Source organism: Amycolatopsis mediterranei, from assembly GCF_026017845.1.
GTDB classification, from domain to species: Bacteria; Actinomycetota; Actinomycetes; order Mycobacteriales; family Pseudonocardiaceae; genus Amycolatopsis; species Amycolatopsis mediterranei.
Genome location: NZ_CP100416.1, coordinates 8,935,601 through 8,976,513, shown reverse-complemented (window position 1 = coordinate 8,976,513; position 40,913 = coordinate 8,935,601). Strand labels below are relative to the sequence as shown.

The window sequence follows — 40,913 nt, the reverse complement described above, 5'->3', positions numbered from 1 at the left end:
CGCCCGCAACACCACCCGAGCCCTCACCCTGCTCGGAATACCCACCTGACCAGCACAAAGACTTTGCCGGAGCCGTGGCCCTCCCAGGGGGGCGTGCCCAAGTCCAGTCTATCGGCGCCCACCGACGGAATCGCCGGAACAGCCATGAGGCGCCCAACTTGTCCACAGCGAGCCCCGCTTGTGGAAACCGGTTTCGCCGACCTCCGATCGGCGAAACCGAAACCCTAACCGTGGCAGCCTTCTTCGTTCACCGGCCCGAAGGACGGCAGCACCAGCCCGCACAGGTAGCCGTCGATCCACCGGCCGCTCCCGGCGAGGTTGGTCCCCAGCCGGACGAACGGCGCGAAGGCGCGGATCCCGGCAGCCAGTGCGTCCTGGTTGCGCTGCAGCATCGACGTCAGCTGGTCGAGCTGGGTGAGCAGCGGGCCGACGCGGGATTCGTTGATCAGCCCGGACAACTCCGTCGCGAGCTGCCGCGAGCCGTCGAGCAGGGTGCTGATCGCCGCCTCGCGGTTGGACACCTCCGCGAGCAGCTGGTTTCCGTCATCCAGGAGGCGGCGCACCGCCGCGTCGCGGTCGACGAGCGTCTGCGACACCACCCGCGTGTTACCCAGCAGCCTGGCGAGCTGGCTGTCGCGTGAAGCGAGCGTGTCCGACAGCCGCGAGAGCCCGGTGAGCGCGGCGCGGACGCTCTGCGGCGTGTTCGCCAGCGTCGCCGACAGCGTGTCGAAGCTCTTCGCCAGCCGCGCGGTATCAATATGGTCCACTGTGGACGACAGGGTGCCGAACGCCGCGAGGATGTCGTAGGGCACCGTGGTGCGGGACCGCGGGATGGGCTGCCCCGGGTCGAGCGTGCCCTCGCCCTGCGGGTCGAGGGCGAGGTACTTCTGGCCCAGCACGGTCTTCAGCCGGATCGCCGCGCTCGTCGCGTCGCCCAGCCAGGCACCCTTGGCCCGGAACGAAACCAGCACGTGGTCGCCGCGCAGCCGCACGTCCGACACCCGCCCGACCTCGACGCCGGCGACGCGGACGTCGTTGCCCTCGCTCAGCCCGGCCGCTTCGGTGAACTCGGCCGAGTAGGTCGTCCCGTCGCCGAGCACCGGCAGGGACCGCGCGTTCAACGCCGTGAGCACGCCGAGGGCGAGCACCGCAAGTCCGGCGAGCGCTGTCCGGACCGGAGCATCGGCGGCCCGAGGTGGGGACATGGCGTCGAGAGTGACCTACCTCACGCCCGGCCGCCAGCCGGATCCCCCGATGAGCGGAACCACGCGGCGGTGAGCGCCGGGTATTCCCGGTATTCGAGCGCGTTGGCCGCCCGATCGGTCATCTTGAGGAAGATGCCGCCGAGCAGCCGCGTGCTCAGCATCCGGTAGGCGCGGTTGCGGCTGCGGATCTTCGCCGCCGTGCGCGGCGCGAGGAAGTTGCCGGCGCCCTTGCCGTTCTTCTGCCCCACCGTGGCCGGCTTGCGCAGCCGCTGCTCGTACTTCGCGAACGCCGTCACGTGGTCGCCGCCGGCCGCCGCGAGCTCGCCGGCCAGCACCTGGGCGCCCATCATCGCGAGCCCGGTGCCGGACCCGCCCGGCCCGGCGCACCAGGCGGCGTCGCCCAGGAGCACGACCCGCCCCTTCGACCAGCGGTCGAGGTGGATCTGGCTGATCGAATCGACGTACAGGTCGTCGGCCGCGGGCAGCGCCTCGAGCAGCTTCGGTGTCTCCCAGCCGGTGTCCGCGAACAACTGCGTGATCAGCCTGCTCTGTTCGACGGCGGTGCGGCGGTGGAACTCGACGCCGTCGGCGGCGAAGACCAGGCCGACGTGCAGCCGGTCCGGCAGGCGGTGGCTGCCCACCATGAGGCCGCGGCCGGGCTCGTTGTACATGATGCTGGTGTGGTCGAGCCCGAGGTGGTTGGGCACGGTGTAGCCGGCGATGCCGAAGCCGAGGTCCGTCCGGAAGTCCGGCTCCGGCCCGAAGGCGGCGGCCCGCACGCCGGAGTGCACACCGTCGGCCCCGACGACCAGGTCGAACGTGCGCGGTGCGCCGTGGCGGAAGGTGACTTCGACGCCGTCCGCGGTCTCGGTGAGGCTCGTGACGCGGTCACCGAAGACGTATTCGGTGTGGTCCGCGGTGTTTTCGTAGAGGATCCGCGCGAGATCGCCCCGCAGGATCTCGACCTCGCCGCTCCAGGCGGCGCCGGGCACGGTCAGCACCGGACGGCCGTCGAGACCGAGCACGGTCTGGTCGCCCATCGCCGTCTCGTACCGGCGGATCTCGTCGAGAACGCCCATCGCGGCCAGCAGTTTCACCTGCTCGCCGCGGAAGTCGACGGCCTGGCCGCCGGGGCGCAGACCGGGCGCGGACTCGACGACGGTCACCTGGTAGCCGCCGCGGTGCAGCCAGTGGGCGGCGGACGGGCCGGCGATGCCTGCCCCGGAAACGAGCACGGTCTTGGCGGTCATCGGAGGGTTCCTCTCGGGTCGGTGAGTGCCGACGCCGAGATTGCGGGCGGCCGCTGACGGTCCTCGCACCGTCCGCTGACGGCTCGGCCAGTGCGCCGCGGTTGCAGTCGCTAACATGACCCGGGTGGACCGCGCCGCCGAAGGCCGGATCCAGGAGGACGGCGAGGGCGCCGTCGAGGCACGCATCCTGGATGCCGCTGCTCACCTGATCGCCGAAGAGGGCTTCGGCAGGTTGAAGATCGGCGGCGTCTGCGCCCGCTCCGGCTACGCGCGGTCGGTCGTCTTCCAGCACTTCGGCGACAAGGACGGGCTCGGGCAGCGGCTCGTCGAGTACGCCGTCGAGGAGTTCACCGACGCCTACAGCGAGGCGGTCGCGGCCCGCACCGGGTCGGCGAACGCAACGCCGATGGACATGCTGCGCGCGCTGCTGGACATCATCTTCGAGCTGATCCGCACGATGCCGACGCTCAACCACGCGTTCCTGGCCCTGTGGGGCGACGCGGCGGCGGAGTACTCGGCCCTGCGCGGCGCGCTGACGGAGGCCGACCGCCGGTTCCGGTTCGCCATCGCCCAGACCGTGGCCAGCGGGGTCGCGGACGGGTCCATCACCGGTGTCCGCGACCCCGATTCCTACGCTTCGGCGATGCTGGCCCAGCTGCGCGGGATCTCGATGCAGGCCCTGATCGACCCCGACGGCGTCGACCTGCGGGGGCTGCGCGCCGAACTCGAGCGCAGCGTCGACCGGCTGTCCGCCAGTTTCCGCGGCACGCGTTAGAGGACGTACACGATGCTCCGCAGCACGATCACGCCGACGAACACCAGCGTGAAGGCCAGATCGAGCGAGAGCCCGCCGATCCGCACCGGCCGCACGACCCGCCGCACCGGCCCGATCACCGGCTCGGTCGCGGCGTAGGCCAGGCCCCGGGCGCGCCGCGCCCACGGCGGGGTGCTCGCCACCACCGCGACCCAGTCCAGCACCATCCGCGCGATCAGCACGAGCAGGTACAGGCTGAGCGCGAACCCGAGCAGTGTCCCTAGTGCACCCATGATCCCTCCGTTTCTGCTACCCGGAGAACGCACGGGTGCCGCGGGGAGTGCCAGGTCTGTCCGGTTCACAGCATTTCAACAGGTTCGCCACGCCGTGCGTGAGCCGGTTCACCCGGCCGGCCCACGCACGGCGGTTGCTCAGCCGAAGGTGACCACGAGCCGGCCGTCGGAGGCGAAGGACCACTTCATCGTGCCGGCGTAGGACGAGCACCGGGAGCCGTTCTTGCCGGTCCAGAACTGGTCGGAACTGTCGACGCTGCCGACGGTCTTGTCGTTCGAGCCGCCGCTGAGGAAGCGGCACGAAGTGTCGTTGCGGAACACCGAAGTGCCGGTGTCGAAGGAGAAGTTGCGTTCGGCGTTGTCGATGCCGACGTTGTCCGAAACGGACATCGAGCCGGGGTTGCTGTTGTAGGTGAACCCGTGGTGGCCGTTGCGGTAGGCGATGTCGCGCCGGACGATGTGGTTGACCGCGATCTTGTCGCCGCCGAGCTTGAAGCCGTTGCGGTCGCCGTTCTTGTTGACCGTGCCGTTGCTGAGGGTGCCGTTGGCGTAGGACAGGGAGTCCTCGATGGTCACCGGGCCGATCGGGCCGGTGTCGGTCTTGGTGTAGAGGTCCCAGCCGTCGTCGATGTTGTTGTGGGAGACGTCGTAGCGGAAGACGTTGCCGGGGCCGGCGGTGAGTTTCGCGGCGAACCCGTCGGCGTCCTCGCCGTCGGAATCGGCGTTGTCGTGCGATTCCGAGCTGACGACGAGGTTGTTCGACGGCCACTGGTCCTTCGGCGTGCTCGACGCCATCCGGGAGATCTGCAGCCCGGAATCGTGGTTGAAGCGGGTGACGACGCGTTCGAGGACGTTGTTGCTCCCGCCGACGAAGATCCCGTTGTCCCCGGCCCGTTCGACGACGATGCCGGCGACGCGCCAGTAGGAGCCGTTGACGGCGAGCCCGCGGTTGGCCGGATCTTCTTTCATGGCCGAGAAGTTCAGCACGGGCGTCTCGCCCGGATACGCCGAGAGCGTCTTGCGCGCGCTGGAGGTGCCGCTGTTGCCCGGCGCGATGGTGACGGTCTGGGCGTAGGAGTAGGTGCCGCCACGCAGCGAAATGGTGCCACCGGAACCGATCCGCGTGAGCGCCGCGGGCAGGGTGGTCGGATCCGCCTGCGTACCGGCGGCGGAGTCCTTGCCGTTGGGCGCCACGTAGAGGGTGGTGGCCGCGGCGGCGGCGGATGGCGGTGCCAACGCGGCGATCGTGACGAGCGCGGCGCTCACTGCAAGCGCTTTCTTGCGGGGAATGCTTCCGTGCGAACCCATTTGCACGCCTCCTTGCGGGCAAGAATGTGCCGGACACCGGATCCGAGAGCGCTCCCACCGGGAGCGGGATCTCCGGTGAGGCGACGGTAGCACCGGCCGGCGGCACCCCGAGTGGGCCAAGCGGGTCGTCTGTACTGAAAACGCTTTCAGCGATCACCCGGCCGCCCCGGCACCGACCCGAACCCGCCCCGGAACGCAGAACCCGCGAGAAGGTCCGGGCGCATCTCGGTCCTCTTCTTCGCCGTGAAGCTGCACGGGTTGCCGTCCGGTCGATCGGGCGTCTCCAGGAGTGCCGGGGCGGCTTCGCCGGCCTCGGGTCTGGACCGGCGAAGCCTGGTCCTGGGCTCCTGCGCGCCGAAACCCCAGACCTGGGCAGCTGACTACCCAGCCGTCCGGGAAATCACACCGATTGGGGGTCTGCGCTACGCCACCCGGGGGAATCTGGTGATGGCGGCCTCGAACGGCGAGGTGGTGACGGTCTGCCCGCCGAGCGAGGGTTGGCCCGGCCACGGCCGGGGTACCGCCAGAGAGCGGACGTCTTCAGCAGCGAGGGCGGAGAGCCTGGAAGGGTTGATTCGTCATGCCCGAGCCGAGCAACGAGCCGGCCCCGGCCCCGCCGTCGTGGTCGATGGACCTGCGCGGGACCACCGCCCCGGCGCTGGTCGAGATCCGTCGCTGGGCGTCCCGGGCACTGGCCCGGGTGGCTGACGCCCACCTGGGCGATGTGCTGCTGGTGGCCACGGAGCTGGTGACCAACGCCTACGACCACGGCGAGGGCCCGCTGCAGGTCCGGATGAGCCACACGCCGAGCCCGTGCCGGGTCCGGATCGAAGTCGACGACAACTGCCCGGACCACCCCCAGCTCACCGTGCCGTCGCTCGAGCGCCCTGGTGGCCGCGGCATGCACATCGTGGACAAGCTCGCCTGCTCCTGGGGCGTGGCCGAGCACCCGGCCGGCAGCAAGACGGTCTGGGCGGAAGTGTCTTGCGGCGGGAGCGACGCAGTGCCGTGCGCCGCGGTGGCCTGTTCCTGAGGCGCCTCTTCATCCGCGATCACCCGCATGACTCGGCCCGGCCGCCGAGGGGTTCCGTGCACCGCCGGAGTGAGCGTCCCGCCGGGCGCGGGATCGGAGTCACGCGCCGAGGCGGCTGTAGAGCCGGCTCGCCAGCGACCCGGCCAGCTGGTTCAGCGCGGCGTGCGGGTCGAGCTGCGCGAACTGCCCGAGCAGCTCCGCCGCCGCGTAGGCCTCGGCCTCCGACAACACCGCCACGCACCGCTCCCGCCGTCCCCGCTCCAGCAACCGCGTCAGCGCCACGGCGTACTCCCCGAGGTCGGCGACCTCGGTCAGGCCGTAACGCTCCTCGAGCGGCTCCCGGACGGCCTCGTCACTCACGGTCGCACCCCTCTTCCTCACCGTCAGACCGACACGCCACAGAAAATCTATGCCGACTGGAGTAGACATTGGATGGCGGGTGTGTGTAGTGTTCTTCTCGTAGCGAGAGAGACAACGTCAAGCAGGCGCGGGAGAGGACGTAACTACCCGCGAGGTGAGACAAGACGGTCAGGCAGCGCGGAGCCGATCACGGAACAAGGTTTCGGCTGGTGACCGGAGTAGTACCCGTAGTTGTTTTCCGTGCAAGTGCAGTGCAAGTTGCAAGTGTTGAGTGTTGTAAGTGTTGAGTGCAGTGGCAGGACCGGTCAGGTGGCCGGAGCCGATCAGTGAACGGGGCTCCGGGCAGTGACCAGCGGCGTCAGCGTGCTGGGACCGATCAGTGGAAGGGTTCCGGCAGTGACGTCCGCAGCAGCAAGTGCAGTGGCAGTACCTGAAGTAGCAGTACCCGAAGTAACAGCAGTACCCGGTAAGTGGAAAACACAGGAGAGAAGGGATCGGGAGCATCATTGGATCGCCCGCAGCGGCCGGGAAGTAGCGCCGCGCGGGTGCCGTAGTCCCATCGAGTTCGGAGGTGGTGCTCGGTCACGAATGAGCGATCCCCGCGAGTTCCGGTTTTCGACCGGTCGCGGGTGCAGGAAGCCGGCGGTCGCGCCGGTTGACAATGGTGAAACCCAACCCTTTGAGGACCCCGGATGCCGTGCGCGGCATCCGGGGTCCTTTGTGATGCGGAGGTGGAATGATTCCTGACCAAGCAGGACCGGCCGCGCCGGATGCGGCCGACAAGTTCGACGATGAGCACTACCCCGCCTACACCATGGGCCGGGCCGCGGACATGCTCGGCACCACGCAGGGTTTCCTGCGCAGCCTCGACGAAGCCGGGCTGATCACGCCGCAGCGCTCCGCCGGCGGGCACCGCCGCTACTCCCGCTACCAGCTGCGGCTGGCCGCCCGCGTGCGGGAACTGGTCGATCACGGCACCGCGATCGACGCCGCCTGCCGCATCGTCAGCCTCGAAGACCAGCTCCACGAAGCCCAGCGCCTCAATTCCGAACTCCGCACCCAAGACTGAGCTCCAGCCCGCCGCGAAGCGGGAGTGACGGTTCGCAACCCGGCCTCCCGCTCCAGCAGCGCCACCGCTGGCCCGGGGTCGGCATCCGCCGGGGCAGCGGCATCGGTCCCGTTCGCCGCCGCAGAACGGCAGGCGCGGTTTCAGAACCGGCGCGGAAGCAGCTTTCTCAGGCAGGCGTGCAGGTCAGCTTCGGTGGTGGTGCCGTCCCGGTCGCCTGGAACCCGAAGGTCGTGCTGCCGCCCGCGCCGATCGGGCCGTTCCACCCCGCATCGGAGGCGACCACGCTCGCGGCGTTCTGCTTCAGCGTGGTGTTCCACGAGTTGGTGATCCGCTGGTCGCCGGGCCAGGTCCAGCTGACCCGCCATCCGGTGATCGCCGTGCGGCGGTCGTTGGTGACGGTCACCGTCGCGACGTGTCCGGTGCCCCAGTCGCCGTTGACGGACAGGCTTGCCGAGCACCCGGCCGCCGGCAGGACCAGCAGCGTGATGGAGTTCGCCGGGTAGGTCGCGTCGACGTGGCCGTTGCTCGCCGGGAGGTCGTCACCGCGCACGATGGCGCCCAGGTTGGCCGGGCTGTAGGTGAACCGCTGTGCCGCAGCGGCGTTGTCGAACCCGGCCACCGACAGCGGCGAGGTCAGGTCGCCGCCGGTCTTGTTGACGACCATGACGGTCAGCGCCTGGTCGGAGGACCGCTGCGCCGCATACACCGCCAGCTGACCCTGATCGGCGGCGGTCGCCGACACGCTGACGTCACCGAACCGGCTGCCCGCGCCGTCGTAGTTGCGGTACATCCGGAACGCGTACGCGCCCGGGTCGGTCGGCTTCGGTTCGCCCCACATCGTGGCGAGGTCGAGGCCCTCACGGCCGAAGACACCCAGGATGTCGGCCTCCGCCAGCGCGCCGTTGATGTCGTCCAGCGCGCCCCAGTTGTACTCGGTGATGGCGGTCTTGGTCCCGGGGTAGTACCGGTCGACCCACGACTTCATCGTGCGGATGAACTGCAGCGGCGGCGCGTTGACCCCGCTCGGGCCGATCCAGGACTCCTCGACGTAGGTCGGATCCCACAGCGACCGGATGGACCGCAGCCGCAGCGCATTGGCTTCCGGCGTCTTGTCGCCGCTGATCTGGGGGTAGAAGTGCTGGTCGAAGTAGTCGAGGAAGCGCTTGCCGCCGTGGGCGTCGCTGTAGTCCTTCATGTTCTTGAGGTACCACTGGGAGAGGTTGAGCCCGCCGTGCGCGGCCGAGTCGGCACCCGGCCCGCAACCGTCCACTCCGGACGCAACCCACTCGCAGTATCCCCACCCGGACGGGCCGAGGACAGCCGCGCTGGGGTCGGCGGCCTTGATCGCCGCGGCGGCCGCGGTGCCCTTGCCGCCCAGTTCGTCGTCCGAGACCGGATCGGGGTGCACGTCCCGGTGCGTGCTGGACCAGAGCACCGGCTCGTTGTCGAGTTCGTAGATCGGCACGCCACCTTGGGCCGCGGTGCCGAACTGGTCCACCAGGTGCGAAACCATTTCGCCGTCGAACGCCGCGTCCGCCGGGACCGAGGTGTCGGTGGGGACGCCGGTGAGGTTCTCCTGGTTGAGCTTTCCGTTGCCGCAGTGGGGATCCCACTGGTCGAAGCTGTCCTGCTGCGGGAACCGGGTCGCCGGGAACCCGCAGGCGAACGGGTGGGACGACGGCGAGTCCTTGGCCACCCAGCCGCTCAGGGGCACGGTGACGACCGGCTTGATGCCGCGGCCGAGGTTGGACCCGACCATGCCCTCGACGGAGTGTTCCTGGTCGGCGACGATGTTTTCGAAGTACCAGTCGCTGCCGGTGTTGTAGGTGTGGTTCTTGAAGTTGTAGCGGCTGCTGGCGTTGCCGCCCCAGCGCGCCACCGTCTGGCCGATTTCGGCGTTGAACGCCGGATCGCCGCCGTTGAGGCCGTAGATGCCGGGGCTGATCGGGTGCCGGGCGGCGGACACGCCCACCGACAGGCTGAGCCCGGCGGCGGAAGCCGGGGGCGCGGCGATGACTTGTGCGGTCAGCAACGCGGCCAGCACACAGCCGCTCGCCGTTCCGGGCCTGAGGTGGTGTCGTCGTTGAGCACCCATGAGGAAACTCCTGCCGCCGGCGTGTGGGAGCGCTCCCACACGTTACCGGCCGCGGCACGGACGTCAATCGGCCGATGGGCGGTCGTTTACCGAGCCCGGCGCGCTGACCTGGTGCAGCGAGCGGATGCCGGCGGCGAAAATTTCCGGTCGCCGGAGTGTGTTCAGACGGCGGAGACCGGCCTGGCGGGCGCGGCGATGAGCTCGAGGGCCGTCGCGCGACCGTCGGCGAGGGCTTGGATGCCCTCGACGGCCGTGGCCCGGACCTGAGCGGGAGTGGCGTGTTCCGGCCCCAGCAACGCGGTCACCGACTTCGCGAGGACCTCCTCCGGGACCACCGGCCCCGGCCGGAACCGGCTCGCGTGATCAAAGAGGGTGCCCTCGGCAGGACTACCATAGGATGGGAACGGGTCTGACCAGGGGTTTTCGTCGGCACGTTGATGGTCGAGGCAAGCTTGGCGGACGGTTTACTGCGCTTCGATCTTGTCGAACACCATGTGGTTGATCTCCACGTGGGCCGCACGGATGTTCGCGGCTATCAGGGATTCGAACTGGTCGTCCTTCCAACGTTGCACCACCTGGGGCTCGACCGCGACGAACGGCAAATACTGCTGACCATCGGCGCAGTACTGCGATTTCGCCGAGGACTCGCCGTGCTGTTGCCGGCCGGGTGGCGGGCAGGAGAAGTTCTGCTCGCGCAACTGTTCGTAGAGCTGGTGCAGCACCGCGGTCGGGGGTGGCTTCATGCCTTGTTCCGTACTCTGCTTGAGTTCCACCGCCAGGTTGGTGGTGACGTGGTTGAAGTACGTTTCCTCGGTGAAGGACGTCAGACCGTACACCGGTCTGTGCTGCGCTACGGCGGCCGTCCGGCGCTGGTTCTCCTCTGGCATACCGGCCACCAGTGCCCCGTAGGTGATGTCCTCCACCAGGTTGCGGGCGCGGGCCAGCTGAAGCTGCACGGTGAGGCGGACCAGCTGCTGCGTGGTGCGTTGCTTGAGCATGGCCAGGGGTGTGGTCTCGCCGTGCGGCGTGGTCCAGAAGCCGGCGGTGTCCCGCACTCCGTAGTGATCATAGAAGTACTGGAAGACCTCAGCGCGGTTCGTGCCCATCTGCAGCAGGAACTCGCGTGAGTCGACCGGGTCGGTGCCGACGGTGAGCACCGGGCCGTCCGGCAGCGGCGCCGCGGGGTCCTGGCCGGCCGGGGGTGCCGACGTCTGGTGGACGACGATCACCGCGACCGCGGCGGCGAGCACCAGAGCCGCCCACGTAGTGCACCGGCGCCCGCGGGCCGAGTTGCGGGGAACCGATCGTCTTCCGGCTTCTGGCCGACGCATCCGATGACGCCTCCTCGCTCGTCGTGCGTCAACTGACGGAGAAGTCGTCGCAGTAGCTTGCGGCGCTGCCCCCGTTCTTCCAGCAGTAGATGGTTGCGCTGGTGCTGCCCGAGCCCGTGGTGAACGTGACGCTGATCCGCGTGTAGGTGCTCGAGGTGGCGGGGATGCTGGTCTCCGTGCCGCCGTAGTTCTTGACGCCGACGTAGACGGCGTCGCTGCCGTTGCTCGACTTCACCCAGCCGGTGAGGGTGTAGGTGCGGTTGGACGCGAGCCCGTAAACCGTCTGCGACACACCGGAGTTGACGTTTCCGGTCCGCACGGCGTAGCTGCCGGTGTGCGCGTTGTCGCCGACCACGCCGGCGCCGGCCAGGTTGGTCCAGGGACTCAGGCTGCCCGTCTCGAATCCCGGGTTGTTCACCTGGCCCGCCGGACCGCACAGGTTCTGCATGGCTCCGATGTCAGGACTGGCGCAGACGCTGTTGCCGGAGAAATCCCGCCCGGGAGCACCGGCGATGGCCACCGCGGTGCCGATCGCCGCCGAGCCGCTGGACAGGGCGTAGGCGGCGGCCGCCGTGCCGCGGCCGTTGCCGGCGCCGTTCGGGTGCGCGAACCTCGGGTCACCCACGACCGCGTTCGTGTTGTCGGCGGGCCGGTTGCCCGAGCCGTGGAAGAGGGTGTGATCCCAGCGGGCACTGGTGCCGAAGCCGCCGTTGCCCTGGTTGTCGATGATGTTGTCGGTGAAGGCCGTCCCGCTGCCCCAGTTCGCCCGGTTCGCGCTGTCGATCTTGGGGCTGCCGGAGCCGATGTACACCGTGTTGTTGTAGACGGCGGGAGTCGGAGACCCGCCGCAGCCGTTGTTGAAGATGCCGTTGCGGGCGGTGGCGTCGTTCTGCGAGATGTTGTAGCGGAACACTTCGCCTCGGCCCCCGGCACCACTGCAGTCCATCCAGAGGCCGTCGACGTTGTCGTGGCTGTAGTTGTCCTGCATGAGGCAGTTGGTGGTGTGCAGGTCGCAGTCCAGGGCGTCGCCGTCACCCGCGCCCTGCGACACGAAACCGAACACCTCGTTGCCCTGGACGACCGGGTTGTCGCTGTTGACCGGCCAGATACCGTCCGGATAGGGGTTGTAGTAGCTCGGGCTGCCCGAGTTCGCGCCCCCGGACCAGCTGCCGGCGTCGTAGACGACGTTGTTGAGTATCTGCGCGCCGCTGGTGTAGCGCGTCACGATGCCGTCCGCACCCAGGTCGGTCATCTGGTTGCCCGAGATGGTGACGCCGGTGCTGCGCGCGGAGATGGCGCCGTTCTCCGCCAGGCTGCCCACCCAGACGCCGGCCCGGTTGACGTTCCACACGGCGTTGTCCGAGATGGTCACGCCACTGTAGACGCCGGGGTTCGCGAGCCCGCCGTCGATGTCCACGGCGATCCCGGCGTTGACGCCGTAGTAGCCCCACCGGTAGCCGTTCACGTTGTCGACGGTGTTGGCGGTGATGGTGATGCCGTGCAAGGTGCTGCCGGTGTCGTTGTAGGCGAGGATGCCGGCCCGGTCTCCCGCGCTCGCGCCGCTGTTGGTGACTTCGAGATCCTCGACGGTCACGTACTCGTTGTCGTGCAGGTACACGGTGGCCGGCGTGACCCCGCCGCCGGCGAGGATCGGCTTGCCCGACCCGTGGCCGCTTCGCCACTGCCCGATGACGATGGGGTTGCCACTGGCGCCCGACCCGCGCAGGGCCAGCTGTCCGCGGCAGCTGGTGCCGGTGGCGAAGACGAGTCCGTCACCGGCTTTGAAGGTGTGGGCGTTGACCGAGCTCAGGGTGTTCCAGGGACTGGACTGTGCCGTGCCGTTGCCGTTGCCGGCGGACGCGCAGTCCACCCACCACCAGGTCGTCACGCCGGCTGCCGCGGTCGTCACCGGAGGCACGGCAAGACCCAGGACGAGGCCAACCGCCACGCCGAAGGCGCGGGTGATGCCGCGTCTCACCGGGACCACCGCTGGTTGCTGCCGCCGTTGCAGGTCCACAACTGGATCGGGGTGCCGTTGGCGGTCCCGTTCGCGGCGGCGTCCAGGCACAACCCGGACTGGACGCCGGTCACGGTGCCGTCCGCGTTGAGGTTCCACTGCTGGTTCGCGGCGCCGGTGCAGTCCCAGATCTGCGCCTTGGTGCCGGCGGTCGTGCCCTGGGCCGCGGCGTCCAGGCACTTCGTTCCGTAGACGGTCAGCTGCCGGCCGGACGTGTACGTCCACTGCTGGTTGGTACCGCCGTGGCAGTCCCACAACGCCACCTGGGTGCCGTTGGTGCTGACCGCCCCCGGCACGTCGACGCAGCGGCCGGATCCGGCTCCCTTGAGCACGCCGGCGGCCGGGTTGCTCCCGCCGCCGCCGGCGGTGTGCAGGACCGTGACGGAGTAGGGCGCGACGGTGATCGAGTTCGCCGATGCCTGCGTCGTGGTGCTGATCGAGGTGTCCCCCTTCTTCCACTGGTCGACCGTGGTGGTGCCGTTCGGCGTGTAGCCGTTGTAGGACAGCGACACGGTGGCCGAGTTGCCGAGGTCCTGGTTGATCAGGACGACGTTGACCCCGGTGCTCGTCTTGACGGCGTGGCTGACCAGGAGGGAGTTGCTGGAAGACGTCGCGAGCAGGGTGTCGCCCGGTGCCCCGGCGCGGCCGGTCATGGCGAGCCCGTAGTAGGGCGGCAGCGGGGTGTTGAGCGGTGGTTCCGTGGTGCTGGCGCTGGAGAGGATGCCTTCGTCGTGGTAGTCGGTGGTGCCGTCATCGGCGGGACTGGCGGGGGTGTTCGAGCCGTTGTGCATGTCCCACCAGTCCAGGTTGAACGCGCCGTTTTCCCACCAGGTGAGGTAGGAGTCCGTGGCGAACAGGGCCGAGGTGGCGCTGGTGAGCTGGAAACCGGGGTTGGTCTCGGTGACGGCGATGCCGACCCGGCCGGCGTTGGCCCCGGCGTACTTGCCGATCACCGTGCGGACCGCGGCGACGGTCGAGGCGATCTGCCGCGGCTTGCTCAGCGCGTCGCGGGCGGACCCGGCGCCCGGGTACCAGTGCACGATGGCGAAGTCCGCTTGGTCCCGGACGATGGACATGACGGTGTTGTTCCAGTCCATGGCGTCCCCGGAGTGGACGATGCCGTCGGGCCAGCCGCCCGGCGTGGTGAGCACCACGCCGATCTTGATGGTGCTGTCGACGGCCTTCATCGCGGAGATGAACTGCAGGACGTTGTTCGCGTACGCCCTCGGGCTCTTGTCCGCGTGCGTGTCGTGCTCCCAGTTGGCGCCGTAGTAGCCGTTGCCGTAGACCTCGTTGCCGATTTCCCAGGTCTTGACGCCGTACCCGTGGGTGATGTTGGCGTAGCGGACCCAGGCCGCCGCTTCGGCGGGGGTGCCACTGCCGTAGTTGGCGGTGACGACGGCTTGGGCGCCCGCGGTCCGCACGGTGGACATGAAGGTGTCGAAGCCGGTGTTGGGGGCGACGTACCCGCCGTCCTCCATCGTGTGGGTCTGCCAGTGGTATCCGTCCGCGTAGGAGCCGCCGGGGTACCGCAGGGCGCTGAACCGGGCCCCGCTCACCAGACCGGGGATGGCGGCGTCGTTCATGTGGCCGTCGTAGATCGCGAAGTTGAGACCGTGCCCGGCCGCCGGGATCGTGCCCAGGGTGGCGGCGGTGTTGACGGTGACGGACGCGGACGTCGCGGCGCCGGCCGGTGCGGCGGGCAGCAGGGCCGCGGCGGTCATCAGGATGCTCGCTGTGCCGCCGGCCAGCAGACGCCGGAGGTGCCGGCCGCGCGGTGAGTGGTGTGGTCGCATGGGGACTCCCCAACTGATCGGTGCTGGTGCGCGAGGACCGGGATACGGCGGCGGACGTCTTGACGAAGCCGCCCGCCGCCGGGATGCCGGGAGGGCTATTGACGGGTCCACTTCTGGTTGGTGCCGCCGTTGCAGGTGGCGATGGCGACGGGGGTGGCGTTGGCGGTGGCGGCACCGGTGACGTCGAGGCACAGCCCGGATTCGACTCCGATGACGGTGCCGTCGGAGCCGAGCCGCCATTGCTGGTTGGCGCCGCCGTTGCAGGTGTAGATCTGGACCCGGGTGCCCGAGGCGGTGGCGTGTCCGGGCACGTCGAGGCACTTGCTGCCGTAGACCTGCAAGGCGCCGTTGGACAAGGCCGCCCACTGCTGATTGGTGCCCCCGTTGCAGTCCCAGATCTGCAGCCGGGTGCCATCGGCCTGGCTGACGCCCGGCACGTCCAGGCACCGGTTGGATCCGGCGCCCCGCAGCACCCCGCCGCTGCCGCCACTACCGCCACCGGGGTTGTCGTTCAGTCCCCAGCCGTAGCGGAACCGGTCGAGGCCGGACTGGTTGGTCACCGTCAGCGAGAGATTGGTTCCGCTGCCGGCGAGGGACGTGATCGCGCAGGACGCGTTGAAGCAGGGGCCGGGGCCCACCGTCTGGTCGGCCTGCTTCACCCCGGTCCACAGCAGCGAACCCATGCCGAGACTGCGGACGGTGTCGGTGAGACCGTAGAGGTAGGACACGTTGTTGGTACCGTCGCGCGGCCCGTTGTAGTTGATGCCGGTGTTCATCGGGACGCCGAACTCGCTCAGCACGGCCCGGTCGGCGTAGCCGCACAACCGGCTTCTGAAGGTGGCGGCCCACTCCGCGGCGGTCGGGTGCGTCTCCCCGCCGAGGGTGTACAGGTGGATCGACAGCAGGGTGCCGTTGAGGCGCGAGTCGGCACCGACCGTGCAGATGTCCTGGTCGGCCCACAGCCCCGGGATCACCATGCGCCCGCGCGGGATGGCGGGGTAGTGCGCCAGCCAGTCGGCGGCCAGGTTGGTCAGCTCGGTCGCGCCGTACCCCCACGGCTCGTTGATCATGTCGAAGTAAAAGTTGCTCTTGCCGCCGTACTTGGCGATGACGGTGTCCCACATCCGGTAGAAGGCGGCCGACTCGCCGTTGATCCGGCCGCTGCCGTCCGGTGGTGTCCAGGGCGCGATCATCACGTTCATGCCCAGGGCACTCGCCGCGTCGTAGGCGGCGGTGAGGCTTCCCCACCAGGACGACGCGGTGGTCTGGGGGTTGATGCCGAACCGGACGGTGTTGGTGCCCAGGCCCTGGAATCCCTTCAGGACCGCCGTGGCCTTGGTGTAGGTGGTCGCGTAATTGTCCGATTTGGACAGTCCGATGGGGACGTTCTCGTCCCACAGGAAGTTGTCCCGCTGATCCGCCCAGTTCACGCCGTGGAACTGGCCGGTGGAGGCCCGGGCGGCGGGAGCCGCGGCGAGCTGGACTCCCGCGGACCCCAGCAGGGCCAGCACGAGACCGGCGACCAGGGCGAGCAGGCGTCGTTGTCCACTCATGTTCTTCTCCATAGGGTTCGTCCGGAAAACCTCGGGTTCAGGAGCGGAGGACGGTGAGCCCGCCGGTCGTGGTGAAGGCGGTCGACGTGACGGTGGCGGTCGCGGCGGTCAGCCCGGACGCCGTAGCGCGCAGGGTGAGCGTGCCGGCGCCGCGGGTGGCGCGGACGAAGACCCGGTTGACGCCGGCCTCGGTCTCGACGGCGGACTTGTGCACACTGCCCGGGATGTGGGAGTTGAAGCCGCCGAGGAACGTGCCGGGGCCGGTCAGGGTGAAGTCCACCCGGGCCTGGTGGGTCGGCATCCGGCGGCCGGCGCTGTCGACGGCTTCCACGTCGAAGAACGCGACGTCACTCCCGTCGGCTCGCAGTCCGCCCGGCGCCGTGTACGGGGTGAGCTTGAGGGCGACCGCCGCGCCGGTGGTGGTCTTGGACGCGCGGACGACCTCGGTGCCGCCGGTGGTGTAGCCGACCGCGGTGATGGTGCCGGACTGCCAGGCGACGTCCGGGAAGGAGTACAGGAAGTCGTAGGCCGGTGAGCTGTTGCTGCCGACCTGGGTGCCGTTGACCAGCAACCGCACCTCGTGGACGGCGGCGGAAGCCAGCACGTGGATGGTCTTCCTGGTGCCGGACGGGTACGTCCAGTGGCCGATGACGTGGATGTCGGCCGCCGGGTTCTGCATGACCCGGTAGCTGTGCAGGGACTCCTTGGGAATGCGCACCGCGTCGACCCGACCGGACAGCCGGGCGCACTCCCAGTTGTACTGGCGGCCGTGCTGGTTGGAGTCGGCCCAGATCAACGCGGCGGCGCCGGCGTAGCGGCGGTCGCCGGGCCCCTGGATGCGCTGCGACCAGAACTCGTACCGGCTGCTCGCGGCGACGGTGGCGGCGAAGTCCTCGGACGTCCAGTGGTAGGTGACGTCCGGTCCGGTGCGGTAGCCGAAGTCGGGTGGGGAGTAGTTGTCCCACACCCGGCGGGGCGCCTCGTCACGGGTGTACTCGCACTCGATGACGGGTTTGCGGTCGCGCGCGTAGACCGAGTAGTGCCGGTTGAGCATGGTGCCCACGTACTCGGCCGCGTCCACGGCCGCGGTTCCCCCGTACGCGGAGCTGTCCGAGATGGCCCGGCAGCCGATCGCCCGTCCGCCGGCGGGGTCCCAGGTCCTGCGCAGGTCGAGCATCTGGCTCATGTGCGCGGCCGTGATCCAGTTGTTGCCGGCCTCCCAGAACAGGATGCTGGGGCTGTTGCGGAAGTAGACCATCGAGGCCCGCATCTGCTCGACCCGCTGGTCCCACTGCCGGCCGGTGACGTCGGACTCCTTGTCGCCGGCCGGCTGGACGGACACGATGCCGTACTTGTCGGTCATCCGGATCTGGTTGGGCGGGGCGGAGACGTGCATCCACCGGATCAGGTTGGCGTGGCTGTCCCGGATCAGCTGCCCGTCCAGCCCGGTCAGCCACTCCGGCACCGCGCCGCCGATGACGGCCCATTCGTTGGTGGTCCGCACGGCATACCCGGTCAGGTAGACGTACTGGTCGTTGAGGTACACGCCACCGGCGGTGGTGCCGCCCTGGAACGCGGTCTTGCGGAAGCCGGTCACCACCGGGTAGGCGTCGACCACCGCACCGTCGATGCTCAGCACCATCTCGACCGTGTACAGGGAGGGCGAGGCCGGGCTCCAGAAGCGGAGGCCGGGAATCCGTTGGGAGAGCGTCACCACCCGGGTCTCGCCCGGGGCCACGCTGACCGCCGAACCGGCGATGGTCGCGTGCAGGGCGCCGCCGGCGTCGATCAGGTTCGCCGACACGGTGACGGTCCGCGCGGCGGAGTCTTCGTTGCGTACCTGCGCCTGCGCGGTGATCGCCGCGGTCGCGCCGGGGATGTTGAACGCGCTCGGGAAGACGTAGGTGCCCGTGGTGCCCAGGTTCATGGACAGCGGCAGCGTGAAGTACGTCCTGGGCAGCACGTGCATCCGGACGTTGTGGGTCAACCCGCCGTACTCGGGGTAGAAGTCACGGGTGTCCCATTGGAACCCGACCCCGCCGGCCTGCTCAGGCCGCCACTTCGTGTTGTCGGCCTTCACCGCGATCACGTTGTCCGCGCCGAACCTGATCCGGTCGGTGATGTCGAAGCCGAACGGGGAGACCCCGAATTCGCACAATCCCACCTGGACGCCGTTGACGTACACCGTGGCCGCCTGCCGCACCCGTTCGAACTCCAGGAACACCTTCATCCCGGCCAGACCGGCCGGCATGGTGAAGTGCTTGCGGTACCAGGTGATCTGCATGGCGACCGCGCTCTCGCCGGAGCTGGTGATCCAGTTGTCGAACGAGTCGACGTCGTTGTAGGTGTGCGGCACGCTCACCGTCGTCCACGAGGAGTCGTCGAACGTGGTCGCGTTCGCCCCGGGGACGTCGGCCTGGACGAATCGCCAGTCCGGGTTGAGGTCGTACACCACGCGACGGCTCGCCGTCGCCGCCTCCGCGGTGGGCTCGAGGCGGGGCAGAGCCGCGCTCGCGGCCAGCGCACCGGCGCCGGCCAGGACGGAACGCCTCCGCAGGACCGTGCGCTTCGCCTCCGGGGAAGCCTTTTCGTCCCCCAGGAGAGGGCTGGGTTGGGCGAGCGGACGTCGTTGTCGCTGGGCCACAGGTCCTCCATCGCCACGCTGGTCTGGCAGGCCGTCGTCCGTCCCCCTGGTCTGGGAACGCTCCCAGACGAGGGCCGGGCCATCCGGTGAAACTCTTCGCGGAGTCATCACTGGAAGGCCACGTCGAACGGACGCCAACGGTGGCGGCGTTCGGGGCGAACAGGGGTAACTTTCTGCGGGAAACAAACCCAATTCACGATAGGGCGGCTCCCGCGCCCGGTCAAGGGCCACCTCGCGAGGCCTGTGCCCCGGATCGGGAGCGTGCGCCGGTTCCCCGTGCGGGCGCGAACTCGTGTCTCTTGTGGACGCCTCGACCGGTTCCGGCAGCGGCGATCTCCGGCTCGGGGGACCGCACGGACGTCTTGCGAGGTCAAGGGATCCGGTCCGGTGCCGTCCTGGACCGCCACCCCGTCCGGTCAGGGATGTGCGGCGCCGGCCGCTTCGCGGATGACCAGGCAGGCCGCGCCCCTGGCCCAGAGGTCGTCGCCGCCCGGCTCCAGGGTGAGTTCGCAATCCGTTGCCGCGGTGGAGAAGGCGTGGCGGTGGAACGCGGTCAGGCACGCGCTTTCGAACACGTCGAAGGCTTTCATACCGTGGCCGGTGAGGATGATCTTGCCGAGGTTGAGCAGGTTGCACAGGGCGGCCAGGCCCCGGCCCAGTGCTTCGCCCATGGCCGTGTAGGCGGCCAGGGCCGCCGCGTTGCCCGACCGGGCCAGTGCGGCCACTTCTTCGGTGCTGTCGCAGCGCGGACCGCCCTGGGCGGCGGTGGCCGCGATGACCGCGGGATCGGCGGCGACGGCTTCCAGGCAGCCGGTGTTGCCGCAGCTGCAGGGCGGCCCGCCGGGATTGAGGGGCAGGTGGCCGAATTCGCCCGCCAGTCCGGTGGCACCGGTGTGGAGTTCGCCGTTGAGCAGCAGGCCGCAGCCGATGCCGGCGCTGACGGCGACGACCGCGAAGGAGCGGACGCCGCGGCCCGCGCCGAACCACTGTTCGGCGATGACCACGGCGTTGACGTCGTTGTTGACGACGATGGGCAGGCCCGTGGCGGTGGTGAGCAGGGCGGCGACGTTGATGTCGTCCCAGCCGAGGATGCCGGAGTGCACGCAGCGGCCGGTGGCCGGGTCGACGTGGCCGCCCAGCGAGACGCCCACGCCGAGCAGGCCGCGAGGCGCGGCGGAACGCAGCCTGCCGATGAGGCCGGCGGCGGCGGCCAGGACGGTGTGCGGTTCGTGGCCTTCGGGCAGCGGGTGGTACAGGCGGGTCAGGGTGTTGGCCCGCAGGTCGGTGAGGACGCCGGTGACGCCCGCGGGCCCGAGCTGGACGCCGATGGCGTGGTACCGGCCGGCCGCGACCCGGATGAGGCGCTGCGGGCGGCCGGGGCCGTCGACCCTGCTGCCGGCCTCGACGAGGTAGCCGGAGTCGATCAAGGGGGTGACCGCCTTGGTGACGGTGGACTGCGACAGGCCCAGCCTGCGGGCGACCTCGATGCGGGAGATCGGGCCGAAGGTCAGGACCTCGGCGAAGATCTGGGCGCGGGTGCCGTCCGCCGTGCCCGTCCAGGTGGTGGCGGCCAACCTCGGGACCGGCCCGATGCTGGGCGGGGAACCCGGGTCGTCGGCCGTCACCGCACCATGCTATCCCGGTGATCAGGATGGACCGCCGCGGCGGACGGCGTGCGGCCGCGGCCGCACCCTCCGGCGAGGGCGCGACCGCGGCCGGTGGGTCAGGTCAGGGAGCAGGTCGGCGTGGGAGTCCAGCCGGCCGGGTCACCGTTGAGGATCATCCCGGCGGTGGCGAAGGCACCGGGGGCGAGCGCGCCGTTCCACGAGGCGTTGCGCACGGTGGCGGTGGTCCCCGTGGTGGTGGTGACCCCGTTCCACGTCTGGGCCACGGACATGCCACCGGCCAGGCCCAAGCTCGCCGTCCAGCCCGTGCCGGACGTGGTGCCGCGGTTCCGGACGGTCAGGTCGAGCTGGAACTGCCCTGGCCACTTGCCGGTCACCGTCACCGCCGCGGTGCACCCGGTGCCGGACTGGTCCGGCTTGGTGCGCACGGTCAGCGCCGGTGACGGCGGCGAGGAGGTGCCGGCGGCGTTGTTGGCGCGGACGGTGAAGGTGTAGGCGGTGTCGGGTTTCAGGCCGGTGACCGCGAGGGTCGTGGTGGCGGTGCGGCCGGCCGGGCTGCCGTCCCGTTCGACGGTGTAGTCCGCCGCGCCGGTGACCGCGGGCCAGGACAGCGTGACGCCGGTCGCGGTGAGGTCCGACGCCGTGGGCGCGCCCGGCGCCGGGAGCGTGGGCGTGTCGTCCTTCGGGATGACGTACAGGGTGATGGAGCCGGCGGGCAGGGTGGCGGTGAACCCGGTCGCCGACACCGCCTGGTCGGCTTCGTGGACGATGCCCGTCGGGTCGGCGCCGCTGTAGCGGTAGACCTGCGCCGTGCCGGCACCCCGGCCGGACATCGCCACCGGGCTGGTCAGGTCGCCACCGGTCTTGTTGACGACCATCAGGGTGGTGGCACCGTCGGTGGCGCGCTCGGCGCCGTAGATCGACACCTTGTCCTGGTCGGTGCTCGTGGCGCGGATCCGGGTGTCCCCGAACCGGCCGCCCCGGCCGTCGTAGTCGCGGTACATCCGGAAGGCGTCGGCGACCGGCTGGCCGGCGCTCGGAGCGGTCCACAGCGTGGCCAGGTCCAGGCCTTCGCGACCGAAGATGCCCAGCACGTCGGCCTGGGCCAGCGCGCCGTTCACGGAGTCGAAGGCGCCCCAGCTGTACTCGGTGATGGCGGTCTTCGTGCCGGGGTAGTTCCGCGCGACCATGTCCTTCATCCGGGGGATGAACCTGATCTTGTCGTTGATCCACGACTCGTCGACGTAGGTCGGGTCCCAGAGCTGGCGGGTCGAACGCAGCCGCAGCGCCTGGGTGCCGGCGTCGCCGGCATCGCTCGAGGAGACCCCGGACTGCTGCGGGTAGATGTGGTTGTCGTAGTAGTCCAGGATGCGCACGCCGTGCTGCTGCTCGTAGGCGCGCATCTGGGCCAGGTACCACTCGCCGAAGTCCACGCCGCCGTGGTTCGGGCGGTCCGCGTCGCCGAGGCCGGAGTGCAGCAGCGACATGTAACCCCAGCCCACCGGCCCCATCGTCTTGGCCGAGGGGTCGGCGGCCTTCACCGCGGCTCCGATGTCGTAGGTGCGGTCGCGCAGCTCCACCGCGCCCGCGCCCTGCGGGTGCACGTCGCGGTGGGTGTGCTGCCACAGGTCGGGTTCGTTGTCCAGGTCGTAGTAGCGGACGCCCCCGCCGGCCGCGGTGCCGTACTTGCCCGTGAGGTGGTGGATCCAGTCCTCGACGTACTGCGCGCCCGCCTCGACGCTGGTGTCGTGCGGGTCGTTCCCGGTGACGTTCGTGCCGTCGGGCCGGACGCCGTTGCCGCAGTCCGGGGCCCACGAATCGGTGCTCTGCTGGGGGCCGTACTTCGCCACCGAGAACCCGCACGCCTTGCCCCGGGCCTTCGGCACCCAGCCGATCAGCGGGACGGTGAACAGGCTCTTGCTGCCGGTGCGCACGTTCCGCTCGTGGGTCAGGTCGGTGACCGACCCGTCCGGCAGCGCCGCCGGGTCCGGGGTCGCCTCGTCGATGTTCTCGAAGTACCAGTCGGAGGCGCGGTTGGTGTTGTCGAACCGGAAGTTGTAGCGGGTGGTGGAGTTGCCGCCCCACCGCTGTACGGGCAACCGGAGCTCCGCGGCCAGTTCCTCGCTCGCGAAGTTCATTCCGTAGATGTCCTCGCTGATCGGCTGCCGATCGGCGAGGACGTCCACGGCCAGGTCGGGGCCCGGCGCGGCGGTGGCGGCGTCGGCGGGAGCGACCGTGACCACGGTCGAGACGGCGAGGACCGCCATGGTGGCCAGGGGCCAGGGGCGTCGGGCACGCACTGCTCTGGGCATGTCTGGGACTCCTATGGGCGTGTACGAGATTCCTCTGGGAGCGCTCCCATGGGACGGTGGCCGGTGCCGTGCCCCGGCTCATGCGGCCGGGGCACGGCAGCGCGGTCAGCAGGGGTTGGTCTGGGTGAGCAGGCCGAGCTGGTACGGCAGCTGCGAGTACGGCACGTTCGTGGAGTTCGGGTTCACTCCCTGGTAGAGAAGCTGCAGGTGGCAGGGATCGATCTCCATGGTCTGGTCGTACCCGGTGCGGATCAGTTCCCCGTGGCTGACGTCGTTGGTCCACTGTCCACTGGGGAACGTCACGTTGGCCAGACCGGCGAACGGGTTCGCGATCTGGGTCCAGGACCCGCTCAGGCTGGGCGCGGTCCAGGCGCGGTAGACGCGGTGGCCGACCGAATCCCAGCCCTCCACGAGCATCAGGTAGGTGCTGGAGCCCTTGACCTTGTACACGGCGGTGGCTTCGAACAGGTTGCCCCGGTTGTCGTCGTGCAGCACCACCGCCGTGTTGCCGAAGCCGTTGGGGAAGTTCGCCACCGTGGTCTGCGACCGGAAGATGTCACCGGCGTCGTTGGCGTAGAACAGGTAGCAGTTGGCGGTGTCACAGGTGACGAAGAAGTCCAGCCAGCCGCCCCCGTGCTGGTCGACCACGGGCGGCGTACTGGCGAAGAAGTTCGTCGGCGTGCTCCAGTTCTGCGGCTGGGTCGGGTCGGTGTTGGTCGAGAAGGCGGGCGGTCCCTGCTGGAACACCAGGTACCACTTGTTCTGCGGGGCGAAGTAGAACACCTGCGGCGCGGCCATGTACCGGTGGCCGAGGTTCGGGTTGTCGCTCAGGTGGTATTGCGACGCCGACGCGGCCTGCGAGAAATCGGTGAAGTGCGTGTACTCGACACTCCAGGCGCCGGACGTGTCCGCGGTGGTGGCGTACACCAGCCATTGCCCGTTGTACCGGACGATGCTCGGGTCCTTCACCGACACGATGTTGTGCCCGGACACGGGCTTCGCGCTGATCAGGGGACCTTGGTCCGTCCACCGGAAACTCGACGGCAGGTTCCCGCCGCCCGGCCCGGTGGGCGTCAGGCCGGTCCATTGCTGGTTGCTCTGGCCGTTGCAGGTCCAGAGCACCACCGGGGTGCTGTTCGCGGAGGCGCCGCCTCCGCTCACGTCCAGGCACAGCCCGGATTCGACGCCGGTCACCGTGCCGTCGGCGTTGACGCGCCACTGCTGGTTCGTCCCGCCGTTGCAGCTCCAGATCTGCACCCGGGTGCCGGCCGCGGTCGCGTGACCGGGCACGTCCAGGCACTTGGTGCCGTACACGGTCAACTGGTTGAGCGCGGTGAGTGTCCACTGCTGATTGGTGCCGCCGTTGCAGTCCCAGACCTGCATGAGGGCTCCGTCGGCCTGGCTGCGCCCGGTCACGTCCAGGCAGCGGCCGGAGGCGACGCCACGGAGCGCGCCGGTGCTGTCGGCGTGCGCGACGCCGGCGCCGATCACCGAGACCGCCGCGAGCAGTGCGGACACCGCGGCCCATGACCGGAACAGCTTTCTGTGTTTTGGCATTCCTGTTGACTCCTTGACTTGGGTGACCGGACGCGCAATGGCACGGGGGAGCGAGCCGGCAGGCAAACCGTTGTCGTTCACACGCGGCGTGTTCCCGCAGGGCGCCTTCGGCGTTCTGCGGAGCGCTCCGCCGCGGACGCGGTCGGGCGCGCGGCGACCGGAATGGCCGGCTGGAGTGGCCCGGGTGGTGCCACCGGGAAGTGCGTGCTGTCGGCGGCCGAGGCTTCCTACGCGTCGGAGGCGAGGTGACTCTGCCGGTTGACGAGGGTCACGACACTTGCCTCCGGTGGACGACCCGGCGCTGCGGCCGAGCCCGTCGCCGGCCGACCGGACGGATCACCGTCCGTGGCTCATCGGGGCACTGCGGAACCGTCGCGGACCTGGCCGCGCACAAGAGCTTCCGGAGCATGGGAACTCCCATCGTCGTTGACGTGAGTACCTGTCTGTCCACCACGTTCGGCCGGTATGGCGTGCCGGTTTCCGACGTCGATCCGCCATTGGCCGTGCTCCAACGAAAGCCCGCCGGTGTGAACGCTAACACGGCGGCGGGACCAAGCAAAGGCCCGTGCGGACGTCCGCCGCGGCGAACGCTGCGCACGCCACGCAGCTGGACGCGGGCGTTGTCCTTGTCGCACATCGTGGTGCCGCACACGTGCAGCCGGCCGCGCCGGGGGTATTACTTCGATATGGAAAGTATCAGCGCCTGTTTGGAGTATTCGATCTTGTCCGGCACGCGTGCGGGTCGCGCAGTGGTGGTCGAATCGAACAAAAGCCATCAAGCTGCGCAGTCTCGCCCGGCCGGGGTTTCCGGGCGCCCCGACGGTGCCGGATCATGAAATTTACTCCTGCGCCGGGATTTCCGCAGGTCAATCCGGCTCTGCTTGGTGACCGGGGCGTCGGAGGAGGCGGACGACGCCGTGGTCTGGCCAGATGAGGTGCTTGACAGGACCAGGAGACTTTGACATTTTCAGGTGGCTTCCAACGAATACTTTCGCCAAGCAACGAACTGCTGGTCGGGGCCGGTTCCGCGGCACGCTCCGCGTTACCGGCCCGGCGCCCGCCCGCTCACCGGCACCGTCGTCTTGGCAGACCACCACGACCACCCACCCCCACGACACCCCTCCGAGTGCCCCCTCTGGGAGCGCTCCCGGACGGCACCGGGCATTCCCGGTGCCGTCCGGTCTCCGCGTCCCACCGGACCGCACACGACGCTCAGACTCACCGAGGAGGATCTGTGCGCAAGTTCTGGCGATCAGCGTTTTCGGCCGTGCTGGCCGCGGCCGCGGTGCCGATCGCGCTGCTCTCCGTCCAGCAGCCGGCCCAGGCATTGGAGAACAACCTGGCCCGCACGCCGCAGCTGGGCTGGAACGACTGGAACAGCTTCGGCTGCAACGTGAACGAGACCCTGGTCCGGCAGACCGCCGACGTGATGGTGTCCAGCGGCATGGCCGCGGCCGGCTACCAGTACGTCAACATCGACGACTGCTGGTCGGAGTGGAACCGGGACAGCAGCGGAAACCTGGTGCCGGACCACACCAAGTTCCCCAGTGGCATGAAGGCGCTGGCCGACTACGTGCACGGCAAGGGGCTGAAGCTGGGCATCTACTCCTCGGCCGGTACGACGACGTGCCAGGGTTACCCGGCGAGCCTGGGCAACGAGCAGCGGGACGCGAACCTGTGGGCATCGTGGGGGATTGACTACCTGAAGTACGACAACTGCGGTGATCACCAGGGTCGTAGCGGTCAGGACCGCTACGTCGCGATGCGGGACGCCCTGGCGAAGTCCGGGCGGCCGATCCTGTTCGCGATCTGCAACTGGGGTGGCGACAGCGTCAACCAGTGGGGGCCGGCGACGGGCAACTCGTGGCGCACCACCTGGGACATCCAGGGGAACTGGGGTTCGGTGCTGGGCATCCTCGACGCCCAGCCCGGCTGGGCCGGGCTCGCCAAACCGGGCGCGTGGAACGACCCGGACATGCTCGAGGTCGGCAACGGCCTGTCCGACACCGAGGCCCGGGCGCACTTCAGCCTGTGGGCGCTGCTCAACGCCCCGCTGCTGGCCGGCAACGACCTGCGCACCATGAGCGCCGCCACGCGGTCGATCCTGACCAACACCGAAGTCATCGGGGTCAACCAGGACTGGGGCGGGCGGCAGGGCAACCGGATCGCCGACTACGGCGACACGGAGGTCTGGACCAAGCCGATGGCCAACGGTTCCATGGCGGTCGTGCTGCTCAACCGCGGCAGCGGCACGAGCACGATCAGCACCTCCGCCTCACAGATCGGTCTCGGGTCGGCCTCGAGCTACTCGGTGCGTGACCTCTGGGCGCACTCCACGGGCACCACCAGCGGCGCGATCAGCGCGTCGGTGCCGGGCCACGGCGCCGCGATGTACGTCGTCACCGGCGGCGGGGTGGCCAACCCCGGCACGTTCGCGTTGCGGGGTCAGGGATCGGGGCGGTGCCTGGACATCACCGGCGCGTCGCAGGCCAACGGCACGCCGGCCGAGATCTGGGACTGCCACGGCGGGGCGAACCAGGCGTTCACCTCGACCGCGGCCGGAGAGCTGCGGGTCTACGGCAACACCAAGTGCCTGGACGTGTCCGGCAACGCCACGGCCAACGGCACGGCGGTGGCGATCTGGGACTGCACCGGCGGCGGCAACCAGCAGTTCCGGCTCAACGGCGACGGCAGCATCACCGCCGTGGGCGCGAACAAGTGCCTCGACGTCAACGGCGCCGCCACCGCCAACGGCAGCAAGGTCCAGATCTGGGACTGCTCCGGCGGCAGCAACCAGAAGTGGGCCAAGGCCTGACGCCGCGCCCGTCCTGATCGTCGGAGAGGGCCGGCCCCCCCGGGCGGAGGTCCGGCCTTCTCCGGCTCCACAACGGCGGGCTTCCGGCTGGGGAGACATCCCGGGCGGACCGCCATCCGTGTTCCCGGACGCGGTGCCGGCCGGTGCCGCGCCGAGCCGGCCGTGCGGGCCGGTCGATCGTTGATCTCGACGTGGAGGTCTGATGAAAGCGTTCACCTCGAACAGGCGACGGTGGTCGCCGGTGCGGCTCACCGCGGCGGTGGTGGCCGCCGTCGCGGGTGTGGGGGCCGTCGCGGTGCCGGCGGCGGCGGTGACCGGTTCGACCATCGTCGGGGTCGCCTCCGGGCGGTGCCTGGACGTGGTCGGCCAGTCGCAGGCGGACAAGGCCGGCGTGGACATCTACGACTGCAACGGGCAGGCCAACCAGGCGTGGACGTTCACCGCGGCCGGCGAGCTGCGGGTGTACGACAGCCCGAAGTGCCTGGACGTCGCCGGTCAGGCCACCACCGCACCGGCGGTCGTGCAGATCTACACCTGCAACGGCGGGGCCAATCAGAAGTGGCGGATCGACTCCACCGGGACGATCGTCGGCGTGCAGTCGGGCCTGTGCCTGGACGTGACCGGCGCCGGGACCGCCAACAGCACCGCGGTCGGGCTGTGGACGTGCAACGGCCAAGCCAACCAGCAGTGGCGCACGGCGTCAGGCGGCGACACGCAGCCACCCACCGTGCCGGGCAACCCACGGGTGAGCAACCTGGCCTGCGACACGGTGACCTTCGCGTGGAACGCGTCGACCGACAACGTCGGGGTGGCGTTCTACGACGTCTACCACGACGGCCAGCTGATCAAGTCGGTGAGCGGTGCCACGCTCTCCACCGACCTCACCGTCGTGCCCGGCACCACCTGGGGCCTCTACGTCAACGCCCGGGACGCCGCGGGCAACGTCTCGCAGGCCAGCACGACGGTGCCGATCACCCCGCCGCAGTGCCAGGCCGACACCCAGCCCCCGACCGCGCCGGCCGCCCTGTCCGGCACCGCGGCCGGCACGACCGTCACGCTGCGCTGGACCGCCGCGAGCGACAACATCGGGGTCCGCGCCTACGACATCTACCGCGACAACGCCAAGATCGGCACGGTCACCGGCACCGCGAGCACCCCGCCGGCCACGACCTTCACCGACAGTGCCCTGGCCGCGAACACCACCTACCAGTACTACGTGGTCGCCCGGGACGCGCAGGCCAACGTCTCCGCGCACAGCAACACCGCCACCGTGACCACGGGCGGCGCCTGCGGCGCTTCGGTGTGCGCGGTCACGCAGATCGCCACCGACACCGACATCCCGTGGGGCCTGGCCACCCTGCCCGACGGCACCATCCTCTACACCCGCCGCGACGCCCAGGACATCGTCCACCTCAACCCGGCCACCGGCGCCAAGACCACCGTCGGCACCGTGCCCAACGTGCAGAGCACCGACGGCGAGGGCGGCCTGACCGGCCTGGCCGTCTCGTCCACCTACGGCAGCGACCACTGGCTCTACATCATGCACACCTCGCCCTCCGACAACCGGATCGTGCGGATCAAGCTGGAGAACGACAAGCTCACCACGAGCAGCGAGCAGATCCTGCTCAGCGGGATCCTGCGCAACAAGTTCCACGACGGTGGCCGGCTGCGCTTCGGCCCCGACGGCAAGCTCTACGCCGGCACCGGCGACGCCCAGAACGGCGACAACGCCCAGAACACCACCAGCCTCAACGGCAAGGTCCTCCGGCTCAACCCCGACGGCACCGTGCCCTCGGACAACCCGTTCGGCAACTACGTGTGGAGCTACGGGCACCGCAACCCGCAGGGTCTGGCGTTCGACTCCCAAGGCCGGCTGTGGGAGCAGGAGTTCGGCAACTCCGTCATGGACGAGACGAACCTGATCACCAAGGGCGGCAACTACGGCTGGCCCGCGTGCGAGGGCACCTCGGGCAGCTGCGGCACCGCCGGGTTCATCACGCCGAAGCACACCTACCCGGTCGCCGAAGGCTCCTGCAGCGGCATCGCCGTCGTGCGTGACGTGCTCTACGTCGCCTGCGAACGCGGGACCCGGATGTACCGCGAGGTGATCAGCGGCAGCGAACTGACCAACGTGCAGACGTACTTCAACGGCACCTACGGCCGGCTGCGCACCGTCGAGCCCGCCCCCGACGGCGGCCTGTGGCTGACGACGACCAACAACGGCGACAAGGACAGTATTCCCAACAACAGCAACGAAAAGATCTTCCACGTCACCCTCGGCACCTGACGTGGCGGGCGCCGCGGCCGGCGGTCTCCCACAACGACGTGAGGATCACCGGCCGCGGCGCGAAGACACTTTCCGATCAGCCGGTTCCGGCCGGGCCTTCCGTTGATGAGGTGGATGGACATGCTCCTGAGTCGTCGTCGCGTCGTCACCGTGGGAGCCGCCGGTCTGGCGGCCCCGCTGGCCGGGACCGCAACCGCGGTCGCCGACCCCGTGGGGACCACCGGCACCGTGTTCGACGTCCGCAAGTTCGGCGCTGCCGGTGACGGCACGACCATCGACAGCGACGCCGTCAACCGGGCCATCGACGCGGCGGCGAGCACCGGTGGCACGGTGTACTTCCCGCCCGGGAAGTACGCGAGCTACTCGATCCGGCTGAGGAGCCGGGTCGCGCTGTACTTCGACCAGAACGCCACCCTGCTCGCCGCCAAGCCGGCGGGCGGGCGCGGCTACGACCCCGCCGAGCCGGGGGCGGGCAACCCGTACCAGGACTTCGGGCACAGCCACTGGCACAACAGCCTGATCTGGGGCGAGGGCGTCGAGGACGTCACCCTCCACGGCCCGGGCCGGATCGACGGCTCCGGCCTCGTCGCCTCGGGGGACCAGGAATCCGCGCCACTGCAGGGGAACAAGGCGATCGCGCTCAAGCTGTGCCGCAACATCGCGATTCGCGACCTGACCATCGTCAACGGCGGGCACTTCGCCGTCCTGCCCACCGGCGTGGACAACTTCCGCATCGACGGCCTGGTCATCGACACCAACCGGGACGGCATCAACCTCGACTGCTGCCGCAACGTGCGCATCGCCAACACGACGGTCAACTCGCCCTACGACGACGGCATCGTGCTGAAGAGTTCCTACGCCCTCAACCAGCTGCGAGCGACCGAGAACGTCACCATCGACAACTGCCTGGTGAGCGGCTACGACCTCGGGACGCTGGTCGACGGGACGTTCCGGACCGGCCCCTACTCCCGCGTCGGCCGGATCAAGTTCGGCACCGAGTCCAACGGCGGGTTCAAGAACATCGCCATCTCGAACATCGTCTTCGAGTACTGCCGCGGGCTGGCGCTGGAGACCGTGGACGGTGGGGTGCTGGAGGACGTGACGATCAGCAACCTCACCATGCGGCACGTGCAGACGCCGATCTTCCTCCGGCTGGGCGCCCGGATGCGCGGTCCCGCCGGGATTCCGGTCGGCACGCTGCGCCGCGTCAGCATCAGCGACGTCGTCGCCGCCAACACCGACCCCCAGTACCCGTCGACCATCGCCGGCATTCCCGGGCACAACGTGGAGGACATCCGGATCAGCAACGTCCGGCAGCACACGGCCGGCGGCCTGACCCCCGCCGACGCGGTGGCGAACCCGCCGGAACTGGAGACCGGCTACCCCGAGCCGGCCATGTTCGGCACGCTGCCGGCCTACGGCTGGTTCATCAGGCACGCCAGGGGGCTCACGTTCGACAACGTCGAAGTCCGCTACGAGCGGACCGACACCCGGCCGGCCCACATGCTCAGGGACGTCACCGACGCCGACTTCCACCACGTCCGCGCGGACAAGGCCACGGGCGTCCCGACCTTCACACTCGACGCCGTGCAGGACTTCCGGGTGACCACCAGCCGTCCGGTACCCGACACCGTCCTCGACCGCGTCGACCACCGGGACCTGTGAGCACGCGGCGGTCGCCGGGGGAACGCCGGCGTCGACACCGGTAGGACGCCCGGTACGGGGAATTACCGCCGGACGGCCGCTTGCACGCGTCACCGGTGCGCTCGGCGTCCGGCGGCTCTCCGCAGCACTACGCCAAGCCCACGATCGCCTGCTCAACGCCAACGAGCGGGAAGACTTCCGCCGCGCGGGCCGGGAAGGTTCGCAAATAGGTAGCCCAGTCCGCTCGGCAGCTGTCGCAGAGTTCGACGCCGCCGAACCGGCCGAGTGGTTCGGCGCCGTAAGAGAGGCGGTGGCGGCAGTGGTCGCAGTGCGCGTCGGCGGCGCTCTCCAGCATGTCGGCCAAACCGGGAAACATCAGTTCTTCGCTGCGGGCGACCACGTTCGCGTAGCGGACGCTGTGGGTGCTCTTCTCGGTCACGTCGACACGATGCCAGAGTTTGATGTTCTGGCGGGTCTGAGCCACCACGTGCTCGGTCTCGGGCCTCCCGATCGTCAGGTCCTCCTCGGTGAACCGGTATCTCCGCATCATCATGTGGATCGGCCCGCCGAAATATCGCAGGAAATTGATGGTGGCCCGGTGCGCGGGCGCGCGTGCCCATGCCACGTCCAACGCCCAGAGGGCTTCCCGGCAGCGGCGATAGGACTCGGCGCGCAGTTCGTGACCGACGTAGGCGAACGTGCTGTTGGTCTCCCCCTCGGCGCGGTGTTTGTAGTACGCGACCGCGTCGTAGAGGGTGTCGCCGAGCTCAGTGAGGATCTGGAACTCCTCCTCACTGAACCATGTGTCGGTGATGTCGTTGCACGCCATGGCGGCGGCTATCGTGAACCGTGCGAGAGCGTCGCTGTCACGGAGGCGGAACCAGTCCTTGGGGGACCGGGTAAGCGCGTTCACATACCGGCGGAACAGTTCCGAGTTGCATCGCTCACTCGATTTGTCCGCGGTGATGAGGAGGAAGGTGCGGTATTCGCGGGCCATCTCCTCGTGTCCGGGAGTGCCCGCGAACACGGTGTCGAGCAGTTCGTCCAGGTCGTAGCCCAACAGGTTGTCGCCTGCGGCCACGTCCACCAGACCGCCGCGGAACTCTGCGATGATCCCGATCACGATGATCCGGGTGAAGGCGATGTACCGATCCCAGTCGATGAACTGGGGTATCACGCATCGGGTGTACTCCCACGCGCAGGCCAAGGTCTCGGCGACGATCTCCTCGGGAAGGTCGGTGCCCTTCAGATCGTCCTCGATGTCACGCGGATAGAACCAGTTGTCCCGAGGCTCGGCGCGAGTCATGAGCATGCTCCCGGGGTCGCCGCTTGCGGACGCATGCGCAGGGTCCGGGGACCGAGCACCAGACTTTGCGCGGGACGTACCCGCGAACCCGGCAGCGACCGCATCGACCACCGATGTGTGATGGTCGACAGCATCACCATGGCTTCGGCAAGCCCGAAGGTGTCGCCGACGCACCGGCGCGCGCCACCACCGAAAGCGAACAGCGCCCCGCGCGGCGGTCGCAGCGGCTCCCCATCGCCGTCCCACCGGTCGGGCCGGAAGTCTTCGGGGTCCGCGAAGTGCGCACCCTGGTGTTGAACCACGTAGGGGCTGTAGACCACGGTGGTACCGTCCGGAAGGAAATGCCCGCCGAGCCGCGTGTCCTTCGTGGTGATCCGGGTGAGCAGGGGAACCGGGGGGAACAACCGCACCGTCTCGAGGATGACGTTGCGCGCCAGAGTGAGCCGCGACAGATCGTCCAGTGTGGTGCCTGCGACACCGGCCGCTTCGGCGCGCAGCCGTCGTTCGATGTCAGGATTCCGTGCCACCAGGTGCAAGGCCCAGCTCACCACGTTCGCCGTGGTTTCCGTGCCGGCCAAGAGGAAGGTGAGTACCTGGTCGTGGATTTCGGCGTCGGACAGGCCTGGCGCGCCGTCGTGCGGGTCGCAGAAGGCGAGCAGGCCGGACAACAGGTCGGCGTGGTCGGTGTCGCTCGAACGGTAGTCGGCGATGACTTCGGTGACGATACGCCTGAGCCGTTCCTGTGCGCGGTGATACCTCCGGTTGGCCGGTAGGGGGACCTTGTCCAGCCTCCGGGGAAGGATCGAACGCCACACCACACCCGCCAGCACGACGTTCATGTCCTCGATCATCTGCGCCATGACCGAGGAGGGCAGGCCGCTGGGTAGCATCGTGCGCGCGGTGACGGTCTGCATGTCGGCATGGACGTCCACGGCCCGGCCGTCCCGCCAGTGCCCCAGCACCTCGTCGATCTGCTTGCTCATCACCTGCAGGTACCCGGGCAGCCGGTCGCGGTGAAAGGACGGCTGCACCAGGCGACGCTGCCTTCGGTGGTCACGATGGGCGCAGCTGACGAGTCCGTTGCCCCCGGTCTCCCGGATGCGGTCGTACAGGTAGCCGCCCTTGTCGAACGTGCGGTCGTCCTGCAGCACCTGGTGGGTCAATTCGGCACTGGTGACGACCAGTGCCTGCCAGGGACCGACGCGGACCCGGACGAGATCCCCGTACGCTGGCAGCTCTCTCAGGAACTCCAACCTGTTGTGCACCAACGGAACCAGATGACCGATCAGCGGCAGGGCGCCGGGCGCGACGACGGCTGTCATTCCCGCTCGTCCTGACCCTCGGGTGCGCGGCCATGCTTCCACCGGCCGGTGGCGACCAGTTTCCCGGCAGGGACGGTGCCTTCCACCACGGTCACTTGCTCTCCCGGTCTTGTTCGCACTGATCGCGTGTATTCGCCGGGTCCCGTGCGAGGACGCTCGTTCATGCGTTCGGACAGCATTGCTGCACCTTCGGTCAACCGCGCGGCCGTATTCCGCACAACTGGAGCCTTGCGGAAAGCAGGCTAGTGCTGCCCAACGCCCCTTTGACCGTCCGGGAAGGCGACCTGGGACTTTCGGATCGGTAAGAGTTCCCTGAGATTTACGCTGAACGGCGGGCAGGCGCTCACGCGATTCACGCAGCCGCTGGCGGCGACTTTTCGTAGTCGCCAGAACTCGGGATCTCGATTGCGAAGTGCCGCTGTCGACTGTCCCAGAAATGGATCGACGTGTCAATCGCGGGCAACGAGTCCGTCTATGTGCCGGTTGTACCCTTCGCGTTTGGACGTCGACCAGAACGACTCCGCTGCGCTGTTTGTCCCAGCGATCCCGGTCTCGCCTATCGACCGGCGCAGCCCGCGCGGTCGTTCCAAGATCGTTGATCAGGTTGTGAGTCCGAGGATGGTGAAGGGCCGGTGCATGTGGCGGGGTCCCCGACGTCGAGCCGATCACGAGGGTGTCAGGTCGCGGAAATGGTCGTCCAGTTGCTGTTGCACCCGTGCAGCGTCCTCCCCGCGGCCCAGTTGCCGGTACCACTCCAACGCCTCCCGCAACACCGCGCGGGCCTGATCAGGTTGGCCGAGGGCCGTGTACGGCCGGCCCATCGCGTCGAGATTCTTTGCGACTTCGTAGGTGTGGCCGATGGCGCGGCGCAGGGTGAGGGCCTGCTGGTAGTGGCAGATGGCCTGACGGTGGCGGCCGGTGTGGTGATCGATGTAGCCCAAGCTGTCCAGGGTGATCGCTTCACCGTCGGGGTCCTGGTGGTGGCGCTGCAGGGTCAGCGCGGCCTGGCAGTGCCGGCGGGCCTGCTCGTACTCGCCGAGCTGGGCGGAGAGCCAGCCCACCATGTTGAGCGTGGCGGCGTGCCATACCGGATCGTCGAGGGAGCGAAACAGGTTCAGGGCGTGGGTGGCCTGCTCCAGGGCCAGTCGGTTGTCGCCCTGCTGCTCCCAGACCCGCGCGAGTGCGTGATGGGCGTGGGCCTGGTTGGTGTGGTCGTGGTATTGACAGGCGATTGCGAGAGACCGGCGCAGGTGGTCGATCGCCTCCTCGAGTCGCCACAGATCTGCGTAGGCACGTCCGAGACGCTGGTGAGCACGGACGTGGATGTCGGGGTCGGGGAGGTGTTCCGCGGCCACCGCACCTGTCCGGCACACGGCGAGGAGGTCGTGGCGGTGTCCCCGGCGGTGGTGGAAGGTGAACAGGGTGCAGGTCAACTGCCACACGGTCTGGTGCCACCCGTTCGAGATCGCGGCACGATGGGCGGCCAGCAGGCACGCGTGCTCGGTGTCGAACCAGGCCAGGGCCGCCGAGGCATCGGACAACGGGTAGGGAAGGCAACCGGGTGGGGGCGGATCGAGCCGGATGGGCTGGCGGTGGGGGTCCAGGAGCTGGTCGGCGGCGTCGGCGGTGTGCAGGTAGAAGGCCACAACCCGGCGCAGCGCTGCCTCCCGGTCGGCATGGGGCTGATCCTGGCGGGCCTGGTCGGCGGCGTAGAGCCGGACCAGGTCATGCATCCGCCATCGGCCAGGAACATGCTGGTGCACCAGGGAAACCTGGTCCAAGGCGCGCAACACGCGCCGGGCCGCGTCGATGGGCAAGCCGGTGAGGCAGGCCGTGGCCGGCAAATCGATGTCCGGTCCCGGCGCGAGACCGATCAGCCCGAACGTCCGCGCCCCTTCGGGGGTGAGGGCGCGGTAGGACCACGACAGCACCGCCGGTACGCCGACGGCCTGATCGGTGTCGTCCAGAGCGCCCAACCGCGTCGAGGCGTCGCGCAGTTCGGCGGCCAGTGCCGCCAACGGGAATTGCGGGTGGGCTCGGGCCTGACTGGCGACAATGCTCAACGCCAGCGGGAATCCTCCGCAGCAGGCGATCAACTCGGCCATCGCACCAGGTTCGGCGGCCGGCCGCTGGGCCCCCAGCCGAGCCTGCAGCAGTTGACGAGCTGCGGATTCGGAGAGCACGTCCATCGTCAGCGGGTGGGCGTCGTGTGCGGTCACCAGCCCGGACAGCCGGCTGCGGCTCGTGACGAGCACCGCGCAGCTGGGGCTGCCCGGAAGCAGCGGTGCGAGCTGGGCCGTGTCGCGGGCGTTGTCCAGTACGACCAGCATTCGTTTGCCGGCGAGCAGACTGCGGTACAACCCCACCTGCGCGTCCAGTTCGGCCGGGATGGCCGAGGGCTCGACGCTCAGAGCCGCCAGGAATCCGCGCACCGCCGTCTGTGTGGTCAGCGGGTCGCCGGTAGGGTCGAAGCCGCGAAGATTTACGAACAGTTGCCCGTCGGGGAAACGGTCGATGTGCTGGTGAGCCCAGTGGAGGGCGAGCCAGGTCTTGCCGATGCCGCCGGTGCCGCCGATGGCGGAGATCACCACCGTGCCGCCTGGTTCGGCTTGGGCCCGCATTGCCGCGGTGAGTTCGGCGAGTTCGGCGACCCGGCCGGTGAACGGCCGCGGTGGGGCGGGCAGTTGGCGGGGCACGGGTGCACGTTCGGTGCCTACCGGGGTGGCTACTGCCGGCTCGGCGGTGAGGACGTGGTGGTGCGCCTGCCACAGCGGTGGGCCGGGGTCGATACCCAGGTGTTGCTTGAGCTGTTCGTAGCGAGCCAAGGCGTTTGTCCGGCGCCCGCTTCGGTGGCGGGCGGGCACCACCTGGCCGGCCAAGCGCTCGTCCTGTTGCCGTGCCCGGTCGACCACCTCTGACACCTTCGCCGGCAGCTCGGCCGGTAGGTGTCGCTTCGACGCGAACGGCGCTGTCGAGGCTGTTTCCCGGACGAGCATCGCGTGTGCCTCGGCCAGATCGGGTCCGGGGGCGACGCCCAGTTCTGCGGCGAGCAGTTTGCGGGTCAGGTCGTATACGGCAAATCCCTTGTCCCGCTGTCCGGACGCTGTGTACATCCGGACGAGCATGGCCGCGAGGGCCTCGTCGAGCGGGTGCGTCGCCGTCTCCTCGATGACGACCGGCAACGCTTCGGAGGCACGTCCGGTTGTGAGCAGCGCCTCGGCGTAGGCCAGCACCGCGTCGCGCCGTGCCTCGAACAGCGTGAGAACCGTCGGGTGGCCTACGAGAGCGGGCAGGTCGGCGAGTGGCTGCCCATGCCACAACCCGAGCGCCTCGCCCAGCATCGCCGCCGTCTGATCCGACCGGCCCGCCTGGCGTTCCTGCTCGGCGGCCTGTACCTGGCGGTAGAACCGGTCCACGTCACTCTGATCCGGTGAGATCCGCAACGCATATCCGTCGCCGACCGTAGGAATCCGCTGGCTGCGCGCGTACGCGTGCCGCTCCGGGTCGAGCACTCGCCGCAGGTGTTTGACATGCGTCTGGATGATGTTCGTCGCGCTCGGTGGCGGCGTGTCACCCCATAACGCGTCAACCAGCGCTGTCCGCCGAAGAGCCCGGCCCCTGGCCAGCGCGAGAACCCCGAGCAGGGCCCGACGGCCCGGTGGACCTAGATCGAGTTCCTCTCCGTCCTGCCACACCCGCACGGGCCCCAGCACCTGTACATGCACAGCCACCTCCAGTTGCGCAGCCACAGATCGCCCACTCTTCGCAGCGATTCACGTACTGTCAATAGGGGAGGGCCGGAAGCAACAACGTCCGGTGCTCTGACGGTTCTGGGTGATTCGGGCCGGACAACGCCGGCCCTTCGCAACACGGAACGCCTGTCGCCGGAACGGTTTCGCACATGGTGCGGACCGGTCCTCTCCGCCGCGCGGCGAAGAGGACCGGTCCAGTCGGTTGTCGCGTTCTCAGTTCAGGCGAGCTGGTTGGCGCCGAAGTTGACCAAACTCGCGGGCGGGCCGCAGATGGACCGCGCGTTGTAGGTGCCGACTGCGCGCATGATGCCGCTGAGCAGGTGGCGTCCGTCCGTGCAGTTCACCCAGAGCTGGATGGCGCCCTGCGTCACGTTGCAGGTGAAGTCGATGACGTAGTACGGGGAGACGCTGTAGTAGTTGCAGGTGAAGACCGCATTGACGGTGTCGGTTCTCGCTTCGCCGCTGCTGAGCTGCTTCGAGGTGTCGGTGACGGGCTTGGGGAAGGTGCTCCATCCCGCAGTCGCCGAGGTGTCGCCCCCGGATGCGGCGGACGCCGCACCCGGGGCGACCACGAAGGCGGCAATGAGTGCTACCAGGACGACCAAGGGCTTCGCCACCGAGGAGGCGATGAAGCCGTGAGCAAGGAATTGCCTACGCATAGAGCATCTCCTGGAGTCGATCGGCCGGAACGGTTCCCGGGTTGGGGACCACCCGGTGCTGACGAGCACCAGCCTGCTGCGCCACCTTGGATGCCGACTGGACGTTGATTGGACGCGTGCGTCAGCACGACCACTTCTGCGTTTCTCGACCCCCGGGCCGCCGGAGAAGCCGGCCGGGCCGACGGGCTCGTCAGTGGCGAGGTCACCGTGGAAGGCCCGGCAGCGTCGTGGTCGCGCCGGCTGGCCACCACCGGCTACTACTCGCTCCAGGTCGGTCCGGAGTTGAGCGATGCCTGAGCGACCGTCCGATTTCTTCACCGATGTCAGCGCGTCGATGCGGGCAACGGCGCGCCGTTCGTCCCTGCCGGGCGGAGGTTTCGAGAATGGGTCGTCGTCGACCGGGACAAGGCTCAATGGCGATCGTGACGTGCGCCTGGTCACCGACCCTTGCAAGCCGCTATGCAGGATGGGGAATACTTATCAGCGGGAGCTCAAGTATCTTAAGGATAAGGGCTACACGTGGCAGTGGATTGATGATTACTGGCAGGTATTCCGGGGGCGGCCATGAGTGCCAAGTCGCCCGGACGGAGGCTGTGCCGGGGCAGGCGCTTCCTCGGCGGTTTCCAGTTTGTCCATAAAGCCACGCTGACGATCCTCGAGTCCACTGTCCGTCGACGGGCCGCCGCATGGCCGGGCGCCGCCGAACCCCGCTTTGGCCGGTCAAAGCCGCATGTTGGGGTCCTCGGTCACCGATCGCAGTGCCGTCACTGTCGGGTGGCCCTCGGCCAGGAGCCGGGCGTCGCTGCCCGGCGGCAGATCGCCCTCGACGACGACGGCGGTGAGGCTGATCGCTCCGTCGTCACCGTTCTCGACGTGGCTGCGCACCGTCCCGAACTCGGCCAGCCCGGCCCGCCGCGGCGTCCCCACCTCGGCCCGGTTCGGTACGTTCAGGTTGAGGACCGTCCCGGCCGGCATTGCGGCGAGCCGGTCGAACAGTGTCGCCGCAACGGTGACCGCGGTGTCCCAATGCTGGTGCGGACCCGGCTCGAGCCCCACGTCGAGGGACACGGCGAGTGCGCGGGCCCCGTTGAGTGACGCGGTCAACGCCGCCCCGACGGTTCCCGAGTGCAGGACCGCGCGGCCGACGTTCGCGCCGCGGTTCACCCCGGACAGCACGACCTCCGGCGGCTCGCCGAACGCTCCCTGCGCCGCCGCCAGCGCGATCAGCCCCGGATGCGCCGCGACCGCGTGGGCGGGCACGTCCGGCAGGCCCGGCAGCTGCCGCTGCTCGACGGTGATCCGGCCGTCGTCCCCGGCGGCGGACAGGCCCGCGCTGGTCCCGCTGGCCTCCTCGGCGGGCGCGGCGACGACGACCGTCCAGCCGTGCGCCACCGCGCCGCGGGCGAGCGCCGCCAGTCCCGGTGAGCCGATGCCGTCGTCGTTCGTGATCAGTGCCCGCATCCGGTGTCCTCCCAGTTCTTGAGGCGCACGCGCCGCGCCAGCTCGCGCACTGCTGCGCTGCTGCCCGATCCGAGGCCGTGTCGCGTCACGTTCACCGCTCCGGCCGCCGCTCCGAGTTTCAGCGCCTCTTCCAGCGACCGGCCCTGAGCCAAGCCGACCGCCAGTCCCGCGGTCATCGAGTCGCCGCCGCCGCGTGGGTCCACCGGCGTCAGCTCGGGCGACTCCACCAGCCACAGCTCATCTTCGACGAGGGCGAGCGTGTCCTCCGCCGCCCGCGACACGACGACCGCGCGCGCCCCACACTTCGCCACCTCGCGGCAGCTTTTCGCGAGGTCGGGCAGCGTGTCCGACTCCGCCAGCCCGTCGGTCACCAGTTCCTCGTGGCTGACCTTCACCACCTCCGGGCCGCCCGCGAGCGCCCGGGCGAGCCGTTCCCCGGACAGGTCCACCACTACCCGGGCTCCCTGGCCGGCGAGGTCCCGGGCGAGCCGCTCGTACACCGAGTGGGGCACCGGGACGTCGTCCTCGGCCGGGCCGCTGAGCACGGTGACGTCCGCACCGAGGCCCGCGACCAGCGTCAGCTCGTAGAGGTCGTCCAGCTCGTGCCGCGACAACGCGTCGGCCGGCATCCGCACCACCTCGTCGCGGTGGCCCTCCCGCCGGTCGTGCACGTAGGCGCCGTTGCGCGCGGCGACGTCCCGGATCTGGAGCTCGACGCCGATCAGGTGTCGCAGCACCTGCCCGGTCTCCCCGCCGAGCGCGCAGCACAGCACCGGGGTGGCTCCCAGCGACTGGATCATCCGCGACTGCCACACCCCCTGCCCACCCGCATGCACGTGGACGTCCGGCACCCCGGCGGTCTCTTCCACAGTCACCGTCAGCTGGGGGGACGGCGCGAACACCGCCACTCGACCCTCGGTCATGAAGATCTGATACCCGTTTTGCCCGATTGTTATCGCGGGTCTTCTTCGGTGCCCGCGTCTTCCGGGATGATCACATCAGGTCCGGTCTCGCCGGCGCCGAACCCCTCGGCGGTGTTCGGCGCCCCCTGACCGGGGTCGGCGGCCGCGATGTCCTGCTCACCCAGCTTCGGGTCCGGCTCGAACGGTGAAGTCGTCATGTCGGCCGCATACCCGGCCCGCGGGGAATTCATGCGCGTCAGGGCGAGCCTGTCCGGGGCTTCGACGCGATTCCCGCGACCCAGTCGGAACCGGCGGCGGGCATTTTCCGTTGAAGTTGTTGCTTGGTAAGGGAAATTCGCGCACTGGCCGTGGTATTTCGTCCTCGGTGCACCAGTTAGCGGTTGTTGGGTCTGTGTACGTCCGCTGGTCATCGAACCGCGCCGCTGCCGTGTCTTTCGCCGTCTTGGCTCTCGGTGTTCCCGGACGCTGGAGGCTTCGAGATGAGACCAAGCAGGCGAACGAAGGCCAGGACGGTGCTGGTGGCCGCGGGCGGGCTGGCCCTG

Annotated in this window: 28 protein-coding genes; 6 read left to right on the top strand and 22 right to left on the bottom strand. The window is 69.5% G+C overall.

Features of this window, described 5'->3' with window-relative positions; genetic code table 11:
- Positions 1-224: 224 nt before the first annotated feature.
- Both ISP_RS40535 and ISP_RS40530 read right to left on the bottom strand, forming a co-directional pair.
- The gene (locus ISP_RS40535; RefSeq protein WP_034285067.1) at positions 225-1,205 is read right to left on the bottom strand and encodes an MCE family protein; all 981 of its coding nucleotides are present in this window, start codon (positions 1,203-1,205) and stop codon (positions 225-227) included.
- Positions 1,206-1,225: 20 nt separating this feature from the next.
- Complete coding sequence (locus tag ISP_RS40530; protein WP_013229584.1) at positions 1,226-2,455, bottom strand: FAD-dependent monooxygenase; 1,230 nt, start codon at positions 2,453-2,455, stop codon at positions 1,226-1,228.
- A gap of 115 nt (positions 2,456-2,570) precedes the next feature.
- Between ISP_RS40530 and ISP_RS40525 the strand changes: the two genes are divergently transcribed.
- Positions 2,571-3,230, top strand: a complete 660-nt coding sequence (locus ISP_RS40525) for a TetR/AcrR family transcriptional regulator (protein WP_013229583.1) — start codon at positions 2,571-2,573, stop codon at positions 3,228-3,230.
- Here the strand turns inward: ISP_RS40525 and ISP_RS40520 are convergent.
- Both ISP_RS40520 and ISP_RS40515 read right to left on the bottom strand, forming a co-directional pair.
- Positions 3,227-3,502 carry a YggT family protein gene (locus tag ISP_RS40520; RefSeq protein ID WP_013229582.1) on the bottom strand — a complete coding sequence of 92 codons (276 nt, stop codon included), beginning with the start codon at positions 3,500-3,502 and terminating at the stop codon, positions 3,227-3,229. The genes ISP_RS40525 and ISP_RS40520 overlap by 4 nt on opposite strands.
- 138 nt (positions 3,503-3,640) lie before the next feature.
- On the bottom strand, positions 3,641-4,810 hold the full coding sequence (locus ISP_RS40515; protein WP_071831505.1) for a pectate lyase: 1,170 nt from the start codon (positions 4,808-4,810) through the stop codon (positions 3,641-3,643).
- A 580-nt stretch (positions 4,811-5,390) separates the two neighbouring features.
- Between ISP_RS40515 and ISP_RS40510 the strand changes: the two genes are divergently transcribed.
- Positions 5,391-5,843, top strand: coding sequence for an ATP-binding protein (locus tag ISP_RS40510; protein ID WP_013229580.1), 453 nt, complete (start codon positions 5,391-5,393; stop codon positions 5,841-5,843).
- A 99-nt stretch (positions 5,844-5,942) separates the two neighbouring features.
- Here the strand turns inward: ISP_RS40510 and ISP_RS40505 are convergent, their stop codons facing one another.
- Positions 5,943-6,203 (bottom strand): hypothetical protein, encoded by a 261-nt coding sequence (locus ISP_RS40505; protein WP_013229579.1) that lies wholly within the window; start codon positions 6,201-6,203, stop codon positions 5,943-5,945.
- Between the two features lie 736 nt (positions 6,204-6,939).
- Between ISP_RS40505 and ISP_RS40500 the strand changes: the two genes are divergently transcribed.
- Positions 6,940-7,272, top strand: a complete 333-nt coding sequence (locus ISP_RS40500) for a MerR family transcriptional regulator (protein WP_013229578.1) — start codon at positions 6,940-6,942, stop codon at positions 7,270-7,272.
- A 166-nt stretch (positions 7,273-7,438) separates the two neighbouring features.
- Here the strand turns inward: ISP_RS40500 and ISP_RS40495 are convergent, their stop codons facing one another.
- The 10 genes from ISP_RS40495 to ISP_RS40450 all read right to left on the bottom strand — a co-directional run bounded on the left by ISP_RS40495 (position 7,439) and on the right by ISP_RS40450 (position 24,202).
- Positions 7,439-9,304 carry a glycoside hydrolase family 44 protein gene (locus ISP_RS40495; protein WP_230468583.1) on the bottom strand — a complete coding sequence of 622 codons (1,866 nt, stop codon included), beginning with the start codon at positions 9,302-9,304 and terminating at the stop codon, positions 7,439-7,441.
- A gap of 224 nt (positions 9,305-9,528) precedes the next feature.
- Positions 9,529-9,702 carry a hypothetical protein gene (locus tag ISP_RS40490; protein ID WP_014467698.1) on the bottom strand — a complete coding sequence of 58 codons (174 nt, stop codon included), beginning with the start codon at positions 9,700-9,702 and terminating at the stop codon, positions 9,529-9,531.
- Between the two features lie 129 nt (positions 9,703-9,831).
- Positions 9,832-10,617, bottom strand: coding sequence for a hypothetical protein (locus ISP_RS40485; protein WP_013229576.1), 786 nt, complete (start codon positions 10,615-10,617; stop codon positions 9,832-9,834).
- A 109-nt stretch (positions 10,618-10,726) separates the two neighbouring features.
- Positions 10,727-12,607 carry a carbohydrate binding domain-containing protein gene (locus ISP_RS40480; RefSeq protein ID WP_230468582.1) on the bottom strand — a complete coding sequence of 627 codons (1,881 nt, stop codon included), beginning with the start codon at positions 12,605-12,607 and terminating at the stop codon, positions 10,727-10,729.
- Between the two features lie 65 nt (positions 12,608-12,672).
- Positions 12,673-14,511 (bottom strand): ricin-type beta-trefoil lectin domain protein, encoded by a 1,839-nt coding sequence (locus ISP_RS40475; protein WP_013229574.1) that lies wholly within the window; start codon positions 14,509-14,511, stop codon positions 12,673-12,675.
- A 95-nt stretch (positions 14,512-14,606) separates the two neighbouring features.
- Positions 14,607-16,064 (bottom strand): ricin-type beta-trefoil lectin domain protein, encoded by a 1,458-nt coding sequence (locus ISP_RS40470; RefSeq protein WP_230468581.1) that lies wholly within the window; start codon positions 16,062-16,064, stop codon positions 14,607-14,609.
- Positions 16,065-16,101: 37 nt separating this feature from the next.
- On the bottom strand, positions 16,102-18,708 hold the full coding sequence (locus ISP_RS40465) for a sugar-binding domain-containing protein (protein WP_230468580.1): 2,607 nt from the start codon (positions 18,706-18,708) through the stop codon (positions 16,102-16,104).
- Between the two features lie 416 nt (positions 18,709-19,124).
- Positions 19,125-20,333: an ROK family transcriptional regulator gene (locus ISP_RS40460; protein WP_013229571.1), complete on the bottom strand. Its 1,209-nt coding sequence runs from the start codon at positions 20,331-20,333 to the stop codon at positions 19,125-19,127.
- A gap of 98 nt (positions 20,334-20,431) precedes the next feature.
- Complete coding sequence (locus ISP_RS40455) at positions 20,432-22,645, bottom strand: glycoside hydrolase family 44 protein (protein ID WP_230468579.1); 2,214 nt, start codon at positions 22,643-22,645, stop codon at positions 20,432-20,434.
- A gap of 105 nt (positions 22,646-22,750) precedes the next feature.
- Entirely contained in the window at positions 22,751-24,202 is a 1,452-nt protein-coding gene (locus tag ISP_RS40450) for a non-reducing end alpha-L-arabinofuranosidase family hydrolase (protein ID WP_013229569.1), read from the bottom strand.
- Between the two features lie 1,234 nt (positions 24,203-25,436).
- On the opposite strand from ISP_RS40450, the gene ISP_RS40445 reads away from it, so the two are divergent.
- The 3 genes from ISP_RS40445 to ISP_RS40435 all read left to right on the top strand — a co-directional run bounded on the left by ISP_RS40445 (position 25,437) and on the right by ISP_RS40435 (position 30,969).
- A complete protein-coding gene (locus ISP_RS40445; RefSeq protein WP_013229568.1) occupies positions 25,437-27,017 on the top strand; it encodes a ricin-type beta-trefoil lectin domain protein in 1,581 nt (526 codons plus the stop codon).
- Between the two features lie 202 nt (positions 27,018-27,219).
- A complete protein-coding gene (locus ISP_RS40440) occupies positions 27,220-29,304 on the top strand; it encodes a PQQ-dependent sugar dehydrogenase (RefSeq protein WP_013229567.1) in 2,085 nt (694 codons plus the stop codon).
- 114 nt (positions 29,305-29,418) lie between these two features.
- A complete protein-coding gene (locus ISP_RS40435) occupies positions 29,419-30,969 on the top strand; it encodes a rhamnogalacturonidase (protein WP_013229566.1) in 1,551 nt (516 codons plus the stop codon).
- A 127-nt stretch (positions 30,970-31,096) separates the two neighbouring features.
- Here ISP_RS40435 and ISP_RS40430 read toward each other — a convergent pair whose 3' ends face one another.
- The 7 genes from ISP_RS40430 to ISP_RS40400 form a co-directional block, all read right to left on the bottom strand.
- Positions 31,097-32,254: a hypothetical protein gene (locus tag ISP_RS40430; protein ID WP_013229565.1), complete on the bottom strand. Its 1,158-nt coding sequence runs from the start codon at positions 32,252-32,254 to the stop codon at positions 31,097-31,099.
- Positions 32,251-33,576: a cytochrome P450 gene (locus ISP_RS40425; protein ID WP_013229564.1), complete on the bottom strand. Its 1,326-nt coding sequence runs from the start codon at positions 33,574-33,576 to the stop codon at positions 32,251-32,253. Before ISP_RS40425 ends, ISP_RS40430 begins: the two co-directional genes overlap by 4 nt.
- Positions 33,577-34,241: 665 nt before the next feature.
- The gene (locus ISP_RS40420) at positions 34,242-37,325 is read right to left on the bottom strand and encodes an AfsR/SARP family transcriptional regulator (protein WP_230468577.1); all 3,084 of its coding nucleotides are present in this window, start codon (positions 37,323-37,325) and stop codon (positions 34,242-34,244) included.
- A 221-nt stretch (positions 37,326-37,546) separates the two neighbouring features.
- On the bottom strand, positions 37,547-37,987 hold the full coding sequence (locus tag ISP_RS40415; RefSeq protein WP_230468576.1) for a hypothetical protein: 441 nt from the start codon (positions 37,985-37,987) through the stop codon (positions 37,547-37,549).
- Positions 37,988-38,707: 720 nt separating this feature from the next.
- On the bottom strand, positions 38,708-39,448 hold the full coding sequence (gene surE, locus ISP_RS40410; RefSeq protein ID WP_013229561.1) for a 5'/3'-nucleotidase SurE: 741 nt from the start codon (positions 39,446-39,448) through the stop codon (positions 38,708-38,710).
- Positions 39,436-40,356 (bottom strand): PfkB family carbohydrate kinase, encoded by a 921-nt coding sequence (locus ISP_RS40405; protein ID WP_013229560.1) that lies wholly within the window; start codon positions 40,354-40,356, stop codon positions 39,436-39,438. The genes surE and ISP_RS40405 overlap by 13 nt, the downstream gene beginning before the upstream one ends.
- A gap of 44 nt (positions 40,357-40,400) precedes the next feature.
- Positions 40,401-40,568 carry a hypothetical protein gene (locus tag ISP_RS40400; RefSeq protein WP_230468575.1) on the bottom strand — a complete coding sequence of 56 codons (168 nt, stop codon included), beginning with the start codon at positions 40,566-40,568 and terminating at the stop codon, positions 40,401-40,403.
- Between the last annotated feature and the right edge of the window lie 345 nt (positions 40,569-40,913).

Coding starts and splice junctions, on each gene's coding strand:
- ISP_RS40535 (WP_034285067.1), bottom strand. CDS start 1,205: ATGTCCCCACCTCGGGCCGCCGATGCTCCGGTCCGGACAGCGCTCGCC.
- ISP_RS40530 (WP_013229584.1), bottom strand. CDS start 2,455: ATGACCGCCAAGACCGTGCTCGTTTCCGGGGCAGGCATCGCCGGCCCG.
- ISP_RS40525 (WP_013229583.1), top strand. CDS start 2,571: ATGACCCGGGTGGACCGCGCCGCCGAAGGCCGGATCCAGGAGGACGGC.
- ISP_RS40520 (WP_013229582.1), bottom strand. CDS start 3,502: ATGGGTGCACTAGGGACACTGCTCGGGTTCGCGCTCAGCCTGTACCTG.
- ISP_RS40515 (WP_071831505.1), bottom strand. CDS start 4,810: ATGGGTTCGCACGGAAGCATTCCCCGCAAGAAAGCGCTTGCAGTGAGC.
- ISP_RS40510 (WP_013229580.1), top strand. CDS start 5,391: ATGCCCGAGCCGAGCAACGAGCCGGCCCCGGCCCCGCCGTCGTGGTCG.
- ISP_RS40500 (WP_013229578.1), top strand. CDS start 6,940: ATGATTCCTGACCAAGCAGGACCGGCCGCGCCGGATGCGGCCGACAAG.
- ISP_RS40475 (WP_013229574.1), bottom strand. CDS start 14,511: ATGCGACCACACCACTCACCGCGCGGCCGGCACCTCCGGCGTCTGCTG.
- ISP_RS40470 (WP_230468581.1), bottom strand. CDS start 16,064: ATGAGTGGACAACGACGCCTGCTCGCCCTGGTCGCCGGTCTCGTGCTG.
- ISP_RS40455 (WP_230468579.1), bottom strand. CDS start 22,645: ATGCCCAGAGCAGTGCGTGCCCGACGCCCCTGGCCCCTGGCCACCATG.
- ISP_RS40450 (WP_013229569.1), bottom strand. CDS start 24,202: ATGCCAAAACACAGAAAGCTGTTCCGGTCATGGGCCGCGGTGTCCGCA.
- ISP_RS40440 (WP_013229567.1), top strand. CDS start 27,220: ATGAAAGCGTTCACCTCGAACAGGCGACGGTGGTCGCCGGTGCGGCTC.
- ISP_RS40435 (WP_013229566.1), top strand. CDS start 29,419: ATGGACATGCTCCTGAGTCGTCGTCGCGTCGTCACCGTGGGAGCCGCC.
- ISP_RS40430 (WP_013229565.1), bottom strand. CDS start 32,254: ATGACTCGCGCCGAGCCTCGGGACAACTGGTTCTATCCGCGTGACATC.
- ISP_RS40425 (WP_013229564.1), bottom strand. CDS start 33,576: ATGACAGCCGTCGTCGCGCCCGGCGCCCTGCCGCTGATCGGTCATCTG.
- ISP_RS40415 (WP_230468576.1), bottom strand. CDS start 37,987: ATGCGTAGGCAATTCCTTGCTCACGGCTTCATCGCCTCCTCGGTGGCG.
- surE (WP_013229561.1), bottom strand. CDS start 39,448: ATGCGGGCACTGATCACGAACGACGACGGCATCGGCTCACCGGGACTG.
- ISP_RS40400 (WP_230468575.1), bottom strand. CDS start 40,568: ATGACGACTTCACCGTTCGAGCCGGACCCGAAGCTGGGTGAGCAGGAC.